This is a genomic window from Pedobacter sp. AC379, assembly GCF_979258145.1.
This window is the reverse complement of the sequence record NZ_OZ409839.1, coordinates 3,460,292-3,517,962: the sequence shown is the minus strand read 5'-3', so window position 1 is coordinate 3,517,962 and position 57,671 is coordinate 3,460,292. Positions and strand designations below refer to the sequence as shown.

The window sequence follows — 57,671 nt, the reverse complement described above, 5'->3', positions numbered from 1 at the left end:
ATTTCTAATGTGTAATGCTTTTAAAACTTCTATTACAGCTTTGCCAGTTTTGTTTTCCTTACCAATTGGTACCCCACCTTTAACCTGTAGATAACGAAATCCTGTATAAAAGAATTTTGGTCGCCAGGTTTCCAAGCCTTCTCCTTTTAATATGTAGGTAAAATAAGATGGCCCTCCAATATTTTTTTGCGTTACCGAACCATCAGCTTTTAATAATTCGGCCGGTGTAATGCGAATGGTATCTCCTTTTTTACCGCGGACTTTTAATTCGATAATGGCTGATGAATTTTGCCCCATATCATAAACCCATTCGCCATTGGTAACTTGATTGATATTTTGAGGGACAAAATTTTCGAAGATTTTTATTGGTTCTTCTTTCTGCGCATTTAATTCCGGACCATCAACCAGTAACGATAATTTCCATTTTCGATCGTTAAAACCAGCTAAATTCCAGCCGTTTTGCTCAAGATTGGCATTGTAATCTTCCCCACCGTAAATGCTCGAAAAAATTATGGGCGATGGTGCGGTTTTCCAACTTTGGTTACTTATAATGTTTGCATTGGTACCATCTGTATATTCAATCAATACCCGGCAGATCATTTTTGGGTAACCATTTGCAACCTTTAATTTTCTATACCTTTCTTTAACTGGAGGAATATAATAAAAACCATTGCCCAACACCACGCCGATAGCATTTTCACCCTTTTTAAGCTGTTTAGTTAAATCATAAGTGAGGTACAATGCCTCTTTATCATACTTTGTCCAGCCCGGTGCCAAAAAATCATCGCCAACTTTAACACCGTTTAAAGTCATTTCGAAATGGCCTAACCCAGAAATAAAAGCGGTGGCTTTCTTAATTGTTTTTGTTACCGTAAAACCCTTGCGGAACATAGGCAACACGTTATTGCCATTATATTTGTCTTTTTTGCCATCTGTTGGCAAGCTGTTTATGTTAGAATCAGCCAGTTTTTCATAGGCAATCCATTTTGCGCCTTTCCAATCCGCTACGGTTAGCAATCCCATTTGCCAAAACGCCAGGCTGCTCCAGTCAGACTGATGACCGAAATTATCCCAAATACGGGCTTTCCAATAGTAGGTTTGAGTTGATGAAAGCTTAACTCCCTTATAAGGTATTTGAATAGATTGACCTGAATTGACTTTTTTTGTGTCCCAGATTTCGCCAATATTCTTATCTAAATTGCTTTTACTGCCCGAAACTAAAATTTGGTAAGCCGTTTGCATCACATTGTATTTTGATGATTGCAGTTTCCAACTTAAACCCGGCGATTGTACATCAATTCCAATCGGATTATTACGATACTCACAATCCAATCGGGCAACCTTAATATCTTGCGCAAAAAGCGGAATGCTTAACAGGTAAAGCCAAGAAAAGATTACGAGTTTACTCATCAATTTTTACACCATTCAGGTGCTTGCTTAGGTTTATAAATGGTTATCAGCGATACAACTATTTTAGAAATAAATACCCAATTCTTTTTGAATTAAACACTTTAAATTTCGTAACTTTAAATTGCTATCTCTAATTCAAATATAAATGTTTTTTTTAAATATGAAAACATATATTCGTATTTAAATTATGCAAAATCTTCTGTTGTATAAATAAGAAAGCATTTTGTATGTTTGATATTGTAAAAAATACGCTACAGCCAAATTTAAACCCGTATGAACGAAAAAGAATCGAAGTACCAAGCCCCTGCTTTGGATAAAGGACTTGATATATTAGAGTATTTATCAGCACAATCTATCCCATTATCTCAAACTGAAATTGCCGTTGGTATTGAGAAAACACCTAACGAAATTTATAGGATGTTGATGAGTTTAGAAAGTCGGGGTTACATATTACGCGATGAGGTTTCGGGTAAGTACAGGCTATCGCTTAAGCTTTTTTACCTTTCGCACAGGCACTCGCCAATTGATGAACTGCGTAAAGCTGCACAATTTCCGTTAGAAGAACTGGCCAATACCATTCGCCAATCGTGCCACCTGAGTATTTTATACATGAATCAGGTAATGGTAATTATCCATGCAAAAAGCCCCGGCCCCATTGCACTTTCTATTGAAGAAGGTAACTTATTCCCACTACCATTAACTGCATCAGGCAAGGTTTTATTGGCATATATGCCTGATGATGAACGTAATACAACCTTAAAAAACAATTATATTTTTAAAAAATATGCCAAGGCACAACAAGAAGATTTCTTGAATTCGTTAACGGATATTCAGCAAACAGGTTCTTATTTTAAAAATAGTGATTCGGTTTCGGGCGTTACCGACATTTCTGTGCCAATCGGTGTAGCAAGCAACAACGGCATTATTGCCTGTTTAACCATTTCGATGTTAAATGCGCTAAATGTAGATCAAACGATTGCCAATGATGTGATTCTTGCTGAGGCCTACAAATGCGTTAAAAAGATTGAGCAACGGATTGGAGTTTAACCCCCAACCCCCTGATGGGGGCTTTGATTTTCTAATCGTTAATATAACTGCTAACTGCAATTGCCAACTGATTTGGGCGTTCCCAAGCTACGCAAGGAGTCGGGCTTTTCAGGGCTCCGCTTCGCTTCGGTACCGATGAAGGATCGGTACTGAACCCTTACAATCCCTAACGCAGTATTTGCTGCAGTAAGCTATAGATAGGGAGATGTATAGCCAAGAACAACTGAGTTTGGTTAAATAAACCTGATAGAACGGAAAGCCCGGAACGAAGAATGAGTGAGGACTTGGAGGGAGAGCAGGGCTTTCATAACCTAAAAGCACCGAACCCCGCTTTTCTAAATAATATGACCGGCAAAATAAAACCTCCACTTCGCTCCGGTACCGATGAGGAATTGGTACAACCCCCAACGCGAAACTACCGTATTGAGATTTTCTTTTAAACCTCGCAGGTTTACCAAAACTGCGAGGTTTAAGGTTTCTAGCCCGAATACTTCACCTTATACTCTTTTCCCTTTTCAATCGTTACCTCATAAATTCCTTTCGAAATTTCTTTCACTTCTGCATCTTTTACAATTGGTTTCGATTTACTTTTAATACGCAATTTTCCTAATCCTGTTGCCGAAGACACTTTGATTTCTTTTTTACTGCAAAAAACAGCAATATCGCCATTGGCTGTTGGCACCTTACCTTCTATCCATTCCAATCCGCCTAAATTGGGTTCAATGGTGTAGTTTTCGTAACCAGGGCTGGTTGGCTGAATTCCTAAATAGTATTTTCCCAATAAGTAAATCGGACTCGCACCCCAGGCATGACAGAGGCTTTTACCGAATGGCCTGCCATACATGGCTAAATGTTCAGTTCCCTTTTTATCGGGGTTGTATTCCTCCCAAAAAGAAGTGGCGCCCAGTTTTAACATTCCGCCCCAATAATTTTTCATTTCCTTAAGTACATAAGGTTGTTCGCCCATGGCACATAATGCTTCCAATTCATAAAAACGCATGTAAGGAGTAGTAATTTTGGCGATCTGATCGTTCAGCAATACATTCTTTTTAACAGCCAGTTTTTGTTCAGGTGTAAAATAATCAAAAAAGATCCCAAACATATTGGCATAACGGGTTACATTATCGGTTTGCTTATCGTTAACGCGACTATGCACCAATGCACTCTTATTTTGGTTCCAGTAGAGTTCGAAAATCTTGCTTTTCAGTTCTTTTGCCTGCTTATCGTATTTTGCCATGCCTTCGGTATCATTGGCCAATTTGGCGCATAAAGCCATGGTTTCTAAACTGCGCGCATACAAGAGCTGCTCAAAACTCACTTCTCCATCTTTACTTAGTTTATCTGCCCAATCGATAAAAATCCAATCGCCAGGCATCCATTCCAACAAGCCGTTTTTATTCTTTCTGCCATCAAAGTAGGTCATCAGCGATTGCATTCGCGGATAAATATCCTGTACAAATTTCTGGTCGCCTGTAAATTTATAGTAATCGTAAATCCCTAAAAACCAATAAAAAGAATAGTCCATAATGGTATTGATGTGTGCCGTTACCGGATCTTTACCACGCTGAGCAAGCAATGTGCGTTTAACTGTTGGCGCATCAAAAAACGAGTAATAGTTCATTAAATAACTTTGATAGGCATCACCACTCCATACCCAACGGTCGCGTTTTATGCCATCAATAAAAAACTCACGGGTATTTAAGTGAAAAGTGTATTTAGCAACATCGTAGATTTTATTGAGTTCGCTATCCGAAGATTTGAAACTTCCTTTTTCTGTTACAGGAGCATACTCGTACAGCATGGAAACAGAATCAGCCGATGCCGAACCTTGAGCTTGATAATTGACATACCTGAAAGCTTTTGAAAGCGGCATAATGGAATCCTTTTTCTGAGCCAGGTCGATATCCAGATCATCCAAAGTTTCACATTTATCTGTTGATAAAGCCTCCTCTTTCGATTCTCCATAATAAATACTCAATCGTCCTTTTCCTTTCAAACCGTGTACTTTTATAAACCCAAAAGTTTCCTTTCCGAAATCAGCAACTGCACCCTTATCTACTTTTTCGGTTTTAACTGCCGATTGCGCAACTACCGGCAATTTAAATTGTGAAGGCAATTTAGTCGGATCAGATAAGTTCCATGATCCTGCCGAAACAAAAGTAGTTCCTGATTTATCAGAGGTTTTTCCACTGGCATCTATCCATTCTTTATCCTCGAAAGTACTTAACCAGGTTTCATCGGAAACTACCGTTTTGCCTTGAACAAAAATTGCTGGCACATTAGCCTGATTATAAACTTTTAAGCTCAATTTGTGCTTTCCAGCGGGAATCTGGATACTTTTAGGGAAACCGGAAATCGCCTGTCCATCTATTTTCACATTGTAAGTGCCTTCTACAAACAACTTAACTTCTTCAGGCTGAGTAAGGGTAAATTCTTTATGAAAATCGACCAGCACATAGTGGCTATCCATTTTCCAGAATACTGGGAAAAATGATCCTCTTTCGGTTCTACGGTTCTGCATTACATTGCTCATGTAGATATCGAAATCTCCAGGGTACCAGATCCATGAGGCTTTTTGAGCAAAAAGCTGTGCTGCCGAGCTTGCGAAAATGGCAATTAGGATAAGTTTTTTTAAGTTTTTCATATTATTGAATTTTTTAACCACAGATTAATACAGATGAGCACAGATCTTTATATCGGTGTGCATCCTTTTCATCTGTAGTTCATTATTTTTAATGCCCATTAAAAAAAAGGTAAAGTGCAACCATCACTATTGCTAATGCAATCCATGAGATCCAAACTGTTCGATCAGGTTTTTCGATGTTGGCCTCATGTTCCTTATTAACCGTATATATACTTGGTGATCTATCCAATAAAGAAATTAAAATCGCGATAATCAATAATCCTGCAAAGATGAAAAATGATAACATCAGGTAATGGGGCCAAAATGTATATTGATCTGAAGGCAAAATCCATAGGTAAGTTACCCCCACACCTAAACTTAAAACAGAGCCGATTGACAGGGTAAAATTTACCGCTTTTCTCGTCGTTCTTTTCCAGAAAACGGTAAGTAAAAATACTACAGAGAGCGGTGGTGCAATAAAGCCTAAAACTGATTGAAAAACGTCGAATAGATTTAGCCCTTTAATGTTATCGATAGCCAAAACAACAATAACAGCAAAAATACATCCTGCAACAACTGCCAAACGGCCAATACGGATAATCTGTTTATTACTGGCTTGGGGGTTAATTTTCTTTACATAAATATCCATGGTAAAAACGGTACTTAATGAATTTAAGGAAGATCCGATAGTGCCCACCAACACGGCAATGAGTACTACGATAACCAGGCCATTCATACCTGGAGGGAATAAATTGGTTACCATTGTCATATATGCTTCATTCGGATCTTTTAAACCTGGAAAAAGCACATAACAAAGGATTCCAGTACCAATAAACAAGGGTAAGGAAAGGATTTTTAACCAGCCGATAAAACTTACACCCAATTGCCCCTGCTTTAAATTTTTAGCACCGAGAACGGATTGAACCATTGATTGATCAGTACAGAAAAAGGCTACAGCTGCAACAGGATAACCTAATAATATGGCGTACCATGGGTATTTTGGATCGCTGGCGGGCTGAATTAAATTCCAGAAGTGATGGGGTGTTTTTGCATACAATACAGAAACTCCACCAACTTTGTTTAAGCCTAAAAGCATCAGCGAAAGCGAAACGGCAATCAATAAAATCATTTGAAAAACGTTCACTTTGGCAATGGCCTTTAATCCACCGAAAAAGGTGAACAAACCAGCAAAAGCCACCAGTACCGTAACAGATTGCCACATGGGAATGCCCAAAATCTGGCGGACTAAAAAGCCGCCTGCAAACAAACCCAATGATAACCAAGAGATTAAAATTTTAACCAACGCATACCAGGCGAGGATATTTTGCGTAGAATCGCCGTAACGGTTACCCATAAATTCGGGCATGGTGCTAACCTTAGCGGCAAGGTATTTTGGCGCAAAAACAATTGCAAGTAAGAATAAAAATATAAAGGCATACCAATCGAAGTTGACGGCCACAATACCGGTGCTATAACCAATGCTTGCAAAGGCCAATAGCATTGAAGGGCCAACGTTTGTGCCCCACATATTGAAACCAATGCTGCTCCAGTTTAAAGATTTATTGGCCAGAAATAAGGTTTCATCATCATTTTTCTTTTTAGAGAAACTGGCGCGATACCCAATGATTATCAGCACTATAAGGTAAGCGATTACGATGAAGTAATCTAAACTGGTTAAACGTTCTACAATGTTTCCCATTAGGTTTATTTTGGTTAGTTTTATTTATTGCCACGGAAACACGGAATTCACGGAGCCCAGACGACCATTTTTATAGTTACGTCATGCTTAATTCATTTCAGCATCTATTTTACCAAATAGATTGCTTTGTCGTTCCTCCTCGCAATGACGATTTTTCTTTTACAATCCTATCGATTCCCGTGTGATGTGATTTGCTTTCAAAATTTCATCAACTTTTACAGGTAAACCAGTTTCTAACGATTGATCCATTGCTTGTAGCAAAGCCACAGTACCAATTCCTTCCTTTAAATCGGGATAAGCGGTAAAGTTGTTGTTGATGCTATCTGCAAAATAATCCAGGTAATTCTGGTATTCTCCCGCATGGTGGCTTTGTCCTTCAAAACGGAAATAATGTTTTAAGGTCGAATCTCCCCAGGTTATTATCTTTTCTTCGCCGGTTTTTGTCGTAACCGAATAACGCAGTTCATGGTAATCGGCCTGGCTTGCCCCTTCTGTTCCGCGGAGGATGCAGCTCATGCCACTATCGCGACTGGCAGGTTGTGTAGGGCCTGTATACGCACCGCTAACCCTTGCAATCCGGCCATCTTTTGCCTTGAAAATAAAGTGCATCGTATCCTGATTTTTCAGTCCGGCTTTTAAGCCATTGCTACTCAACATGCCATAGCCCATTACTTCTTCAATATCAGGCATGTACCACCTGATAAAATCTACCGGGTGACTTAAGCCTCCATACAGCCATTTAAATGATTGTTTTAAAGACCAGCCTTTCTCCAAAAACCAACGGTGATCTGCATGGTAATGACTTTCTATTGTGATTAATTCTCCGATTAACCCTTCATCAAAATCTTTCTTTTGGCGCATTGCAGGCTCGAAAAAGCGTGAACTTTGTCCTACAAAAATCTTTTTTCTTGATTTCTTTGCTAACTGCAACAGGTCATTGGCTTGAGCTAAATCATCTATAAATGGCTTGGTACACACCACATGTTTTCCGTGCTCCAATGCCAATTTAATGTGCTCAAAATGCAGGTGATCTGGCGTATAAATCGCAATCATGTCGATTTTATCGCTGGTTAACATATCCTCGTAATTGGTTGTCCAGTTTTCAAAATCGAACTCCAAAGCCCGTTCTTCGCAAAGCTTTTTATTGGCATCGCAAATCTGGATGAGCTTAAATTTTCTACTTGATAGTGATGCTGAAATTGTGCTTCTGCCCTCTCCTAAACCTAAAATCCCTAATCTTAACATGATATTATTTTTTCTAAGCGTTTAATATTTCCTCCCATTGCCCCCTCCAAAAGGGAACAATAATGCTTCTAACCTATCGGTTTAAAGAACACCCAAACCTCATCGGGTTTTGTGCCTTCAATTCCTTCCTGGTATTTTTTCATAATGGCATTCCATTCATCCACCTTTGGATTGTTCTCGGTAGTTTTTGGATTTAAATCATCTAATTTTTTCCCTTTTGGGATGCTAATAATCAGCATAAGCTGCCGATCATTTTTAAAAATGGCCAATCGTTGAAATTCTGCATTACAAAACCCCTTTGATATTTCGGGCCATTTTTGAAATTGTGTTTTATGATAATCTAAATATTCTTTTTGCATTTTTCCATCCTTAACCAGGTTGGCTGATAAAATGATGTTATCCCATTCTTCAACTGGCTTATCTCCGCAGTTTTTTTCTCTGTTGAAATCATAAAACAGGTTATCGTATAACTTAATTTCGGATGCGTTCAGGCGTTTTAGGGTTTGTTTTAAGCTCTCTACTTTTAAGCTAGAGGTGTAAATCACCAATCGGTTATTCCACTTATAAATTGAATTTGCCAAAAGGTTATTTTCTTTTGCAAAAGTTGTTAAAGTGTTATTGCCTGGAAGATTATCCGACTTAAAAACCAATTCAAATACAACTGACTGATCTACAGCCTGGTTAATCCCTCTTTTGGCATAGTTGGCTTTTTCCTTTAATAAATATTGAAATGCGCTTTCTAAGCCGGCATTTTGCTTAACCTGATCTGAAACTTTTGGTCCGTTGGTTTCCCAAACATTACCTGGTCCGTTGGCATTTTGGAGATACTTTTCTGTTGGTGTCCAATTGTTTTTGATGGTAAAATCAGATGATCCTTCATCGGTATACAGATAAAACCAATGATCTGGCAAATGCGCGTAAGGCGCCTTATAAATGCTGTCGACTACATTCTCTGTTATAAATGATCCTGGTTGAGCAGACAAGGTGTAAATCCCTGCAACATCATACATATGTTTTCCGTAATGGTTTATGTTATTACCGCTAATTGTGTTGTTCGCCATCGCGTTTTTGGTTTTCGTCCAACCCCAACCCATGCTGATGCCCGAGTAAGAAACATCACTGATTTCGTTATGAAGAATTTTAATACCGCTAACATAACCTGCCCCAATACCCACTGCGCCCCAATCTTCATTGGTAACATCTGTAATCAGGTTGTTTTCGATGTTGTTATTGCCCGAAATTTCTCTTTTATCAGTCGGATTGTATGGCAAATGCACTTCAACAGCTTCATCGGAGAAAGTTCCCATCAAAATGGCCGAACCACCAATATCTTTGAATAAATTTCCTTTGATTTTATTTTCTGTAGTTCCTTTTTTATAATCCAAACCTGTAGATGCGAGGTGGACGAAACGGCAGGATTGAAATGAGGTATTGTTGGCATAACTAACCTCAATAGCAGCTGCCGGGCGGCCAACCCATGCCTGATTTTCTAAAGTTGGTTTATCCGGTGTGCCGGCTTTATTTAATTTGTAAGCATCGAGCATATACATACCCGCCTGATGTGGCACATGCCCCTGTTTTGATGGCCTCAACCAGGTAGCATGTTCGAAAGAAATGCCTTTAAAGCTCACAAAAGAAACTGGTTGATCTATCGTTCCTTCAATTTTAATAAGTGTCTCCAATGCTGGGGCAATTACCTCGGCATTCTGCATATTTTCTGAAGTTTTTGGCCAATAATAAAGTTTATGATTTTGCAGATCTTCATACCATTCGCCAGGTTCATTTAAAAACTGGATGGCATTGCTGAGGTAAAATGCTGAATTCCCTGTTTTGTCTGAAATCCATGGTGCTGGCCAGGGATGTTCGGATTGTATTCTGCTCTCAGGTTGCATAAAAGAAAGCTCAGCTGTATTGCCAATTACTTTAACCGATTTAACACGGAGATTTGCAATAGCCCACCATTGATGGATCAGCATTTCCATTCCTTTGATATTGGTTAAATTAATACCTTTTTGCATTGGAATTTTACAGGTTTGTTTCTTGCTATCCCATGACAAAATCCTTCCCATTTCTTCGCCACTGTAATTTTTTGCGCGGATGGCCTTTTTATTGTTTACCCAGAGCTGCCTGAATTGCAGATCGCTCCCATCAAAATTTGGAATATCTGTAACCCAAACTTTGCCCGTTGCTTCTTTTGGTAAGCCTGGGATGTTTCCATATAGTTTTTTCCATCCTTTAATTTTTACACCACCACTTAAAACAACCTTCTCATTGGCAATTATCTGTGTCGGACTATCGTTTGTACCTGAATCTTCCGGTCTAAGTACTATCGGTTCATCCAATTGATAAAAACCTTTGCCAATTATAATTCTAATACCACCTTTAATTGATGTATCGTTTAATCGTCTGAATTCGCGCGCTTTACGTAGGGCTGAATGAAGTGTTGCTAAAGGATTTTCTTTAGTACCTAAATTGGTGTCAGATCCATTTATTGATACATAAATATCTGTTGCATTAGCATTAAAACACAATAAAGAAAAAAGAATCGAGAGGCTAAAAAGTGGTAGTTGTTTGGTTCGTGGAAACCCGAACCAAGGCGTTAGAGATTTAAATTTTAGCATAGATAGTTGGTTGGTCTGTGAGGACACAGACCCAGGAGCAGGTAAAGAAGATATGAACCAAGGCATGGATATACCGCCCCAGTACTTGTCTCCACGTACCGACCGGTTATAAAAACTAAAAATTCTTCTCAAAAAGCACTTCATTATATTTATACTATTTCGGTTGAAAAACAGATTTCAGGTAGCTTGTATTTGCACTGAAATTATATTTTACATTTGTTGGCTGTTTGGCATCCCGGCTTCTTTCTACAACGAGCCAACCGCTCCAACCCATATCAATTAAAGTTTCTTTAACTTTGTTCAAATCAATTTTTGGATCGTTCTGTAACCAAACCCCATCTTCATTTGTAGCATGGATCTGAACGATGTTTTTCTTGCCCAAAATCATGAGTTCATCGTTTAAATCTCTTCCATTCTTAATGGCATTAGAGAAATTAAAATAACTTTTAACGTACTTACAATTGATATCTTTTAATAATTGTAATTCTCCTTTGGCATCTAAAGCACTTTCAATTCCAATTGTAATGCCAGCTTTAGCAGCCATTTTTCCAGCAACTTTTAACCTTTCTACAATAGGTTTGCGCAGTTCTGGATTTTTAATTAAATCGCCTTGAATACCCAATGGCAGAAAGACTACTTTAACATGCATTGCTTTAGCAGTATCTAAACAATCCTGAATCATTTTCTGATAAGTTGGTCGTTTGGCAAATGACTGCGCATAAAAACCAGTCATCGCTAACGAACATATTTCGAGATTCAGTTCTTTTGCTTTATCCAGATATTCCTGTCTGATTTTTGGATCAGCCAGTTTATTGTCGAAAGTTTCGCGATCACCCAAACCACCCATGTCAATTTCAAGCCCATCGGCACCAATTTCTTTTGCAAGTGGCAAAGCACTGATTTTCTGACGTTTTAAAATCATTAAATCAATAACGGCAACTTTAAAACGGTTTTTTTTATCTGCGGCGAAAAGCAATTGACTGGGAAACATAAAAGCTCCCGTTAACAAGGCCATGCTACCAATAAAAGATCTTCTGTTTTGATGTTGCATATCCAGTTATTTACTCGTGCTTAGTGGAAATAATTTTTCTAAATTTTGAAAGCCCATCACCGCATTTTTAGGCAATTTTTCACCTTTATCGCCAAATACATATAAAGCATTCTCCTTTTCGATCGTTACCTTACTTTCATCATATTTACCGGTTTTATCTTTAACTCCAGCAGCATTTAATTTGAAATTTTTAATTAGGAAATCGTATAACGCAACGCGTTTATTGACACCAAAATCGTGCTTTTCATCAGGAAGATGAACATTCTCCACTTTATCTTTAGCACCATAATAACCGTACATTTTTTGCAGGTAAGGAAAGTCGTGTTCTGGTGTATGTGCTGTCCAATCGCTACCGTCTGACACCAGTAATTGCGGACGTGGAGCAGCCATTGCGGCTAATTCTACGTTATCGGTACCTCCACCACATTGATGGATTGGCATTCCGCTTTCGCATGGACAACCGCCATAAAAGTATGATGACATGGCAACCACAGGCGCACTCAATTTAATCCGGTCATCCATGGCTGTCATTAAAATAGAATGACTTCCGGCACCCGATCCGCCGCTAATTCCGATCCGGTTGGTATCTGTTTCTTTTAGCGAGCCGAAATAATCCAAAATTCTGATGCCGCCTAAAGCTTGAACAGTTTGGGCCAGGCTTTTTCTATGGTCTTCGTATTTAAACTGCAACATCGATTCGCCCCAGGCAAAAAGATCATAACTAAAAGCCATTGCTCCCATTTTGGCAATCATTGCACAGCGGATCTGGCAATCGGGCCTATAACGTTGTTTTTCCCAGTGTCCGTCAGGGCTAAGCACCACAGGAATTTTTCCTTTAAAATTTAATGGTTTGTAAAGGGAACCGTTAATCCATACACCTGGTAAGATTTCCAATGCAATGTTTTCTACCGAATAGCCATCAAAAATTCTTTTTGCCGTTACAATCGGTTTTGAATTTGGTTTTGCAGGTAGCGGTGATAGCAGTAAAGCTTTGTATAGTTCAGGTTTAATTTCTGCTTTACGTTTTTCCCAACTTGCCTGATCATGATATTTTGTAGCCAATTGATCTAAATATGCCCATCCATCCTGCACTTCCCATCGGTAATATTCATATTCTTTTAATTTATAAACACCAGGCTTTTCTTTGTTTACCTTCATATCCAAAGGCATAAGCACATTGGTAAGTGTTTCGTCTACATCAGCCCGGAAACGCCAATCAGCATAGTTTACCCATTTATCTTTTACCTGAGGTTCTGAGTATTTAATTTGTACTTTGAAACGGGTTTGAATCTCTTTCAAAACATCAACAAGCGGTTTTTTATAGAGATTATCAGTGTTTTGAATTTGGGCGGAGAGGTTGTTTACAGGGAATATATAGGAAATAAATAATACAGCAAAAAATCTCAGCACCCTGGTCGTCATTGCGAGTGCTGATTTTTCATCAGCCGAAGCAATCTTTCTTGATAGGATAGATTGCCGCGTCGTGCCTCCTCGTAATGACGATTGCAACGAACTATAAATGAATTTTTTAATTGAATTTATCATCTTAACCCTCCTCATTTTTAGTTTCAGTAATTACTGGTGCCTTATAACCTTTAAGTTTCGGCCAAACACCATTTTTAATTTTCTTCAATTTTAACTTTGAAGGATCTACCACCACATGTTTAATTTTTTCCCTTCTCCAGGTATAAATAAAATGTAACATACCATCAGCAGTTTGAATAACAGCCGGATAAGAATACTGGCTGATCGGTGAATCTTCTAAGATCAATGCTGCAGCCCACTCTTTTCCATCTTTAGAAACCGATACATTTAATGGTGTTCTAGGTCCTTTAGCTAAATCACCCGGAGGTAAAACATGGTTGTACACCAATACCTGCCGCCCATCTTTCATGGTTACTGCATCTGTGCCAGAGTTATTGTTGGGTAATGTGGTTTTGGTTAATGCCGACCAGGTTTCACCATTATCGTTAGACCATGCCTCTACAATTGCACGGTTGGCGGTTCTGGCCAAAATCTGTAACTTTCCGTTTCCATATTGCAAAATGCTTGGTTGAATGGCTTTTATACCGTTTTCAGGAAGCGGGCCAACCTTCCTCCAGGTTTTACCATTGTCTTTTGTTACTTCAAAATGGATTTTCCAACCATCGCCCTCTTTGCTTGATGGTGCAAAGAGATTTCCGTTGCTCAATAAAACCGGTTTGTTTTTTACAGGTCCAATATAACCATCAGGTAGTTTTGTAGCATCCGACCAGGTTTTACCATCATCTTTCGAAGTTTTCATCATCCCCCACCATTCAGATGGTTTTGGTCCGATTTTATAAAATAACAACAAATCTGCGCCAGGAACCTGATAAAGAACAGGATTCCACGTTGGTAATCTTTTACCATCAGGCTGAATACCATTGGCAACCGAAAACGGAGCCAACCATTTGCCATTAACAAAGCGGCTGATGTAGATTTCTACATCGGGATTCCGCTCTTTTGTGCCGCCAAAAAATGAAGCGACCAAACCTGTCGGCGTTTCTGCTATTGTAGCTGAATGGCATGAAGGAAACGGCGCTTTATCGTATAGGAATTCTTGTTTTACGATTCCGGTTTGCCATTTTTCTACCTGGGCATTGGCGCTGATTAAGGCACCAAATATAAAGACCAATGTAATTTGTATTTTTCTTTTTAACATCATATTTATTTATTAAAAAAGGTCGTCATTGCTAGGCACGAAGCAATCCTAATGCTATAGCTACCGTAGTAAGATTGCTTCGTGCCTAGCAATGACGATGAGGTGAAGCAAATTCACGTTATTGTTTTGCTTTCGCTGCTTTCTCTTCTTTTATTTTTTTTGTATAGGCACTATAAAGTGCTCTCCAGCTTCGACCATTATTATTTAGCATTTGCTCCGATTTTGTTTTGTAAATTTCGAAAATGGCTGAAATCTGCTTCATGTTTTTATAATCCACAGCTTGCTCGCGGGCCTGTTTTAAGTAAGCCAAAATCTTGGCTTCCTCATCAGCAGTTAAATCCGGAACAATGGCTTTATAACCTTTCATGGTGAACTCTACTTTACCAATGGTGTATTTATCTAATATGGTTTCTACCTGCTCTGGTGTTAAGTTTTTTCTCAACCCATCCATTAAAGCCTGGTGAACGGTAGAAGGTATTGCAGAATCGGCAATAATCTGTTTGTCTAAATCGCTTAATTTATTGCCAGTAACCGGATTTATTCCATCAGGAACTGTAGATGATGGATGATCGTTATGCCAATCCCTAATTGTTGTTAAGTGAACTGCAATTGCATTTTCTACTGCTGATTTTTTCGCTGCATCAGTTAAATTTAATGCTGAGGTCCATTCTTTGGCTTTGGCTACAATTTCTTCCGGCACCGCAATGTCCTTCGTTTGACTGAATGCGTTTACTGTGGTTAGCAGTAAGGTTATCAGTATAAATGGTTTAAAAAACTTTCTCATAATTGTGTTTTAATTTATTCGTCATTGCGAGGCTTGATTTTTCATCAACCGAAGCAATCTTTCTTGGCAGGATAGATTGCTTCGTCGTTCCTCCTCGCAATGACGACTTATTTCATTTTTATTTCCGCTCTACCACAAATGAATAATCTCCAGAGCCGAGCTCATAAACGGCCCTGTTATTCTCCATTTTTATAAATTTTAAATCTTTTATTGATTTCGATTTTTCTGAAACCTCATTTTTATTATTTGCAGGAATATAAATCATTGCAGTTGTATTTGCCGGAATGGTGATATTCCAGTTAAATTGCTTTGCTGTTGTATTATAATTGCTTTTAATTAGTCCATAAACCGAATTGTAACTTGCATTTACAGCGTTTAAGCCATTAATTATTTCCGGTTTCATGATGATCTTTTTGAAAGCTGCACTTTCGGATTTTATTCCGGCCAGATTTTCATAATACCAGATCAGTAAGTCACCGAGCATCATCACATGGTTTTGCGAATTCATTTTTGGATCGGCTGTATTCCCATTCCACAATTCCCAAATGGTGGTTGCGCCGTTATCTACCATGTAGCCCCAACTCGGATAAGTTTTTTGGGTGGCCACGGTATAGGCCAAATCTGGTCGGCCATAATCGTTTAAACAGCGCATTAACCACTGAATTCCCACTAAACCATTGCTCAAATGCCCCTTATTTGTAACCTCTACCGTGTAAGTAATGCTCTTAAAAACTTTATCTACATTGTTTTGAGGAACCATCCCAAAGTAAAGCGGAATGATGTTATCGGTTAGTGCATTTGAGGCATAGTAGCCTTTGTTGTTATAATATTTTTGATTAAAAGCATCTTTGATTTTATTTCCCAGAAGCTCATATGCTTTTATATCTTCATTGTTGCCGCTTACCTTGGCAAATTGCATCATCAATTGGGTGAAATGATAATAATATGCTGTCGAAATCAATTCTGACGGATACTTTTTATCTGCACTTTTACCACGGCCAAATTCGATGGTAATGGGCGGCATGCACCAATCGCCATAACTATCTTTGGTCAAAATATAATCTTTCATGTAACGGTTTTGCATGTAAGCAAGCCATTTTTTCATTGCCGGATAGTTGTCCTGTACGACAGATACATCACCAGTTTGCTTATATAACATTTCGGTAACCAAAAGCATTGCTCCGGGCCAGGTCATGTTGTCGCTGTAGTAGCGCCAAAAAGCTGGTGCAACATCCGGAATGGCACCATCTTCTTTTTGCGAATTTCTAATATCTTGCAACCATTTGGCGTAGAATCTACCGTTATCAAAAAGAAAACTTTCACCATAAGCCACTGCGCCTCTATCGCCTAACCAAGGCATGCGCTCGTTGCGTTGCGGACAATCAACCGGAATCCCTTTGTAACTCCCGGCAATTCCCCACCAGGCATTTTTTACAATCTGATTGGTCAAAGCATCCGAAGTTTCGAACGTTCCGACCGTTTTTATGTTATCGTAAACCATTTTACCAACGAAATCGCTTAGTGATGGCTGGTAGGTATAGCCTGTAAGTTCTACATATCTAAACCCGCGGTAGGCAAATGTTGGTTCCCAGGTTTCTAATTCGCCACCTTTTAAGGTGTATAAATCGGTACATTTTGCATTGCGAAGATTAGCGGTAAAGAGTTCGCCATTATCTTGTAATGATTCAGCAAACCGCATTTTAATCTGGTTGCCTTTAATACCTTTTACCTTGATTTGCAGCCAGCCCACCATGTTCTGACCCATATCCAAAATATACCGGCCACCCGAAATTTTAGTGATTGAAACCGGCTTAATGGTATTCATCACTTTCATGTTTTCATTCATCTGGGCCTCAATTGTTCCCATTGGTTCCTGTACAAATTCTGCCTTTGCCCATTTACTATCATCAAAACCTACCTTATTCCAGCCTAAAGCTTCTTTTGTAGCATCGTATTCTTCGCCGTCGTATTCGTTATTAGCTCTGATCGGTCCATCTGTTGTGCCCTTCCAGCTATCATCGGTATCAATATTTGCCGTTGTTCCGTCGGTGTAAACAATGTTGATGTTCATGAGCATTTTCGGAAAACCAAACGTTTTAATTTTATACGGTTTTTCATTTTGGCGCATTGCGAAGAAACGGCCATTTCCGAGTATCGTACCCACTGCATTTTTACCATTTTGAATGTAACTGGTTACATCATAGGTATTGTACTTTACATTTTTGGTATAATCAGTAGGCGACGGCGATAAAACATCATTCCCCACTTTTTTACCATTAATATAGAGTTGGTATAAACCTAAGCCAATGATAAATGCGGTGGCAGATTTGATTTGTTTTATAGACTGAAACTCCTTTCTAAAATATCGTGCTGATAAACGGGAATCCGTTTTAATGTTATCCCATGGGAAAGCCCGGTCGAAACCAATCCAGCCCTTTGGCCAATCTTTATAATAAAGTAAACCCATAGAGAAAGCGTTGTTAGCCGACCATTCACTTTGACCAGCAGTTGTCCATACTTTAACCTTCCAATAGGCTTTCATACGGCTAGTTAATGCCATACCGTTATAGCTTACATGGATAGATTCTGGTTGGTTAACCTTTCCTGAGTCCCATAAATCGCCTTCATTCGCCTTTAATTTTTCTGCCGATGATGCAACTAAAATTTGATAAGCGGTTTGCATTACATTACGCTCATTAGAAATGATATGCCATGCAAAGCGGGGTTTTACAACATCAATGCCCAACGGATTTTCGAGCATCTCGCAGGTGGTGTGCTGCAACGAGATTTGCGCCATCACTTTTGTAAAGGATATGAGGCAAATGCTGATGATCGCTAGGTGGAGTTTAATGTTCATTACGCTTCGCGGTTGATTGCACAGATTTATTGATTATACTAATTGTATTATTGTTTTTTAAAAAAATTCGTCATTGCGAAGCTTGGCCTGAGCGAGCTGAAGCAATCTTTTTTGCTAATGTTATTGTGTTCCATAATTTCTTTATTGAGATTGCTTCGTCGTTCCTCCTCGCAATGACGAACTATGGAGCGAAAAATCAAAATACAAGGTCATATTCAATGCCCTACTTGGATCTTTATCAAAATCGTAATAAATATTCTTCATTCCCATTGGCCCTGTTGTTTCTGGTTTTTGGGTTTTTGTACCAATTGCCGAAATGGCATTCATAAAGGAAATATCACCATTCGGAAATGTCGGACTCATATTATCGTATTCTGTATCCTTTGATTTTTTTGGTGTAAATAACCTTAAAAAAACATCTTCCCGATCTGTTACAACTTTGAATGATTGTTGCTTGCCAATAAATTCGCACCAGTACATATTTGAATAATAGCCTTTAAATTCTGGATATTGCCATGGTGCTTCTCCTGTTGCCGAATTGTTATAATCCTTTTTCCAAATGCCAAACTCCGTTCCTTTCATCCTGTTTTTCCAAACGCGGTATGGCCCATTACCTTTGTATTCAACGGCTTTAATTTCTGTTTCTGGATAAGAAAAGTTAACACCAACGAAAGTGGTAAAGTAATCTGATGGAAAATATTTTACTTCCATTTTTAACCATCCAGATGGGTAAATCGTCCATTGTAGGGTATTCCAGCTTTCCTTTTTATCAAATTTAGATGAAATCACTAAATTTTCGCCATCCATTTTTTGAGTAAAACCTTTAAAGTTATTTACACCCTCCTGCAAAATAGGACCATTAGCAAAAGGAATTATCCCTTTAGCATTCCTGGCCTGTTGCAACAAACCAGTTGTTTTGTCGAACGTTAAATCAATACCATTGGCAGAAACAAGGTATAATTTAGCCTCTTCTTTCAGATTTATTTTTGAAGAACCTGTTTTTACGATAATTTTCTCAGCATCATCTGTAGGCAAAGCGATGGGGAAACTCCAGGTGAATAATTCTTTACCATCCGGTCCATTTGCGCTAAGATAAAGGGCATCAAAACTTCTCCAATCTGCTGGAAGATTAATCTGTAATTTTCCTTTTTCGAAGGGTTTGATGTTTGGTGCATCGGCTTTGCCAGATTTGAATGCTGCATCATCGCCAGCTTTTAACTTTTTTAACTTCCACTCAAAAGTACATTGATTGAGGTTGGTAAAAGCATAGCGATTTTCTAATGTAAACGAGCCATCAAAGCCAATTGTCATTTCTCTTTTTGCTATAAAAACCGGACTCCAAACTTCCTTAATGGTGAAAAAACTGCCTTCTTTTTCATGGTAAGGCCCAACAATTCCATCTGGGCCATGATTTCCATCGGTATCCAATTCGCCATTTTTATCGGTACGCACCACAGCCTGGTCGGCAAAATCCCAAAGGAAACCACCAGCCGAAAGTGGATTGTTCCACATGGCATTCCAGTAATCTTCAATGCCTGCACCATGACCGCCATCCCACATACCATGCAGAAACTCGGTAGGCATTAAAATATTGTGCCCATGATCGTAGTTGCCAATTCCGTAATTAAATTCACGGTAGTGTGTGGTTTCAAAACCGTTAAAAACTTCCCAAGGGTGAATTAAAGGTCTTTTTTGAAGATCTTCCTCGCCAAAAAGATGATCAAGTTCGCGGTTATGCCCCCCTTCGTTGCCATTGGCCCAAAATATAATCGATGGATGATTTTCATCATTCAACATCATTTCTTTCATCAACTTCGTTCCGGTAGGCGTATCATAAGTGCCGTGCCAGCCTGCCAATTCGTCCATTACAAATAAGCCAAGCGAATCGCAAACGTCTAAAAAATGGCCATCTGGTGGGTAGTGAGACATCCGGACGGCATTCATATTCATTTCTTTCATCATCAAAACATCGGCGATGCTGATTTTTTTACTGGTTGTTCTGCCCGATGACGGATAAAATGAATGCCGGTTTACACCTTTAAACTTCATTTTTACTCCGTTAACATATACACCATCACGTTCTTTTACTTCAACTGTTCTAAAACCGATTTTTTTGGAAATCTGATGGATCTCTTTCCCATTTTTAATTAATGTAAAGCTTGCCGTATACAAATTCGGAAACTCTGACGACCATAAAGCCGGATTGGAAAACTGATGATTGAGTAGTATGTTTTTATTTCCTTTATTTATTGAAGTTGTAAACCGATCACCAAATCTTTTCCCATCTTTTCCAAAAAGCTCCACTTCAATTTTATCTGCATCACCAGTATAATTGATTTGCGCATTTAAATTCCCATTAGCTTTGGCATCGATCTGAATCCGATTGATATGGGTTTGCGGCAGTGACTCGAGATATACAGGTCTGAAAATGCCACCAAAAATCCAGAAATCAGCCTTGCGTTCGGCATTGTTAACCGATTCATTAGCAGAATGCTTGGATACTTTTACTTCAAGTAAATTATCGTCGCCAAATTTAATCAGTTTGGAAATATCGTACTTAAAAACATAAAACGAACCCTGGTGAATCTCACCGGCCAACTGACCGTTAATTTTGACTTCGGTATCGGTCATTGAGCCTTCAAAAACGATATTGATTTCCTTATTTTTCCAGGCAGTTGGAACTTTAAATTTATACTTATAAAGCCCTTCTTCCTTTCCCTTATTGTCTTCTTTGTTGAAACCATAATTATATTTTCCGAAACCTTGCAGTTCCCAGTTTGAAGGAACTGGTATAGTGGTCCATTTGCCCGAATTTGCGCCAGCGGTACAGAAAAAATCCCAGTTCACGGTATTGTCGTTCCCTGTTCCCGATAGGTATAATTTCTCCGTTTGCTGTGCTTTTAGCGAGCAGAATAGGGTTGTTAAACACAAGAAAAGTATAAATCTGCGTTTCATTAATTGGTTTTAAAAGTTTTAGTTAATGGATTATCGGTTCGGAAAGGCAAAGCAGGTAAACCATTGCTATAAAAGTTTCCTGTTGGGTTTTCCGTCCAGTTATAACGCACGGCTACAGGTGTCTTAACTTCTTTTGAAGAAACAACAACTTTTCCATCTTTTATCACAGCATCAGCATTTACAAATTTTCCGTCATTTCCTGCGATGGTAAAACCAGTAACAGGACCGGATGAAGCTGATTTTAAATAATCGAAATTCAATTCGGCTTTCTCATTTTTAAACAATACTGATTGATAAACAGGCCCCGAGAAATCATTTTTTTGATTATAGGTTTCGGCCAAAGCCCAAAGTGCCAATCTTCTACCTACCTCCCATTTATATGTTGGGTGCAAATCTTCATTCGAGTCGGTTAAATCGTTTGTAGAAACCATTCCAGTGTTCGGTAAACGCAACAATTGTGTTTGCGCTTCCCAAAATTCAGGTTCGGTATTTTCATCAACAGGTACTTTGCCTTTGGTTTTGGAATAGTTAAAAGGTGCAATCTGGACATAATAAAAAGGTAGATTCTTTTCTTTCCAGGCTTTTCGCCAGCTATTAATCAATACCTTTATTTTATAGACGTAATTGATCTTTTCATTCAAAAAGCAATTGGTTTCGCCCTGATACCACAAAAAACCACGGATTTTAAATTGTGTTAAAGGTTCGATCATCGTTGAATAAAACTTACCCGGATCGTTACCTATTTTTTGATTTTTGAAATAATCCTCCTGTGTAAATGCATTTTCTGAAATCCATGGCTCAATTGCACTTCCCGGAATGGCCGAAGAGATCATGCCCACTGGAATTCCTAATTTTTCCTGAACTTCTTTGGCGAAGAAATAACCAACGGCTGAAAAAGAACGTAATGCTGAATCTTGCGCCATTGCCCAGCTTTTATGAAGCGAATCAGGTTTGATTAAAGTTTTTCGGTTAACCAGAAAAATCCTGATCTGATCATTTTTTGCCTTTGCAACTTCATCAAACGGGAAACCTAATTTTTCATTTTTAGGTTTTGGGATTTTGGCCAGTTTGCGCATGGCATATTCCATATTGGATTGACCAGAACATACCCAAACCTCACCTACCAGAATATTGGTAAGCTGAATTTTATTTGAGCCACTAATGGTCATGGTTTGGGGTTTTGTAGCTGTTTTTAATGGTGCTAAAACCACCAACCAGTTTCCATTTTTATCGGCAACTGTTTCTTTTTTCTGACCTGCGAAAACTACTGCTACTTTTTCATCAGGTGAAGCAAACCCCCAGATATTGATTGGTTTTTCGCGCTGTAAAATCATATTGCTTGATAAAATTTGAGGCAAAAGGATTTTTGCGTTGGCGGAAAAGGAAAATAAAGAAAGAAGGATAATTAGTGCCGTCATTCCCGCGGAGGCGGGAATCTTAATGCTACAGGTGCTAGGAATCTCTCCCGTCATTTCGATCCGATAGCTATCGGATGGAGCGCAGCGAAACGGAGAAATCATTTCAGCCTGGATCAAAGATTTCTCCACTACGGTCGAAATGACGCTTAGGAAAGATTGCCGAGCCTTGCCCCCTCGTACTGACGATGATGTGGCCGGAATGCCGAACGCTTTAGCACGCAATAATGGGAAAACTCCAAACTCCAAACCCAAAACTCCAAACTTTCTCATCTAAAATCCCTCCGTTTTTAAATACTTAATCGAATAAACGGCTTCCTTCTTCTCTGCTTCTCCGGCATTTTTCAAATCGTAGGTTTGATCCGCGGGTGTATCTACATCAGGAAAACGACGAACATCGCCGGTGCGAAAAACAATTCTGGAAACATCAGCAACAGGTTGAAAAGCCAGGCTGGTTAATACATCTTTGCCGTTTACAGTGATGGTGTAAAAACGCGTAAAGGCATCTAATTTTAATTTGATGTCGTAACTTTTACCTGCCTCGTATTTCATGAAATTTTTATACCGTGCGCCTGCCTTTGCGCTTAAAGTTCCTGCGGTATCAAAAGTAAGGCGCACAGTAGCTGTTCCTTTAGTATCCTGCAATTCGATTTCCAATAAACCGAAGTCATTTTGCTTCGGCGTAACAGAAAATGAAGCGATTATTTTTTTTGCTGCTGGAAACAACCTTTCAACTTTGGCATAATCAAAAGGATCTTTGTCTTTCAATACTAAAACGCCGTTTTCAACCTTAACAGGGGCCCAAAGCGGACTGTAGACATTCCATGTTTCGAGTGCTTTATCAGCAGGCATCTTACTGAAATCATCGTTTACATGTTGTGTTGCTTTATCATTAAGGGGTACCGGCACAGAAGAAACCCAAATATCTTCTTTGTTCATGCTGTAGGTTACCCATAATTTACCATCAGCAGGTTTGCCATTACCTTCGATAATTCCACGTACATATTGTGGCCCGTACGATTTATAATTGCCTCCATAACGCATTGGCGTAATTTCACCGTGTACGAGTAGAAGGTTGGTATAATCGAGTCCGTTTTTACTTGTTGATATGGCTAGCGGCCACCGGTACTCAGATGGATTATAAACCGTTGCGTAGTTGCCATCAGAAGTTTTTTGTCCCCATATTTTGGCATTACTATTCACGAAACCAGGTGCCCTCGAAGCATTTTCCGGCCAGCTCGTACCGTTATCATTGCTAATGGCTGTTAAGGCATTTTTCCATAAACCCACTACTCTGCCATCAGGTAAATGATAGTAACTAAACGCCTTATATTGCTTTTGTAAAGTAATTAACGGATCTTTTCTATTTGCTTCCTCATTCCATTGCTGAGTCATTAATTTATTGACTAACAATTCATTACAAGCTTCAATAAAAGCTTTACTTTTACTTTTGGTGTATAATGGGTATTTTGTATTTTTCTCGAAGTAGCCGGGGTTGTAGTGAATAAAATAAATAGGGCCATATTTGCCGTCTGGCTGAATTTCTCTTACGGCCCTGCCAATTCCATGGCCATCGTTCGGATCGTCTTTAGCATCAAAACTGATCGCATAGAAACCCAAAACCAGGAAAACATTTTTCTTTGAAACATAAAAGCCCATGCGTTGATGCATCACGGCATCTAAATCTTTAGCTACATCGGTTCTACCCGCTTTTGTTGTACCATCCGGAATTCGGTAAACCGGAAAAATAACATCCGGCTTGCTCCAGGTATAGCCATCATTTGAAGATTGTAATAATGTTTGACCTGGTGGGATGCTTTCGCCAACTTTATCACTCAGGTATTCGATGTAAAATTTATTGTTCCAATAGGCCAGCATTGGGGCATGGTTGTAAGTCCAACCGAAGTTTTCGGCCAGTTCAGGGTGTTCTCTGTTCGCACGGAAAGTTTGGATATTATGCACACCCATTACCGGCGAAAGCTGACCGTGATGGTAATCTGCATTAACCAGGGTTTTACCTGTATAACGCACCGTATCTTGCGCATGCGAAGTGGTTATCGCAAATGCAAATGGTAAGCCTAAACAAAGTATTTTAAATATTTTCATGTTTATGTTGCTTTCTTTGGTGCGTCACTCTGAATTTATTTCAGAGCCTTTTTAGCTTTCCCATTAGCTGCTGAACTAAATTCAGCATGACGACCGTATTAAAACTCATTTATTATTTCTCAATCTCTCTATCACTTTTCTTTTCACTTTTATAATCGTTCCGTGTTTATGCCCTTCGGGGATTGAAATTGATGCTGTTACATCTTTAAATGTCTTAAAATCGGAAGTTTTATAGGCTGAATAAATCTTTTCCCCATAGGCATCGAAATAAATCAGCCAATCATTTTTTACTTTTACCACCGTTGGTCCTTCTGTTAATTTCGGACTAAAAGTTTCAGAAACGTTTTCGTAAGGCCCCAGTGCATCTTTTGCAAAAGCAACTTTTAAATTCCTGTTCGGTCGGGTATTGTCTTTCAGTACCAATACATAATCTTTAGGAGCGCGTTTTACAATCACCGCATCAATTACACTAAAACCAGGATCAAGAAATAGTTTAGGTTTAGAGAAGCTAACAAAATCTTTCGTGGTAATGCTGTACATCCGATGGTTGTTCTCTTCCTCTTCTATTCCTTTAGTAAAACGGAATGGTATAGTTGAAGCCCAAATGATTATATATTCCTTTTTCTCGTTATCGTAAAAAATCTCTGGTGCCCAAACATTAACTGTTTTTGGTTCGCTTTCCATTACCGGAAGGAATTTTTGTTCGCTCCAATTGATCAGATCCTTTGAACTGGCATAACCAAAACCTTTGTCACCCTTCCAACTGCAAGTCCATACTAAATGGAAAGTGCCGTCTGGCCCTTGAGCAATTGACGGATCGCGGAGTACTTTTTGCGTACCTACTGTTGGTTTCAAAAAGGTTTTATTTAAATCTGTCCAATGGTAAGCATCATAGCTGTATAAAAGCCTTAACCCTTCGTTTGCCGGCTCGTGGAAAGAGGTAAATAGGTAAGCCTGTTTTGAACAGGAACTTAATCCGCACAATAGCAGGCCAATTATAGCTAAGCGAAATGATGATATGGAATTGGGTTTAAACACTTTTTTTATTGTTATTTTCTTTTCGTTTGGTTGTCATTTCGACCGAAGTGGAGAAATCTTTTAAAGTTGTTGTAAAAGATCTCTCGATTCCGCTGCGCTTCACTCGAGATGACGATTTATTCTCCTATATCTCTTCCAAAACCAATACCCAGTCATTTCCATTTCCAGGTTCACCTGGGGGATTGAACTCCTTAATGCCTTTATTTTCAAATTCTCCAATCAGCGTAGTTTTTCCTGTTCTTGGATCAAACCATGAAGCTTTTACTTCGTCACCATCAATTTTACCCATTTGTACACTGAAATTTTTACCAGTATAGGTGTATAACATTGCAAACTCTTCGCCTCTTGTAGCAAGAACGCGCTCGTACTTTTCTCCATTTTTACCAGCAACTAAAGTTTGGTCGGGTACACGGTCGAAATAAGAGTGCGAAAGCATTAAATCTTTCAAGTATTGCATCTGTTTTGCACCTGGGGCATTAATTGCCGTTATCCATTGATCTTTAGGACCATAAGCAGGTTTTAAATCTGTCTTTTTATACATCTGCATTACCGAATTGTGACCATAAGTATAGCCAAATGCCCCTGCAAAGACAGACCAATAACCGTATCTTCTAACATCGCTATCTGTCCAGCGCGGTTGCAGTGTATCATGTAAACCTTGTGGAATATCCTCGTATGATGGTTCTCCATCAATAGTTGGTTTAGTTGGTTTTAATTTATAATCAGCTTCGATGTATTTCCAGTTATCCTCTCCATAATGCAGTTGCTCATTTTTAGAAGTGTCTTGGTCGTAACGGCGGTGGCCTGACTGTACCATATCGAAATCGCACCATTTTGCATTTTGAAACCACTGTGATGAAGCAGTACGGCCTCTTGGATGAAATGTAATTAAATGATTCGGATCATTTGCTCTTAAGGTTTCGCCGATGGTGTTCCAAACAGCCGCACCTTCACTCCCTTTAATGTCGCCACCATTTAACCAGATAATATTCCATTTTTCTTTATAACGTTTGGCTAAAAACTCTGAATAGGCTTTTGCCTGCTTTTCATTTACTTTTTTGGCCTTTACATTGGTTCCCCAAACCGGAACTAAAGCCATATAAAGACCTTTTTCTGCGGCCAGATCTACGATATAATCTACATGGTCCCAATAATCGTAAGCCAAGGAATCTTTCGGATTGTTGCCAGGTGTGAGCATTGGTTTGGAAACATCAGCATGAACAACTGACGAATCTCCATATACATTTTTCGAAGGTACATCATGTAATAACATCACCTGAATAACATTAAAGCCCTTTTTTTTACGGTCTTGGAGATAGGTATTTGCTTCTTCGCGGGTTAAACGCCCGAACAGTAACCAACCTGTATCGCCAAGCCAAAAGAAGGGTTTGCCATCCCCTGTGGTTAAATATCTTCCGTTTTCTGATACCAAAAGGCTTTTATCCCCAAAATGAAATTTCTTTTTACAGCCAAAAGCAAGGCAAGAAACTAAAGCAAGTAGATATAGTATATATTTAATGTTCATATTAAATTTTATTGATGATGAGTACCTCGTCGCCTGCTGCCACTTTATTCAGTTTTACAATTGCACCTCCGTTAATTTTCTCTTCTTTTAGCACTTTACCATTTCTGGTATTGAGCACTTTTACATTGAATTTCCCTGTATTTTTACTTAGATCGAGGTCTATTGCATTTGGTGAGGCATTGTATAAAATATAAGCTTTACCTGCATTTTCCAGCCCATATTGTTTAGCCGATTTACCTGCAAGAAGAAAAGGTTTCATTGAAGAAGCAGCACTTAAAACTGTTTTATCTATATCGTTAACGTTTGATAAAGAACCACCTGCCATTAAAATCGCCCATCCAAAACTATCAAAGCTATCTCCCGAATACATTACAGCTTTTTCAGGGAACTTATTCTTATATTCGGAAACGGCATGGTAAACTTCTTCGAAAGATGTTTTCTTAGGTTTTAGCAAACGGGCATGTTGTCGCGGTGCCAAACTTAAACCACCTTGCGGTGCGTAAGCTGTTCCATCGGCCTGATAATGCCAATACCTGATATCAATTAAATTAATCACACTTGCACGTTCAGGATCGGCTAAAATGGCATCCTGCACATCTTTTGTTACACTCAAACCAATAATTGGGTGTTTGCCTGTTTCTTTCTCCCATTCTTTTATGGTATCGATCCAGAATTGAACGAAATGAAGCGGACCGGTAAATTCGGCACCGATTAACTGAATTACACCAGTATTTCCATTAAAATTTTCCAGGCATTTTCTGATGTAAGCCTTATGGATTGCTTTACGATGCTCATTGCTGATGTCGTAAAATTGCTCGGCCATAAAAATGCGTTTATCGCCAGCATATGGCACAGGCTCAGGAAAACCCGTATTGTTGATGTTGTTTGCGGTACGCCATGGAAAGTCGGCATAATGTGCTCCGGCTTCGATAATGTTGTGCTGAAAATAATTTTCGTGGATTAAAACCAGGCCTTTTTGATCGGCAAGGTTGGCGAATTGCTTTAACCTGTCCCAATACCATAAATTGTATTTGGTTATGTCGTATTTGCTTAAACCATCCCAGGCTTTATCCTGGCCACTACGGGCAAAAGGCAATTCGTAAAAAGGTGCCCAAACCTCGCCATCCATACGGCGGATTCGCTCATGATCATCTCTTCTTCTGTCGTACCAAAGGCCATAATTGTGATCAAGCACTTTAACAGTGCCATTTTTCATCGCATCTGTGATCGAATCCAAATCATCCGTTAAGCCATTGCCTGAACGGCCAGGAACGAAACGCGTAATATGAAATTTAGTATTTTTCAATCCATACGGACGGGCACTCCCATTCCACCAGGGAACATCCTGGCGATTACCCACCACAACTTCATTGCCACGCACCAACCAGCCGTTTTTAACCGTCATTGCATCAGCAAGTGCAGGTTGAATAACTTTATCAAGACCAATTTTATCAATACTTTTTGCAGAACCGGCATCGGTTATGATTTTATCCCGATCGGTTGCGGCATCAATATATTCCGAAACTGTTAAAGCAGGTTTATACGCCAGCTTAGTCAGTTTTAAAGCTACATCAACAGGCGGACTGCTTGATGCTTCTGTTTCTACAGGAAGTACAAAATTTCGTTTTTCTGCTTCATTACCCAATCTATCTTTTAGTTGGGCATAATATAAACTTCTAGGCTGGATCTGTTCGTTTGACATATCCCAATAACCGTTCCCGGCAAATTGCGACCAGGTTCCAAAAGCCCAGTTTTGAGCCGTTGGTGGTTGAAAATTATCAACTCTTGCAGCGCTACATTGCCAGAATACACTATTTGCAGCACCCCAACCGGCTCCTTGGCCATCTTGTCCACGGTTTAAATAACTTAAGGCCTGTCCGTCAATATTTACTATATCGAATAACACACCTGATGCCCAGCTATCAATAGCACCACTAAAACTGAATGGCAAATAAGATTGGCATTGTACAAAAACATTAGGACCCGGGGCACAAAAGCCTACAGCAAAATCATGGTAGCCATATTCTGAGTATAACCTTTGAAAAAGCGTTTGCTGACCAGTGGTTAAAAATGTAAATCTTCGTTCACCACCAATTTCAGAAACTGGGGCAAGTGATTTACAATCTTCAACTGTAATTCTTTTAGCGGTTTCAAGTACATTAACGGCAGAGCCGGCAAAATGCTCAAAAACAACCTGACGAACCCATGCATCCTGGGTATTTTCTACGCAGATGGCTGTCCAGCGATGGTATTCATCCTTACTATTTTCCTTATGGTAATCTGATTCGATTTTTAGATTTTCGATACCTGTTTGTGAAATTCTACCTTCCCATTTGTATTTAGAAATGGTTGCTCCACCAAACTTAGCATCTAAAGCCGTGGTAATAGGTGCATCAAAAGTAATGGTATTGCCGTTCATGGCGATAATCTTTCTATCCCAATGGATGTCTCTTGTTCCAGGTTTCCAGCCTAAAGCACTTTCTCCTCCACCAAACTCTACCGTTTTTAGCGTTTCGATCCACTCTTTGGTTGATGGACGGTGAATCAAAATTTCATCACCAACCTTTAATCCGCTGGTACTTGCTAAGGTTACTTTATTTGCATTAACAGGTACTAAAGGATCAGTAATGGCGATAGCTTTTTCTTCCAACTTATTCTTTTGGCCTAAAATTCTGATTACGCCAATCCGGTCTAAACCTGTTGCAAAAATCTTTGTGCCGTTTTCGCCCATTCCACTACCACGGAGTACCACTCCGGAGGCTGACAACCTTAATGTTCCTGCAACTTCGTAAGTGCCTTTTTCTAAAAATACTGCTCCACGTAAACCATCTTTACCGATTGGCAATTTAGCTACATAATTTAGGGCTGATTGAATTCTTAAAGTGGCATCGCCCTTTGAAACAGGAACAACTACTTTTATTGTTGCATTGGGTATTGCTTTTTCGCCCGCCATGTAACCTGCGTAAGAAAAATCGGGAATCCGGTTTCCTTCTGCATCTGGAGTATAAGCCATTTTGCCATCTTTTCCTTTAAAAATCGGCTTTGGAGGCTCAACAGGCTTTATTTTTTGTGCATAAGAAAAGTTAATCGCCAAAAGAGCCATTACCAAAATCGGTAAGGCTTTTATTTGTATGGTTTTTAATATATGGTTAGTTTTTGGCATTGATGTTTTTTTAATCAACTTTCTACAAACACGCGTCAACTGAATTCATTTCACGACAGAAGAAAAGCAAAATTGCTATCAAACTGCCAAGCCTTTGCGCTTTCGGCTTTAGTCTTTAACCTTTACCTGGCCTCACCTTATTAATATCGACCAAGCTATTTAAATAAATTTCAATATTGGCATAACCAGATTTCGACAGTTTTGTGGCATCTTTGGCATCTTTTGGGTTAAGTCCATTTTTGGTTTCCCAGGCATCCGGAATTCCGTCATGGTCTGTATCTACATACGGTTTTCCTTTATATTCCGGGTAACCACCTACTTGTGCAATATCAGAAATAATACCTTTTTTATACGAATCAGCAGGTAACCTACGCTTTACATAACTCTGTTTAGCAGGCAATTTCCCATCTTCAACATGTTCAATTTTGCCTGTTGTAACCTGTTTAATAATGCGTTGGTCTACCGCATCGCGAACAGGTAAAGATGCACCGGCATTGGCCAGCACAAAATCGTATGCTTTTTTAGTATCGATGATTGAAACTTTTGCCATAGGCAATGGTTTATCCACTTTTATCGAATCTAATAACTTTTGCTTATCCCGCTTACTTTCTGGCTGAATGCCGCCATCCCAGTTGTTTTTAGTTACTTTTTCATTCCCTTCGATAATGTTTCCGGTTACATAAGCCCTGCCAAATTCGTTAGCAAACTTTTTGTCTCTTCCAGACTCTGGCTTTAAGATACGATAAGAAATCGGCTCGCCTGCAGGAGTAATTGGTCCGGGTTTGTAATAATTATTAATGAAACTGTAAAACGAAGCATTATCGCCACCATCTGCACTTCTGTTCCACCAGTTAAAGATCACGTTATTGGCGAAACCAAAATCGCCATACATGCCAACAGATGGATTTCGGCTAATGTTTGATGCCCAAAGGTTACGCATAAAAGTTGAATTTAAACCACCAATGGTGCTGCCGAAAGCATGGTTATAGGTGTCTAAAGCTTCAGAAAAAATCGAATTTTGAATGGTAACATTTACTGTTGGTAATTTCTCAGGTTTGGAACCGTCTTTTTTGTCGTAAACATGGCGATAGATGGACATATTTTCATCTAATCCCCAGCTCGCAGAAACGTGGTCGATAATAATATTCCCCACGGGATTACCGCCAATTGCATCATCTCTACGGGTAACATCAGTTGCCCCACGGCGGAAACGCATGTAACGGATCACAACATCATGGGTATTGATCCAAACAGATTCGCCAGCCACACAAACCCCATCACCAGGTGCGCTCTGGCCAGCGATTGTAATGTAAGGTGCACGGATAATCAATGGTGTTTTTAACCTGATAATACCAGAAACATTAAAAACAATAATTCGCGCTCCACCTTGTTCACAGGCCTCACGCAAGGTTCCTTTGCCCGAATCATCAAGACTGGTTACAACATAAACTTTCCCGCCTCTACCGCCAAAAGAATAAGCACCACCACCTTCTGCACCAGGAAAGGCAACCGTTTTGGCTTGTGGCAAATCACTTGGTTTGGCCGCCCATGGGATATAAGGTTTACCATGTTTAGCCTCTTCATCAACAATATGTTTCACTTTCAGAAATTGAAGTTCTGATTGTTCTTCAATGCTTTTTAATAGTGAATCGGCTTTTTTTTCCATTGCCTCAGGGATAACCGGATATTGCGCAAAAGCAACATTTCCTAGCCCGCATAAAGCAATTATGCTAAAAATTGAATTCCAGGTACTCATATTAGTTAGGCTTTACAATGGAAACAGGAACAACACTATTTAAATATACTTCGATGTTGGAATAGCCGCTTTTAGTAATCTTTGCGGCATCAGCTGCATCTTTAGGGTTTAATCCGTTTTTCAACTCATAAGCATCAGGCATACCATCATCATCACTGTCTTTATATGGCGCTCCTTTATATTCCGGATAACCTCCTACCTGAGAAACTTCTGTAATGATACCTTGTTTATAAGAATCGCCAGGTAACCTGCGGTGTTCGAATTGAAAAGCAGATGGTTTAGCATTAGGATGAACTTCAATTTTTCCGGTAGCAACCTGCTTAACTACACGGGTATCAACCGGATCTCTTTTTGGCAGGGTTGCACCAGCATTTGCCAATACATATTCTTTAGCTTGTAGGGTTGGAATGATGCTAATTTTAGGCATCGGAAACGGATCTTTTGCTTTCATCGCTGCAAAATACTTACTTGCAGCCTCATACGACATGAGGTTTCCTTTTTTATCCTCCAATTGCACGCCTCCATCCCAATTGTTTTTGGTTACTTTTTCATTGCCATCAATGATATTTCCGGCAACATAAGCCCTGCCAAAAACCACATATGGCAATTTACTGCGGCCAGACTCTGGCTTTAAAATGCGGTAACTGATCGGGTCTTTTAATTCAGTAACCGGACCAGGTTTATAAAAGTTGTTGATGATGTTGTACTGTGCGGTATAATCGCCACCATCTGTTGAGCGGTTGTTCCAGTTAAATACTACGTTATTGGCGAAGTTAAAAATACCGTTCCACCCGATTGATGGGTTACGGGCACCGTTATCGGCCCAAAGGTTACGGACAAAGGCACAATTTTCGCCACCTAAAGTACTTCCGAACGCATGGTTCCAATAATCTAAAGCTTCAGAGAAAATTGAATTTTGGATTGTAATGTTAACCGTTCCTAATTTCTCCTCAGTTTTTCCTGTACTATCGTTGTACATGTGGCGGTACATCGACATGTTTTCATCCAAGCCCCAACTTGCCGAAACATGGTCGATCATGATGTTTCCAACCGGATTTCCACCAATGGCATCATCACGGCGGCCTACAAATGTTTCGCCTCTTCTAAAACGCATAAAGCGAACAATAACATCGTGAGTATTTAACCAAACCGACTCGCCAGCAACACAAACACCATCGCCAGGTGCTGTTTGGCCAGCAATTGTAATATATGGGGCACGGATAATTAAAGGAGTTTTTAACCTGATAATACCAGCCACATTGAAAACTACAATCCTTGCACCACCTTGTTCACAGGCATCGCGCAAAGAACCCGGCCCCTTATCATTTAAATTTTTGACTACAATTACCCTACCGCCATGGCCACCAAAACTGTAGGCACCACCACCCTCTGCCCCAGGAAACGCCAATAATTTAGATTGAGGTAAATCTGTAGGTCGGCCCGCCCATGGAATATAAGGTTTGCCTTCGCCTGCTTCTTTTGCAATAATAGGCTTGGCTTTTTCCCATGCTATATCCGATTGATGATAGGCTTCTTTCATCATCGAATCAGAAGATTTTTTAACGTCGGCCGGAATATTCGGATATTGTGCAAAGGTATAATTTGCCGAGAGGATTAATGCTGTTGTAGCCAACAGATTTAAAAAGTTCTTTTTCATTTTGTGTTTGCTCGTGGGAAGATAAAGAAGTTACGGAATATTTTTGATCAGCAGAAAAACTGATCTTTAATATCGAATATCGTGGCTCATTTCTATATCTATCCTTGTAAATAATTTTGGTTAGAAAGTATATTATCTTTCAAATTTGCACGCAATAAGCGGCTATTTTATGTATAATTTTGGCTAGCTATTGTATCATCTTATCAATTGGCTAAAATGGCTGTAACAAATTAAATTCATTCTCTCAGCCATGTTACAAGATAGAAATAATATTCATATATAAATGTAACATTCTTGAATAAAAAAAAAGGAAACAAATTAATGTTCCCTTTTTCAAACCAAATTTAAAAAACCAGGACGGTGAGCAAACCGCCCCAAAAAGTTTTATTCATTTATTTTAAGGGATCGAAAGCTCCACCCCATGTATTGTTTTGCACTAAGTTGATATTATTATTTAAAGATACCGTGGGAATTCCAAAGAAGTAAACTCCAGGCTGATAGGCGATGTTATAGGTATCCAATTGTTTAGTAGTTACGGTAAAGTTCGATGTGTAAAGTGCATCCAAATTGGTGCTTGCAGCGGCATCACGCGAGCCTAATAAATAATCGGTATTAGTGCCGGTATTTTTTAATGCAATGGTTACCCCCATTCTTCTTTTACCATTAAGTACTGTTTCCAGTAATTTACGGCGTCTTAAATCCCAAAAGCGCTTGCCTTCAAATGCAAGTTCTATTTGCCGCTCTCTAATTACGGCTGTAACCAATTGTGGACCGTTAAGCCCGGCCGTTAATCCATAAAGCCCATCTGTACCAGCTTCTATCCCTGCTCTTTTTCTTATTGCTATGATGTTGGCATAAGCTTCCTGGCCTTGCCCTATATTGCCAATTTCGGCAGCACATTCTGCCTGGTTCAGTAATACCTCTGCATAGCGGATTTCCAACCAATCTGTACCTGCATTTAAAAACGTTGCAAGCGTAAGTGCTGGATCTATGGCTTTTCGTAAGTATAAACCACTTGAACTAACAGAGCTTTCTGTTGAGGTTAATACGTTATTTTTACTGTAATAATACGTCCACAAACGGTAATTCGGGTTAGCAGATAGTGGCCAGTTACAGCCGTTATAAGCAATTGTTTGTTCAAATCTCGGATCGCGGTCTTTATAAAATGTGCCCAGGTTATATGGATATTTTGTAGATACACCTATATCCTTACCATCTTTCATTGGAAATGCCTGTGCCATGTCCCACGTTGGAAGATTTGATCCTCCGGTGGTACCTATATATTTAGGAACAGTTGCATTTGGATAGGTATTATTATTTTGGCCGATATCAGTTGTTGCCGCATTGTAAAGCGTTGCTAAAACTGCTTCAGGGTTACGGGGGGTACTTCCGCCGTTACTGCCTTCAGTAGTCCACATGGTTACATCAAATTTAGGATACAAACCAAATCCATTGGCAGATAATGTGGTTATTGCCTGGGTATTGGCTGTATATGCATCCTGCCACCTCGAAATTAAATTACCAGGATTAAATTCCGGTGAAGCAAAAGTGAGCAGAACACGCCCTTTAAAAGCTTGGGCTGCACCTTTGGTTATGCGTCCGTAATCATCATTTTTTGGCCATCTGGCAGGAAGATATTTAATGCAGGAATCTAAATCCTTTGCAATTTGAGCAAATGTTTCGGTTGTTGTATTTCTTGGTAATAACGCAGCTTTTTTTGCATCTTCACCAACTGCATCAAGCGGAATCAATACAATCGGAACACCGCCATAAAGCTTTACCAATTCAAAATACCTGAAAGCTCTCCAGAAATATGCCTGTGCAATAAATCTATTTTTCACGGCCGGATCTAAAGTACCCGCGTTAACATCCCTGATAAACATATTTATGGTTCTGATTTTCACATAGTTTCCTGCTGTATTTGTGTTGCCCAAATCGGTTACTGATTCGATTGTTGCGGTGCCTTTAACAAATACATTGTCGCCATATTGTTCTTCAGAAAGCGAATTTACAGATGCGCTTAAACCACCTACATTGCCAAACCAGGCTGGTTGATTTTGACTATAAATATAATCTATACTTAATTTTGTTGTGGTAGAATCATTGTAGACCTGATCGGCAGTAAAGCTACCTAAATCTTGTTCTTCAAGAACCTTTTTACAGCTAAAAATAAGTGTTGCTAAACAGGCTGATGCTATTAATATTGAAATCTTTTTCATGACAATTAATTTTAAAGGCCAACATTTAAACCGAATGAATATGTTTTAAGCGTTGGGTATGTACCCACCGGGCTTGAGAAATCTCTGTATTTACCTGGAAATGGATTAATAAACTGAACAGGATTTGTAGCCTGTGCAAATACCCTGATACTTGCTATACCAAGCTTTTCTGTTAACTTACTAGGTATTGTATAGGCCAGGTTGGCATTGGTAATGTTAAACTGCGTGGCAGATACCAGCCAAAAATCGGTATTTTCGTAAATGCTGGTAAAGTATGGATTTGGATAAGCGGCATTAGGGTTGGCAGGTGTCCAATGATCGGCCCAATAGGCTGGCCTGTTGCCATATACCGATGGGCTTGTACCACTCGGTTTTAAGCCGCCAATACTTGTTTTACCACCCCATGATAAGCCCATTACCACATTTAAACTTAAGCCACTATAACCTACATTAAAGTTTAGCCCCAAATTGTTATGGTTGTTTTGTCTGGAGCTAACAAATTGCCTGTCTTTGGTATCAATAATACCATCACCGTTAACATCTTCATAATTGATCATTCCAGGTTGCAAAATATCATTGAGTACTTTGACCTTTTTAGGATCGTTTTGCACCGCCGATCCGTTAATTCTTTGTGCAATAATTGCATCAGCTTCTGCCTGCGTACGGATGATCCCTAAAGATTTATAACCAATATAACCTCTATCACTTGAGTATCCTGTATTATCGTCTATCGTGCCTAACTGTGCTGTAGAAACATCATACTTTATGTTCCGATTATCGCTCCAGGTATAAAAAGGAGTTAAGCTATAGTTGAATTTACCTACCTGATCGCGATAAGAAACGCTAAATTCGTAACCGAACATGTTTGCTTTAGCAAAATTCTCTGTTGGTACCGCCGCCCCAATAAGTGCAGGCACAGATGAGGTTAAGGTAGACAATAAGCCATAGCCGTGTGTCCAGAAATACTCTCCAGAAATGGTTAATTTATTTTTAAGAATACCCAAATCGAAGCCATAATTGGTTTTCAGGTATTTGTCCCACACTACCAGCTCGTTCGGAATAGCAATATTCGTTCTAATCGCAATACTTCTGTCTATCTCATTAAAAACAGCACCGCCGCTACTTCCTGTACCTAAATTATATGATGGCAGGTATTGATATGCTTTAGTTGCATCAGTACCGGTTAACCCTACTGAAGCCCTTAGTTTAAATAAGTCGATAAATTTGAAATTATCCTTAAAGAATTTTTCCTGAGAAACTACCCAACCAGCTGATGCTGCAGGAAAGCCACCCCAATTATGACCCGGGGCAAAACGCGAACTTCCATCCCTGCGGTAAACCAGTTGCAAAAGGTACTTATTGTCGTAATCATAATTTAAACGGGTAATTAAAGATTGAAAACCTGTTTCACTTACCTGGCCAGATTGATTTGATGTTTGTGTGCCTACCGTAAAGGTTTGGTAAGGCAAGCCACCCGCAACAATGCCTTCGGCTTGTGCTGCAACGCCTTCTGATGAAAGTTCTCTTTGTTCAAAAAGGGCTAATGCTGAAATGTTGTGTTTACCGAATGAACGATTATAGTTTAAACCAGCATTTAACTGATAATTATCTGCAAATATTGGATTCAGCCTGATTCTATCGCCATTTTTGATTGGAAAAACACCTTGAAGCGTGCCTCCCGGAATGTGGTTGTTAGCCCCTAAGCCAGAATACTTATAATAGTTAAAAGTTGTTCCGTATTGTTTACCGTTAGAACTGTTAATATTTTTATTGATGGTGGCAGTTGCCGTTAAACCCTTAACACCGGGAATTTCATAAGTAACCTTGCCTAACATATTCATTACGTAAGATTTTGAACTTGTAAAATTATCTGAGTTTTGAATTAGGAAGAAATTGATGTTCTCCAAACCTCCGGTATTACTGGCTCCTAAAACTACAGGATTGCCATTAATGAAGTACTCAGACCAGGGATTAATGTTCTGTAATGTTGCCACATCGTTATCTAAACTCTCTGAAGTACCATTTAATTTATAATAATAACTTCTTGAAGAGGATACATCAGCACTTACTGAAGCTGAAACCGTTAAACGTTTAGATAATTTAGCATCGATACTTGCGCGTAAACCATATTTACTCGAGTTTACCCCTTTAAAGTTTGAATTTTGCGTAACATAATCACCGCCAACAAAATATGTCACTTTATCGGTACCACCACTAATATTTAATGATTGACGGTAGAGATTTGAGGTTTTAAATGCATCTGCAAGCCAGTTATGGTTGTTTTTTGAATAATAATCCAATTCATCGGGTGTATTCCATTGGGTAAGGGTCCTGGTTAGCTCAGGCACGCCAGCAGTTTCGATATAACCATTGGCATTTACAATTTTATTGGTAAGCACTCCTGCACTTGTTTGCTGATAAACCTGTGCATTCAAATAATCGTTTACAAAATTCCCTAATTCTAAACCCGACATCATTTTGGGTAATTGTGTTGCATCCGAGAAACCTACCGAACTGCTAAAATTAATGCGTGGTGCACCTAATTTTCCTCTTTTGGTTCTAACAATTACCACACCGTTGGCACCAGAAACACCATAAATGGCAGCCTCTGCATCTTTTAGGATAGAAACACTTTCTACCACGTTTTGATCCAATAGATCAAAATCTGATTGTGTTCTGATTACATCATCGATTACAAATATTGGATTTGTACCTTGTTGACTGTCTTTAGAATATACAATTGGATTACGCACCTGAATGGTAGTTCCCTGCCCAGGCCGCTGTGTACCTCCTGATACGGTTAAACCAGGAGCAGTTCCGCGCAATGCCGCACTTAATGATAGGGCTGGCACATCTTCAATGGCTTTCATGTTCACTGTTGAAACAGCTCCCGTTAGTGTTATTTTTTTCTGGGTACCATAACCTACCACTACTACATCCTCTAAATTCTTATTGTCTGAAACAAGTTTGACATTAATGGTATTTTGTGTACCAACAGGTATGGTTTGCCTGGTATAACCAATGTAAGAGAATACAAGTACATCGGCATTGGATTTTACCTGAATGGTGTAAACCCCATCTGAATTTGTACTTACATTACTTGGTGCGCCTTTTAAACTTACGTTTACTCCAGGGATTCCCTGGCCGTCGGCCTGATCTACCACTTTACCGGTAACCTTCCTGTCTTGAGCAAAAATTATAGTGCTTGCTAAGATCATAATTAGCAATGACAATGAAAATTTGCGTAAAAATTTTAATTTCATCTTAATATTTGGTTAGTTTCAACTCAATTTGCGGCAGATTTAACCTGCCATTTTACACTACAATTTTTCTCAACATTTTTAAATGCTAAAATTATACTGATGTAATAACTTGTAAACTTTTTAAGTGGAGGGCGTTAACGGTTTGTAAATGAAATACTCGGTATTTCACCTGATGTATATGGCTTAATGAAAAACTAAGTCATTAACTTTGATAGAAAAATTAATGTAAAATGGGAAATTTGGCTCATTCTTTATTTTGATCTGAATAATTATTTTTGGTTAGAAAGTATATTATAATTCAAAATTGCACGTAATATTAAACTATTTCATGTATAATTTTGGCCAGGTATTGTATCATATTATCATTGAATAAAACGCAATCTTTCTGATTTATGCTGAACAATAACCGAGATACAAGGTAAAAATTATATTCATATATAAATATAATATTTAAATAAAAATATTGTAGAATTTTGTTCGCTACTCTATTATTACACAAAAAACGTTGTTTTAACGTTTATTTTAAGGTTTTGGTAAGGAAATATTTACATAAACACTTGCAGGGTTATTCATAAATACCTTTATTCTAGCTCCCAAAAAATGCTTATCCCAAAAAAAAAGAGAGCATTTCTGCTCTCTTTTTAAACCAAATACATAAAATTTTTAAATTTTACCGTTGAACTTTTATACTCACATTAACGTAAGGCCTTTTTTGCAGATCAGCAGTAACTGCATTAATATACATCATACCATATTTACCTTCTGGCGTTAGAAAAAACACGGCGTTACCCGCTGCAATACCATTAGCAGGAAGTGTTTGAGTAGTTTCGTTAAATGTAATTGCCCTTGCTTTGGCCAGGGTTTCTATAGAAGAACCCGAAATGGCCGTTGTAAGAAAGGCAGTAGCCTGCCCGGTAACCGGCTGACTAAATTTAGTAGTCCTTTTTGGGCTAAAACCACTAATATCATAAACCGTTAGTGGATTTGTAGCTACGCTTGGAGAATATAAATTAACCACCCAGGTTGGCGTTTGAGCTGTTGAATTGGAACCTGGTTTTCTATAAATTCCAAAATCTATCTTAGCCGCATTTGCTGCTGCATTTGTGTAACTAAAACCTGTTGCATCGGTAAGTGAAAAAAAGCTCGGTAATGATTTGGCAACAGTATCCGGTAAAAAGATATCTCTGTTTGCATAAATCATAAAACTTGGATTTACATCAACGGTTACTTTTTTGTATCCATCACCAATGTACACTCCTTTTTCGTTCAAAGCACAAATGCGATAGCTTTGTTTACCATCACGAAGCGCTGCTGCCGGAAAAGTTGTATTTGGAAGTTTAATCACTGCCGAAAAATTTCTGCGTTGGGTAGGATCAGTAATTGCAATGGTATAACGTGTAGATTGTTGTGTACCTGCAGAAACCTCAAACACATAAGAATACATATCCTCTTTAGCAGAATTTAAGGTGAAATCAATCCATACCTCTTCCTTGTCGTTAATTACTTTATAATCGGTAACACAACGTGGATCGCTGTTGTTGAAAGTCACTGTTACATCTTCGAACATATTAAATATGTTTGCCGACTCTTTTTTACAGGATGCGCAAAAAACTACGCACAGGCCAATGAGTACCTTATAAATATATTTAGTTTTCATTATTTTAATTTTTAATCAGATCAACTGAACATTTATTCTTTAATATTAATCAAGCGGGTCAAATGTGCCACCAGCCCATCCAACTGTAGGAAGGATTTTATTGCCAAAACTTACAAAATCATTATGGAAGGTATAGAAATAATGAAATTCGGGTACATTATATGGTAGATAGGTTGTATTTGTAACCACCACATTTTTAAAATACTTGGTATAAGTGGCTTTATCATTAATATTTAAAGTTTCTCTGAACAATGTTGTACCTCCTGGAACTGTTGGATCTTCTAATACCTTTTTATCTTTTTGATCTGATCCTGATGGTGGATTTACCAGCTGCACTTCCAATTTAGCCATATTCCCTGTTAACAAATGCATGGTGCGCGATCTTCTTAAATCTGAATTACGTTTGTTCTCGAAAGCGAATTCAATTTGTCTTTCATTCAGTATTAAGTTGCGCAATTGTGGCGTACTGCCAGCCAAGGCAAGTCCATAATCAGAATCGCCTGCTACTACCCCAGCTCTCGTGCGGATCTGTCGTACCAGGTCTTTTGCACCAGCAATATTTCCTGTTTCATTCAAGCAATCTGCATAATTTAACATTACTTCAGCAAATCTAAGCTCAATCCAATCCATCCCGCTTCCGCCTCCGATAGAGTTATTGTAAACAGATGCACTTGCTGTTAAAGTTGGTGTAGAAAAACGCTTAACATATACAGCGTTTCCACTGCTTTCTCCGGTAGCTAAATTGTAAGTCCATTGTTTTCTATTTGCATTTCCGCTTAAAGGATATACCGATCCGTTTGTGGCAAAAGTAGCTTCGAACCTTGGGTCTCTGTTTTGCCAGAACATGGTAGCATCATATGGAAAAGCTGTAGAGGTATTTAATGGTTTCCCATCTTTCATTGGATAAGCATCCAACATTTTTGTAGTTGGCATATAAAACGTGTTCGGACTTCCACCTTCAGATGATGGTCTAACACGTTGTTCGGTTCCATTGCCCCTGTTTGGTATGGTGTTTGAATAGGTTCTAACCAGAATTGCTTCTGTATTGGCGGTACCTTCTACCCGGAAAATATCCAAATAATTCGGCATTAATTTTTTACCTGCCGAAACACACATATCATAAGCTTCTTTATTGGCCGTTAAAGCATCAGCCCATCTTGATGCCTGGTAAGGGTGCTTTGCATCATTTAAGGGGTTAAACTGCGGACTGGCCCAATACAATAACACTTTCGCTTTTAGGCAGGTAGCAATTAGTTTAGTAATTTTACCTCTGCCATCGGCATCATTTGGTGTAAAACCTTCGAGTAGAATAATTGCGTTATTTAAATCGCTTAATATTGCTGCAAAACATTCTTTGGCAGGCCTTCTGCCCTCATCATAAATGGTATCATCTCCCTGCGGTTTTAACGGAAGTGGAACACCGCCATAAACCTTAACCAGCTCGAAATAGGTAATTGCTCTAAGCGCATAATACTGCCCAAGCAATTCATTCTTTTTTTGCGTGAGCATTGTACTCGTTGGAAGATTGGCAATTGCATCATTACACCGGGCAATATCCCAGTATTTATTTTGGCCTGGGTTACCACCATAGGTATTACCGGTATACCTCACATCATTATTTCCTAACACACCCTGCAGCCCGAGTGCTGCTTTTGCATTTGCATCACCATCCGGAAAGTAATTTTCATCACTTGCATAATGAACACCATAACGATCAGGAACCAGTTGCAAAGGAAATTGATACATGGCTACATCGTACACCCTGTTAAGGTGTAACTGTACTGAACCATCATTATCCCAAATGGCCTGATCGATACCGCCAGTATCCGGCAGTAAGAAAAACTCATCTTTATTTACACAAGCGGGTAAAAGTGCAGCTAATGTTAAAATAGCTATGGCCTTTTTTATATTGTTTTTTAATTGATTAATCATTGCTCAAAAAATTATAGGTTAACACTCAATCCTAATGATATCGTTCTCAACATTGGATAATCCCAGGCACTTGAGGTGTATGGATCTTTATATGGTAAAGGATTTACAATGGTCCAAAGATTATTTCCTGTAAGTAGAATCCGGGCTCCACCAATTCCTAATCTGCTTGCAAACGCACTAGGTGCCTTATAACTTAAAGTCATGGTATTGATCCGGATCATGGTGCCATCAACAGCCCAAAAATCAGAGTTTATGCCTAATGATGGATCATCAAACCTAGGATATTTACCTTCTGTTGGATTTTCTAAAGTCCAACGATCTGTCCATATCGTTAAAGTATTTCTAGTTTTTGAGGGTGCTGTTCTTGCTCTGCTATCGTAGAAAATTTTGCCACCAAACCTTGCATTGATATTGGTGTTTAAACTGAAGTTTTTATACGTTAAATTTAAGGAAATACCAGAAGCAAAAAATGCATTTGTGTTATTGTACAAAGGAGATAAATCACTATCTGAGATTACGCCGTCAGCATTTGTATCTTCATAATATAACCATCCGGGTTGTGGAATTCTATCGTAAACCCTATAATTCGGATATTTTGCCATCCAGGCATCCACTTCTCCCTGCGTTCTGAACATGCCCAGGTTTCTTAAACCGTAGTTGCTTGTATTGTATTTGCGTGGGTCGGTACCGAATAATTGTAAGTTAGGAAAGGTGTTGTTAATTAAGTTTCCTGGTGTGTAGAGGATTCTATCTGTAACAGAATTTCCATAAGAAAAATTCATGCTCGCGCTTAGGTTCCAATCTGTAGCAAGTTTTGCTTTATAACCAATACTGAACTCAGAACCCCAGTTATAAAGTTGCCTGTAGTTTAATACTGGTGCTTGTGTGCCAAAATATTGTGGATATTGATTGTTTGCACCCAACTCAAAACCATCGTAAGTATAATTTTGAAATGCCTCAATACTAATATCCAATTTGTTGTTAAACATCGAAGTTTCTAAACCAACATTTATTGTTCGTTTCTTTTCCCAGGTAATTTCAGGGTTTGCCAAACGTGAACGGTTTAAACTGTTCGAATTAGCATTGCCGTACACGTATCCATTGGTTACATCAATCTGAAAACGATCTTGCCATAACCGTACACCAACACGGTCATCACCAGTAATACCAACGTTTGCTTTTAATTTAAGGAAATTGATAAAGCTGAGCGCATTGCTGTTTTTAAAGAACTTTTCCTGACTCACCACCCATCCTATTCCAATGTTTGGCGATACACCCCAACGGTTGCCCAATGCAAAGTTAGATGAAGCATCAATACGGGCGATACCTTCGATGAGGTATTTTTTATCAAAATCATAACTAAAACGAGCAAAACCAGAACGCTTTGAAACTGCTGTTTTATCTAAGTTTGATGCCACCAATGTATTAATATCATAAGCAAAATATTGATCAACACCTGGGATGAGCTGATTGGTGTAACGTACAGTTGAATTTTGTGAATTGCCTTCACTTTGCTCCGCACCAGCTAAAAAACTAAAACTATGTTTTGCAATTGTTTTTGCATATTGAAGCGTTAGAAAAAACTGATAGCTGTTGTTATCAATTAAGCCTGGGGTATAACTTGAATTAGCTGCACTTGTTGGCTGAAAGGTGGCCGCAGTACCCACCGGTGATTGATTGGTGAACAATTCGAGGTTATTACCTCTTTTAGCAAAATTGTAAAGTGTAAAAGGTGGTATATATTGTGTATTTTTTGATGAGCCACTTGATTGAGAAACCTGGCCTTTAATTACAAGACCTTTCAAAAAAGTTGGCTCATATGTTAATGCCGCATTGATTCGGTAAGATTTATTGGATCCATTATTGTAATAACCAGATTCTGAAACAGCTAACGGGTTGATATTACTGGTGTTAACCCCATTAACATTATAATTTACAAATTTACCATCAATACTAATCGGAACCCATCTTGGAACAGTTATCAGCCTTTCAAAAAAGGGAGCATCATTATCTTGTGCATTATGGTGCAGTTCCTTCGTACCATAATCAACATTAAAGTTTACATCAGCTTTTAAACCGTTGGCTAATGTTGCAACTACACCACTTCTAAATGAATATTTATTAAACTTCATCCCTGCATAGTTTCCATTTTCTCCCTGGTAACTTCCTCCAGCAAAAAAGGTAATTTTATCACTCCCGCCAGAAATACCGATGTTATGTCTTTGTGTAGTAGCTGCTTGCCAAACTTCATCGTACCAGCTTTTATAATCCAGCGTTTTGATATATTCCAAATCCTCAGGAGCAAAATATTCCGATGCAGCAGCACCTTGTGAGCGGAAGGTATCATTTAACAATAAGGCATGCTCATAACCAGATAACATTTTTGGAACTTTAATCGCATCAGAAACGCCCACATAGCCGTTGTAGGTGATGCTTGGTCGGCCTATTCTACCTTTTTTCGTTGTAACCAGTACAACCCCTTTAGCACCGGCTGCGCCATAAATTGCAGCTGAGGCATCTTTTAAAAATGTTAAATTTTCTATCATTGAGGCGTCAATATTATCAAAAGCCTCTCTTGTTACCGTAATATTATCTACAACATAAAGGGGTTCATCAGTGGTACCAGCCGCTGCTGTAGTGGTGGTAGAATTTCTAATATTTAATGTTATTGGCGAACCCGGTCTACCTGAAGATTGACTTACACCAACACCAGCAATCCTGTTTCTCAATGCTCCTGCTAAATTTGGCGCAGGAATATCCTGAAGTTCAGCCCCGCTAATGGTTGCTACAGCTCCTAAAATTTCTGATTTTTTCTTCGTTCCGTAACCGATAACAACAACCGCTTCATTATCTAAACTCTGACTATCTTCTACAAAGCTTACGTTTATATTGGTTTTACCTGCCAGTGCAATTACCTGTCTAACATAACCTACATAAGAAAATACAAGTGCATCTGTTTCAGGATTTGCAATTAAAGCAAATTCACCTTTATCATTGGTGCTTACATTATTGGTTTTACCGCGGATCCCAACGGTAACTCCGGGAACGGGCTGCCCATCTTTTTTGTCTACCACTTTACCTGTAATCTGCTTTTGTTGGGCAAAAACAGCGGTATATGTGAATAACATGAGCACTAAAACCCATGAGGTTTTTCGTAAAAATTTTAAGTTCATATTTGTTATTTGGTTAGTTTTTTATACTAATTAGATTTATTTTATCCTTAATCGAGCAGCATTTGCTTTATTAAAGAGTAACATATCCATACCTGGCAAGCTTGATGTTGCCAGTTAAAGTTTATCCAATAAAATTTTCCGGTTAAGGAGGTGTTAGTTGGGATTCTTTTTGCTCATAAAGCTTGCTAGTTAGGCAAAGAATCGGATAGCGTTTTAAATTTTCGGCGAACGATAATTTTTTAATTTAGATTTCTCATATCTTTTTTTTTTATAAAATTTAATTTTGGTTAGAAAGTATAATTCAGGGCTTACTATAACCTTGAATATGGGTATTTTATTAATAAACAGTTAAATATTATATCATTTTAGCAAAGGATGTAATACACTAACTATTAACTATTTAATGCGTTATTTTCTTTAAACAAGATACAATAAAATTCATATATAAATGAAATATTCTTAAATAAAAAAGAAAAAAATAATGGAGCATTCAAATCTGCTCCATTATGTATACTAATTTACTTGTGCTTTCGCTTTTCTTCGCTTCTCCCACTCTGCTCCTTCTTTCTTCAAATCGTAGCCAGCAGCAGATAGGTAATTATTAATTCTACCTTTATATTTACCAAACCAGGCATGTTTTTTATCTGATGATTCTGCATCCATTGCATGCTCCCTGGCCTCGGTTAACCAGGTTAGAATTTGTTTTTTCTGATCATCTGTTAATGTTAAAATTTCTTCCTGATAAGCCTTGTAAGTAATGGGCAGTACATTGTAAGTCATGCCGTTTTTAACAAGTTCAACCTGCTCATTTGTTAATTGTGCAGACAATTTGCTGATGTATTTTTTGTGGAGTTTTGCAAGCGATGTTTCTACAATGCGGGCATCTTTTGCAAGGGCCGAGTCGCGCGCTACCTTATTTTCTTTGTTTTTCTCTTTAATCTCTTTAACACGAATATCCCTTGCAGCATAAATATCGTTTAACGCACTATACTGATCCCTGATAATCCCGGTAACTTTTTCAGTTTTCTTGGCATCGGTAATACCTATATTTGTCACAATTTTAGCAGAACGCTCAGTAGTCATTTTGGTATAAGCCTCTTTATCGGCTGGGGTATTATTTTGCGCAAAAATTGCCGTAATGCTCGAACACGTTAACAGTAAGGCTAAAATTGATGATTTCATGTTGCTAATTTTAAATTAAATTTCTTTTTTTATTAAGGTTCACATCTCCGCAGAAATGTACTTTTAAGCCAAGTTCATCTAATGCAGCAGCTTTTATCCTGCAAGCCTCATGTGCTCCGGCTTCATAATTTGTGTAAACTACCTGTATGTGGTTGGCTTTATGCCTGGCCATCAACTGGTCGCGACTCACTCCTTTTAAAATGGCGTGCATAATTGGCCATTCAGGTGTTGTTCCATCCCATCGTCTTTTTGTTTCTTCCTCAGGCAAAGCTACCACTTCGCCAACACCTAAATCGCAATGAATTTCATTATCCATAATGTATACACGGCTCCAAACAATAAAACCGGGTTTACTGATTCCTTTTAACGAGCCGCCACCTAACCTGAAATACATGGCAGGTTGCCTATCGCTGCTTGCGCCTGCATAACCATTAATAAAATGTGCTGATGGTGCTGCGCCCGAAATCAGGAATAACCATACAAAGCCATCTACTTCCTCATTTTTATAATATTCGCCCCAACGGATATCATGTAAAGTGTTTTCGCCAGTCATGCCCAATTCTTTCCAAAGATTATAGGTTACCAAAGCATCCAAACCGGCACATTCATCAACTTCGTTAAAATGTGGTATTGCGCGTTTGGGATAAAGCGCTTTCCCCTCTATAGAAAATACAGGTGGCCGGTCTTCATTATTTAATAAACCCTCTACCAAATCGCTGGCCACGGTTAAATCTTTTAAACCTTGTTGGTATTGTATGCCAATGGTGTCGCAGCTAAATTCATCAGCAATTCTTACCGCTGCAATGTACATTTTGCACTGTTCAAGGGTTTGTCTTTTGGTTAACTCGGTTTCTTCATTGGTGCCCCAGTTAAAAGTCATTCCCTTTTGTAAAAGCCAGTCTAAAACAGACTCAGCTTCTACATTTGTTACTTGTAACATGGATGCGTAAAGTGCTGATTGACTTAACCGTTCTTTAAAGAATCCGGTTTTATGAAGCAGTTCGTCGGGAATGATAGCATTGTACATACCCATGCAACCCTCATCAAACACGCCCATAATTACTTTGCGTGCTTTTAAATTTCTGGCAAAAGTTCTTCCTATCTTATCATCACTGGTTGGAATTTTACTGAGGGCAAAACTTTTAACATGGCTTTGATCGTAGCTAACTTTACCTGTAGATAGCCATTCCTGTAATCCATCAGTGAAAAAGTCGTCAGTAAAATTTTCACTCCACAAAGTGCTGTAAGGGATAGCTGCTTTGGTTAAACAACCATTCAGGTTTAACATGCCCACTAAACCCGGCCATTGGCCGCTCCAGTTTGCTACTGTTAAAATAGGTCCGCGGTGCGTGGTAAGCCCAGCAAGTACGTGATGAGAGTATTGCCAAACACTTTCTGCTACAATTAAAGGCTGCTCAGGATCGATATCGCGAAAAATATCCATACCCATTCTTTGCGAATCGATAAAGCCATGTTTTTTTGTTGAATTGTAAGGATGGGCGCGTTTAACCTTCCAACCAAACTGCTCGATTGCTTTAGTTAGTTTTTGCTCCATTTCCAATTGGGCAGGCCAGCAGTTTTGATTTGCCGAAAGCCTTAAATCCCCGCTAGAAACCAATAGAATTTCTCCTTGTTTACCCTGTCTCATATTTTATTAATGAACAAATTATTTATATAAAAATAATTCGTCAGCTTATATTTTGGTTAAGCCTATAAGGCTATATACAAAACTCAACAATGAAAAACACAATTTTCTAATGGTTTTTATCAAATTAATATAGGATGTTATCATTAAACTAATTAACTTTAACCCGCTGTGGTACAATTTATATCGCAATATATACAGCACTAACCAAATATTTACAAGTAACATGAAACCTCATTTTCATAAAGTTCCGATTACCTTACAAAGTTCCTTTAGCATCCGGCATGATATCAAACCTGATTTTGGTAACATCTGGCATTACCATCCTGAACTGGAATTGCATTATGTAATAAAAGGTGAAGGCGTTCGATTTATTGGCGACAACATCAGCAATTTTGTGCCTGATGAGATGGTGCTTTTAGGTGAGAACTTGCCACATACCTGGCGCTGTAAAGATGAGTATTTTCAAAATAATCCAGATTTAACCACTGAAGCCATGGTGATTCATTTTTTACCCGATTGCCTGGGCAAATACATGCTTACTTTACCTGAAGCTTACCTGATTCCGAAGTTATTTGAAAAAGCGAAAAGTGGCATGGTGATAAAAGGCAAAGCCAAAGACAAACTGGTTGATTTAATGCGGGCTGCTGTAGATGCGACAAATTTAGACCGCATTATCATTTTGTTATCCATTTTAAAAACCTTGGCCGAAACGGATGAATATGCTACCATTGTAACGAGTAAAAATACCTTTTATCAAAGCAATGAATCTGAAACACTCCGCATTAATAAAATTTGCAATTATACGCTGAGCAATTATAAAAAGGACATCACACTTGAAGAAGTAGCATCATTAAGTAATTTAAGCGTGACTTCTTTTTGCAGGTATTTTAAGCTAATGACAAAGAAAACCTTTTATGATTTTCTGATCGAAATAAGGGTGAGCCATGCCTGCCGTTTCCTGATTGAGAACAAATTACCCACCGAAATGATTTGCTTTGATTGCGGTTTTAATAATGTTTCAAATTTTTACAGGCACTTTAAAAAGGTTACCGGAATGACACCTTTGGATTATAAAAGGAAGTATTTGAATTAATAGATCCTGAAACAAGTTCAGGATGACGACCGCGCTAAAAGAAGATGAATAAGCAAGAAATCCGCAATAATTAGGTCCTGAAACAAGTTCAGGATGACGAGCGCGTTAAAAGAAAATGAATAAGCAAAAATCACCAATAATCAGGTCCTGAAACAAGTTCAGGATGACGACCGCGTTAAAAGAAGATGAATAAGTAAGAAATCACCAATAATTAGATCCTGAAACAAGTTCAGGATGACGACCGCGTTAAAAGAAGATGAGTAAGCAAAAATCACCAATAATCAGGTCCTGAAACAAGTTCAGGATGACGACCGCGCTAAATGAAGATGAATAAGCAAGAAATCATAAATAATTAGGTCCTGAAACAAGTTCAGGATGAAGAACGCGTTAAAAGAAGATGAATAAGCAAGAAATCAGCAATAATTAGGTCCTGAAACAAGTTCAGGATGACGAACCGACAAAAACTTATATAAAAACCTTAATATTCAAATTATTGCGAAGCAAGGTATAATCATCAAACAAAGTTTCTACCTCTTTTACTACACTTGGCGTAAATGAACCTACATTTCTGCGTGTAAAAGTAGAAATATTGAGTCCGCGTTTTTGCAGAAAATATTTCGAAACCACAGGATAAACATTATGCATTACATCCATATTATCAATCAAGAATTGTTGCACCACCTGTACTTCATCTTTAAAAGCTTCATCATTGTAATGGTCGCACAGCCAAACAATTAATTCTGGAAAATAATTTCCTTGAATGCATGATAAACCAGATGCACCAGCTTTTAACGATTCTACCGCATGAACGATATAAGCGTCATATAATCCAAATGTGCTGCCTTCTGTCAGTTTCAATTTTTCTTTAATCTGATTCAGATCCAGGCAGGTGTCTTTATGGTAAATTACCCTTCCAGTTGATACGAAATCGGCCAATTGTTGTGGTTTCAATACTCTTTTATAAGGCACCGGGCATTCGTAAAATCCCAATGGAATTTTATCTGTTTGGTTTAAAAGATCAAATACCCTTTCGTTAAAAATCTCATCAGATTCCGTTTCATCGGCCAACAAGCTGGTAATGGCAATTACCGCCTCTACACCTGTATCGCTTACTTCTTTTACAAAATCTGCCTGTTTAGTTATTTCTCCTCCAAATGTTCCGGTAGCAACAACCGGCACTGCTCCATTAACTACTTTAATTACATGTTTTATAGCCTGGATTCTTTCCTTATCATCTAACTCGAACATTTCGCTCGATAAACAATTTGCGAATAAGCCCGATGAGCCAGCTTGCAGGTAAATTTCTGTCAACTGTGTAAGCGCCGGGTAATCTATGTTCCCGTTATTTAAAAAAGGCGTAAGCATGACCGGGATGAACCCTTTTTGTGAGTTTTCCATTATAATATGATATGGTAAAATTTTCTATATAATTTGCCTGGATAAGTTCTAAAAGAATCTTAATGGGCGGTTTTAGTTTTTTGTTTTTTAATTTTCGACAGGAAAAGTCCTGTTAAAAAAATGGTTAAAGTGCCAATCACGATAATCATATTTTTATGTAAGGGATTTCTAAAAGCTTCATATTCCGGAGGAAGAAGTGAAGAAAATGTCATCCATATAATTACGGCTATTCCTATTATAGTTGCAGTGATGGCTTCGTGATTTTTAGTTTGCCTGCTGATAATCCCCAGGAGAAATAAACCAAGCATTCCTGCGGCAAAAATCCCCGATAATTCCCACCAAACGTCTAAAATGCTTTTTACTCCAATCATGGCGATGCCGGCAATCATACCGAGTAAGCCAAAGCCAACAGTTGCCAAATGCAAAAGTGATAAATTCTGCTTTTCGGTGATACCCGGCTTAAAATACCTTTTATAAATGTCGACCGAAAATACCGTAGCCGAGGCATTCATCCCAGAACTGATGGTACTCATTGCTGCTGAAAGAATGGCCGAAACAATCAACCCAACCAATCCTATCGGAATTTTAGTGACCATAAAATGGGGCATAATTTTATCACCATAATCTGCTGGTTGTAATGCGTTTTGTACCTTCAAAACCTCAGCGGCCGAAGCATGTAAAGGCAAACGCTCAATCGCTACCTGGTGTTTAATCGATTGTACCAGATCAGGATTAATCTCGTAATAAGCATATAAGCAAGATCCTATAATAAAAAACAGCAAGGATGCAGGTATATAAAGCCAAACGCATAACCAGATCGACTTTGAAGCGGCTTTACTTGATGATGCTGTATGGTATCGCTGAATGTAGTTCTGATCCATCCCGAAGTTATTCAGGTTGATAAAAAAGCCATAAAGCAGCACCACCCAAAACGAAGAACCAACAAAATCAAGCTTAAAACTACCTAAATTGAATTTTTTGGCCGATTGTCCGATCTCTACAATTTTCGAAACCCCTCCCGGCATATTTGAAATGATTAAATACAGAATCAGTAATGCGCCAAAAGTTTTCACTACAGCTTGTACCACTTCTGTCCATATTACCGCTTCAATTCCTCCTAAAACGGTATAAACAATGATACAAATGCCCATTACAATCATAATCATCTGCATGGAATAACCTGTAAGTGCTTGTAAACTCAAAGCGATTCCAAAAAATATAGATCCCATTCTGGCCAATTGCGTTAACAAAAAACACACCACTGCGTATACTCTTGCCCATGCTCCAAAACGTTTTTCTAAATGAGTATAGGCCGATATTTCACCCGTATTCCGATAAAAAGGAACAAAGTATTTTGAAGCAATCCAGGCGGCCAACGGCATTGAAATACTGAACACAAATGCATTCCAGTTACTACCAAAAGCTTTTCCAGGTACGCCTAAAAAAGTGTTACTGCTTAAAAATGTTGCATAAATAGATAAACCTATCGCCCATCCGGGGATCAGGCCCGAAGCTTTTGTAAATTGCTCGGAGTTTTTATTTTTCCTCGAAAAATAAACCCCAACTAATATCATTCCAACAAGATAAATGAAGATAATTGCAAGATCGACTACAGGAAGTCCTTTCATTATTTGTTGGCTCGTTTATTAATTTGGTTAAAACAAATATGCATGTCTAAATATCTACATTAATATAAGATTTTGGCCACATATTATATAATCTTATCTTATTGAACATCCAATGCATCAACCGCTAATCCTTTAGCATCGATGGCAATCAATTTTAGTTTATATGTTCCGGCATTTATCATGCTCCCAGTATTGGTGCTCAAATAATTCCATTTACCAGTTTTGGTTGGCGCAAATTCAACATTTTCCGTCTTCATCAAGGTTTCATCTGCTAAAGAGAAAGTTAATTTTCCTGTTAAAGGCTTTTCGGATGGATTATGGTATTTAATCGTTAAGGAATAGGTGTCGGCAACGCCAACTGAAATCTGCCAGGTTAAATTTCCCTGATCAACAGCATTAAAAACCACACGTTCCTTATCCATAAGCATCGATTTCATTATACCCTTACCTGCTAAAATACCCTCGGTAGCTTTGTAAGTGGTAGTGGTTTTTAAATCGTAAGCGGGTTGTAAGTGGGTAATTGGCAGTGCGAAAACAGTTACAGTTCTATTATCGAAAATAATTCTTTCATTGGGAATAAGCCGTTTGCGATAAAGATGGAATATTTCATCCTTACTATTTGTTAGGGAAGTTTTAGTGGCTTCGAATCCCTGTGGTATGCTGCTATTTATGTTTAATGCAATAAAAGCATCCAAACTATCTGTAGCGGTAAATTCGATACTTTCTTGCCCGCGGGTGGCTTTTAACCATTCGGCACCGAATAAATTGGATGGAAGTTCCGAAAATGTTAAATTTTCACCTTTAAACTGTTCATCTCCAATATCCAGCCAACTGTTAAGTTCAGCATTTTTAATTTTTGCTAAAAGTGATTTACTTGATTCAGCAGGTTTAATAGCCGGATTTAAACTGGCAATTGCAATAGCTGAGATAACTGCCTGACCAACTTTTACATGCGGGAAATTAATATCCAAAAAGCCACCTTTAACAGTTATTTTAACCGTTTTTTTTAATAAATTGTTGCTTCCGGATGCCTTCCAGATGTCTAAATCTTTTATAACCGTTTTACCATTAAAAGCGACATCAAATAAACGCATGTCTTTGGCATCAAAACCTCCACCAATCCCCATCCAGGGTTCAATAAAATAAAGTTCGACCAGATATTCCCCATCAGGAAGTGGAAAATGGTATTTCAACTGATCCCTGCCATACCTGAAAGTTTGAAAAAGCTTCCAATCTTTAGTACCATCAATGGGTTGGAATGTGCGCCGCTGACTGGCAAAAAAATTAGGAATACCCGTGAAATCTTTTGTCCAGGAGGTTGAGCCAAAGTTGTTAGATGAGGTTAAATTTCTGTCAGCATACCATTTGCTTCCATTGGTATCTGTATAGTCGCCACCGCCACAGTTTACGCGATATACATAATTATATCCCTGAGCAGGAACGGTTAATTTTTTATCATTAATTAAAGTATTAAAATTTGGACTTTGAGGCAGGTTTTGCAATACAATTTGATCTTTAGCAACTGCTTTCCCGTTTACATAACCTACTGCATATAATACGTTATATTTTATATCTGGCTTATTCCATTGGAAGTGCGTGCCTATTGCGCCACGTTTTCTTCTGCCTAAAGATTGGCCGTTTATATCATTAAAAAGTTCTACCTCATCACAGTTAGCATACACCACAATACTATCTTTAAATCCCGGTTTGTTCCAGCGGTTTGGCCATGTATGTGAAACAATGTACACCATTGGCTCAGTTTGTTTTGGTGCATAATTTGCCCTGAACATGTAAAATACATCTGTTGGCTCCTCCCAGGGGGTAAACATGCCCTTGTAATTTACAGGCCCTACCCGATCAAGATCTCTCAAACCTTCACCGCCCTGTACCCTGCCAGGGTTATCGTGCGAACTGTATAACCAAAAGAAATGACCTGCTGTTTTATCTTTTACCGATTCGGCCAGGCGCACTTTGGTTTCCATTAAATCGGTCATTTTGTTTTCGGTATAACCTTTTCCATTGGCATCGGTTGTATGAAGATCAATTGTTCTCCATGCACCGTATTCACCAACCAAAACCTGCCTTTTTAAATCTTCGCCATAAGCGAGCGGATTGCCGCCATAAGTGCCTGTCCAGTTTTGAGGCACATCCCAATCTGTACCTTTACCACCATTGCATGTAGTTACTTTTCTTTGTGATGAAGCGGTAGGATCTAATTTTCTAATCAGCTCGGTACATTCTTTAGCAAAATCTTCTGGTAGTGTACTTTCATTTTCCAAACCCCACAACACTACAGCCGGACTGTTTCTGCGTTCTTTTACCCAATCGGTTAAAAGTGCTTTAAAGTTCTTTCGAAATTCTGGTGTATCATACCAGATATGTGCGGCCATTTGTGTCCAGCATAAAACCCCTTCCTGATCCCAATAATCTGAATACAATAAATTATGCGGCTGGTGTGCATCGCGAAATGCATTAAAACCTGCGGCCTTAATTTGCCTAACCCTCGAACTAATCTGCTCATTGCTAAAAGCATGGCTCTGACCAATTAGATGCTCATATTCTGCAATGCCATTGATAAAAACAGGGTTTCCATTTAATAAAAACTGTTTTTGGTTTGCCTGATTATCAATCCGATAGCTATAGGATGGCCAACTGATCCAGCGGATACCGTAAGGTGTTTTCAGCTCATCTACAATTTTCCCGTTTTCGATTATGATAGTTTGAACCGTGTACAAATATGGATTTTCTAAAGACCAAAGTTTAGGATTGATTATTTTATCTGTTTGCTGATCAATTTGAATTTCTTTGCCACTAAGGATAGTTATTACTTTCTTTAATTCTTTAACCTGTTTTCCGGTTTTATCTAGTAACGTGTTGATTATGGCTATATTTTTAGGCTTCGGACTGTAATTTTTAACTGTGGTACTCAGATTTAAAATTGCTGCCTTTTCTGAAACTTTATTATCGTTCCAAATGTGTACGCCAAAAGGTTCAACCCGAATATCATTGGTTACAATTAAATGAACAGGGCGAAAAATCCCCATTGGCTGAGAACCCTCTGAAAAACCGCGTTCGGTAGAGCATCCTCCATCAACCCAAGGTAAATCCTGAATATTTGCAGGATGATCGGCGCGGATAGCCAAAATATTTTCCTGGTTATTTAGTTTAATCGCGCTGGTAATATCTAATGTAAAAGTTGTTCTGCCGCCAGCATGATAGCCTACTTTTTTGCCGTTTAACCAAACAGTAGCATAAGAACCTACCCCTTCAAAATATAGAAAAAAGCGTTTTCCCTGTTTAATTTCAATCGTTTTAAAGGTTCTTCTGTACCAGGCATAACCATGCTTATTGCCGTGAAGTTTCCGTTGATAACCCTCATATTGATCCCAGTTGTGCGGAACATTTACTGTTTTCCAATCTGTTGTTTTATAATTGGCCTGCTGAAAACCATCATAAGTATTGCTGCTTTTTTCGTCGGCAATGGTTTGCCAATTTGAGTTTAATAAAATGTCTTTTCTGCTATGATTTTGCGCATAAAGGGAATTAGACCCATATAATGTGAGGAAACAGAATAGATATAAAAATAAATGATTTAAATTAATCCATTTTGTTTCGTGAATACATGATCCGAGGCTACTGGGTAAAATACCTTTTTCCACGTTCCTACTTGCGAAATTTCGCAAAGAGGGCTCAAACCAGCCTGATACTGGCAAAATATCCCTCCACTTCCTTTTAGCTTTTATAAGTGAATTCATCGTGCTATCAAATCTCCATCCAATTGGTAACTTTCACCTGCTTTTGTCTCAATATTAGCGTTTTTGTTTTTGTAACGGATTTTGCAATTTCCTCCTGTTCTAGATTTTACCGTTAATGAGGTTAATTGTCCCCTATCCCAGGTTAAATTCAGCTCAAAACCACTTCTGGCGCGTAGTCCTTTAATTTCACCTTGTGGAATGGCACTTGGTAATGCGGGTAAAATATCCAGATAGCCTTGATGACTTTGCACTATCATTTCGGCAATTCCGGCTGCACCTCCAAAATTTCCATCGATCTGGAAAGGTGGGTGTGCATCAAAAAGATTTACATAAGAACCTGCACCGTTATTGGCTGGTTTCATCAGCATTTTTACCAATTTCATGGTATGATCGCCGTCTTTAAATCTTGCCCAAAAATTGATCTTCCAAGCCAAACTCCAACCTGTAGCATCATCTCCACGATACAAAAGCGATTGTTTTGCTGCCTGCATCATTTTTTCATTGCCATCCCATGTAATGTCGTTTCCTGGATAAACACCCCACAAATGAGAAACATGACGGTGTTTGTTTGTGGTATCGTCTTTATCTTCAAGCCACTCTTGCAATTGCCCGTGTTTACCGATCTGATTCGGGGCAATCTGTTTCACTTTCTCGATTAATGTTTTTCTAAAATCTGCATCTGTGTTAAGTGCTTCTGATGCTTTAATACAATTATTAAACAGCGATCTGATGATTTGATGATCCATTGTTGGCCCTGCAACTAAACCACCATTTTCTGGCGAATTAGAAGGTGTACTGATTAACCATCCCGTTTTAGCATCTTTAACCAAAAAATCTTCATAAAATAAAGCAGCTTGTTTCATTAATGGATAGGCCTCAGTTTCTAAAAACTTGCGATCTTTACTAAACTGGTAATGCTCCCACAAATGCTGACTTAACCAGCCACCACCACTTACCCAAATGCCATGATTTGAAGCGTTAATTGGTGCAGTTCCGTTCCATAAATCGGTATTGTGGTGTAAAACCCAGCCACGGGCATTGTAATATTGTTTAGCCGTTTCAGCACCAGTTTTTGCCAATCCTTTAAT

The 57,671-nt window shown here is 38.7% G+C and carries 31 protein-coding genes (2 of these 31 running past the window's edge); 2 read left to right on the top strand and 29 right to left on the bottom strand.

Going from position 1 to position 57,671, the window contains the following annotated elements:
* Positions 1-1,410 carry the 5' portion of a family 78 glycoside hydrolase catalytic domain gene (locus ACZZZW_RS15370; protein ID WP_463494672.1) on the bottom strand. Its footprint begins 1,350 nt before the window's first position, so only the first 1,410 of its 2,760 coding nucleotides appear in the window; its start codon is at positions 1,408-1,410; its stop codon lies off the left edge, out of view.
* 273 nt (positions 1,411-1,683) lie between these two features.
* Between ACZZZW_RS15370 and ACZZZW_RS15365 the strand changes: the two genes are divergently transcribed.
* Complete coding sequence (locus tag ACZZZW_RS15365; RefSeq protein WP_463494670.1) at positions 1,684-2,457, top strand: IclR family transcriptional regulator; 774 nt, start codon at positions 1,684-1,686, stop codon at positions 2,455-2,457.
* A gap of 478 nt (positions 2,458-2,935) precedes the next feature.
* Here the strand turns inward: ACZZZW_RS15365 and ACZZZW_RS15360 are convergent, their stop codons facing one another.
* The 24 genes from ACZZZW_RS15360 to ACZZZW_RS15245 form a co-directional block, all read right to left on the bottom strand.
* The gene (locus ACZZZW_RS15360) at positions 2,936-5,101 is read right to left on the bottom strand and encodes an alpha-L-rhamnosidase-related protein (protein ID WP_463494668.1); all 2,166 of its coding nucleotides are present in this window, start codon (positions 5,099-5,101) and stop codon (positions 2,936-2,938) included.
* 88 nt (positions 5,102-5,189) lie between these two features.
* Positions 5,190-6,779 carry a sodium:solute symporter family transporter gene (locus ACZZZW_RS15355; protein WP_463494666.1) on the bottom strand — a complete coding sequence of 530 codons (1,590 nt, stop codon included), beginning with the start codon at positions 6,777-6,779 and terminating at the stop codon, positions 5,190-5,192.
* A gap of 159 nt (positions 6,780-6,938) precedes the next feature.
* The gene (locus ACZZZW_RS15350) at positions 6,939-8,024 is read right to left on the bottom strand and encodes a Gfo/Idh/MocA family protein (RefSeq protein WP_463494664.1); all 1,086 of its coding nucleotides are present in this window, start codon (positions 8,022-8,024) and stop codon (positions 6,939-6,941) included.
* Positions 8,025-8,092: 68 nt separating this feature from the next.
* On the bottom strand, positions 8,093-10,645 hold the full coding sequence (locus tag ACZZZW_RS15345; protein WP_463494662.1) for an L-rhamnose mutarotase: 2,553 nt from the start codon (positions 10,643-10,645) through the stop codon (positions 8,093-8,095).
* A gap of 154 nt (positions 10,646-10,799) precedes the next feature.
* Positions 10,800-11,696: a sugar phosphate isomerase/epimerase family protein gene (locus tag ACZZZW_RS15340; protein ID WP_463494661.1), complete on the bottom strand. Its 897-nt coding sequence runs from the start codon at positions 11,694-11,696 to the stop codon at positions 10,800-10,802.
* A 6-nt stretch (positions 11,697-11,702) separates the two neighbouring features.
* On the bottom strand, positions 11,703-13,241 hold the full coding sequence (locus tag ACZZZW_RS15335) for an acetylxylan esterase (RefSeq protein WP_463494659.1): 1,539 nt from the start codon (positions 13,239-13,241) through the stop codon (positions 11,703-11,705).
* A gap of 1 nt (position 13,242) precedes the next feature.
* Positions 13,243-14,382, bottom strand: coding sequence for a sialidase family protein (locus ACZZZW_RS15330; RefSeq protein WP_463494657.1), 1,140 nt, complete (start codon positions 14,380-14,382; stop codon positions 13,243-13,245).
* A gap of 115 nt (positions 14,383-14,497) precedes the next feature.
* Entirely contained in the window at positions 14,498-15,163 is a 666-nt protein-coding gene (locus tag ACZZZW_RS15325; RefSeq protein ID WP_463494656.1) for a DUF3826 domain-containing protein, read from the bottom strand.
* A 118-nt stretch (positions 15,164-15,281) separates the two neighbouring features.
* Positions 15,282-18,020 carry an alpha-L-rhamnosidase gene (locus tag ACZZZW_RS15320; RefSeq protein ID WP_463494654.1) on the bottom strand — a complete coding sequence of 913 codons (2,739 nt, stop codon included), beginning with the start codon at positions 18,018-18,020 and terminating at the stop codon, positions 15,282-15,284.
* Positions 18,021-18,161: 141 nt separating this feature from the next.
* Positions 18,162-20,975, bottom strand: a complete 2,814-nt coding sequence (locus ACZZZW_RS15315; protein WP_463494652.1) for a glycoside hydrolase family 2 protein — start codon at positions 20,973-20,975, stop codon at positions 18,162-18,164.
* Positions 20,975-22,663 carry a sialate O-acetylesterase gene (locus tag ACZZZW_RS15310; protein ID WP_463494650.1) on the bottom strand — a complete coding sequence of 563 codons (1,689 nt, stop codon included), beginning with the start codon at positions 22,661-22,663 and terminating at the stop codon, positions 20,975-20,977. Before ACZZZW_RS15310 ends, ACZZZW_RS15315 begins: the two co-directional genes overlap by 1 nt.
* Complete coding sequence (locus tag ACZZZW_RS15305; protein ID WP_463494648.1) at positions 22,664-24,496, bottom strand: six-hairpin glycosidase; 1,833 nt, start codon at positions 24,494-24,496, stop codon at positions 22,664-22,666. It abuts the gene before it with no gap.
* A 105-nt stretch (positions 24,497-24,601) separates the two neighbouring features.
* On the bottom strand, positions 24,602-25,480 hold the full coding sequence (locus ACZZZW_RS15300; protein ID WP_463494646.1) for a glycoside hydrolase family 43 protein: 879 nt from the start codon (positions 25,478-25,480) through the stop codon (positions 24,602-24,604).
* Between the two features lie 178 nt (positions 25,481-25,658).
* Positions 25,659-27,059 carry a glycoside hydrolase family 140 protein gene (locus ACZZZW_RS15295; RefSeq protein WP_463494644.1) on the bottom strand — a complete coding sequence of 467 codons (1,401 nt, stop codon included), beginning with the start codon at positions 27,057-27,059 and terminating at the stop codon, positions 25,659-25,661.
* 1 nt (position 27,060) lies between these two features.
* Positions 27,061-30,222: a DUF6298 domain-containing protein gene (locus ACZZZW_RS15290; protein ID WP_463494642.1), complete on the bottom strand. Its 3,162-nt coding sequence runs from the start codon at positions 30,220-30,222 to the stop codon at positions 27,061-27,063.
* Between the two features lie 115 nt (positions 30,223-30,337).
* Positions 30,338-31,978 (bottom strand): pectate lyase family protein, encoded by a 1,641-nt coding sequence (locus ACZZZW_RS15285; RefSeq protein WP_463494640.1) that lies wholly within the window; start codon positions 31,976-31,978, stop codon positions 30,338-30,340.
* Position 31,979: 1 nt separating this feature from the next.
* On the bottom strand, positions 31,980-33,635 hold the full coding sequence (locus ACZZZW_RS15280) for a pectate lyase family protein (protein WP_463494638.1): 1,656 nt from the start codon (positions 33,633-33,635) through the stop codon (positions 31,980-31,982).
* Positions 33,636-34,027: 392 nt separating this feature from the next.
* Positions 34,028-35,854 carry a RagB/SusD family nutrient uptake outer membrane protein gene (locus tag ACZZZW_RS15275; RefSeq protein ID WP_463494636.1) on the bottom strand — a complete coding sequence of 609 codons (1,827 nt, stop codon included), beginning with the start codon at positions 35,852-35,854 and terminating at the stop codon, positions 34,028-34,030.
* Between the two features lie 11 nt (positions 35,855-35,865).
* Complete coding sequence (locus ACZZZW_RS15270) at positions 35,866-39,117, bottom strand: SusC/RagA family TonB-linked outer membrane protein (protein ID WP_463494634.1); 3,252 nt, start codon at positions 39,115-39,117, stop codon at positions 35,866-35,868.
* A gap of 670 nt (positions 39,118-39,787) precedes the next feature.
* Positions 39,788-40,774 (bottom strand): hypothetical protein, encoded by a 987-nt coding sequence (locus ACZZZW_RS15265; protein WP_157255373.1) that lies wholly within the window; start codon positions 40,772-40,774, stop codon positions 39,788-39,790.
* A gap of 45 nt (positions 40,775-40,819) precedes the next feature.
* Complete coding sequence (locus ACZZZW_RS15260; RefSeq protein WP_463494631.1) at positions 40,820-42,706, bottom strand: RagB/SusD family nutrient uptake outer membrane protein; 1,887 nt, start codon at positions 42,704-42,706, stop codon at positions 40,820-40,822.
* Positions 42,707-42,717: 11 nt separating this feature from the next.
* Positions 42,718-45,879 carry a SusC/RagA family TonB-linked outer membrane protein gene (locus ACZZZW_RS15255; protein ID WP_463494629.1) on the bottom strand — a complete coding sequence of 1,054 codons (3,162 nt, stop codon included), beginning with the start codon at positions 45,877-45,879 and terminating at the stop codon, positions 42,718-42,720.
* Positions 45,880-46,392: 513 nt separating this feature from the next.
* Positions 46,393-47,061: a DUF3826 domain-containing protein gene (locus tag ACZZZW_RS15250; protein ID WP_463494627.1), complete on the bottom strand. Its 669-nt coding sequence runs from the start codon at positions 47,059-47,061 to the stop codon at positions 46,393-46,395.
* Positions 47,062-47,071: 10 nt separating this feature from the next.
* Positions 47,072-48,709, bottom strand: coding sequence for a fucose isomerase (locus ACZZZW_RS15245; protein WP_463494625.1), 1,638 nt, complete (start codon positions 48,707-48,709; stop codon positions 47,072-47,074).
* Between the two features lie 223 nt (positions 48,710-48,932).
* Between ACZZZW_RS15245 and ACZZZW_RS15240 the strand changes: the two genes are divergently transcribed.
* Positions 48,933-49,802 (top strand): AraC family transcriptional regulator, encoded by an 870-nt coding sequence (locus ACZZZW_RS15240; RefSeq protein WP_055906843.1) that lies wholly within the window; start codon positions 48,933-48,935, stop codon positions 49,800-49,802.
* A 465-nt stretch (positions 49,803-50,267) separates the two neighbouring features.
* Here ACZZZW_RS15240 and ACZZZW_RS15235 read toward each other — a convergent pair whose 3' ends face one another.
* The 4 genes from ACZZZW_RS15235 to ACZZZW_RS15220 all read right to left on the bottom strand — a co-directional run.
* A complete protein-coding gene (locus tag ACZZZW_RS15235; RefSeq protein ID WP_463494623.1) occupies positions 50,268-51,200 on the bottom strand; it encodes a dihydrodipicolinate synthase family protein in 933 nt (310 codons plus the stop codon).
* Positions 51,201-51,259: 59 nt separating this feature from the next.
* Positions 51,260-52,828: a sodium:solute symporter family protein gene (locus ACZZZW_RS15230; protein WP_463494621.1), complete on the bottom strand. Its 1,569-nt coding sequence runs from the start codon at positions 52,826-52,828 to the stop codon at positions 51,260-51,262.
* Between the two features lie 98 nt (positions 52,829-52,926).
* Positions 52,927-56,583, bottom strand: coding sequence for a malectin domain-containing carbohydrate-binding protein (locus ACZZZW_RS15225; protein ID WP_463494620.1), 3,657 nt, complete (start codon positions 56,581-56,583; stop codon positions 52,927-52,929).
* On the bottom strand, positions 56,580-57,671 hold the 3' end of the coding sequence (locus tag ACZZZW_RS15220; protein ID WP_463494619.1) for a glycoside hydrolase family 95 protein. It continues 1,725 nt past the right edge of the window; 1,092 of the gene's 2,817 nt are visible here — the last part of the coding sequence; the start codon falls outside the window, past its right edge; its stop codon occupies positions 56,580-56,582. Before ACZZZW_RS15220 ends, ACZZZW_RS15225 begins: the two co-directional genes overlap by 4 nt.

What these genes read in the sequence shown, in the direction of transcription:
- ACZZZW_RS15250 (WP_463494627.1), bottom strand. Translation starts at nt 47,061, where the DNA reads ATGAAATCATCAATTTTAGCCTTACTGTTAACGTGTTCGAGCATTACG.
- ACZZZW_RS15245 (WP_463494625.1), bottom strand. Translation starts at nt 48,709, where the DNA reads ATGAGACAGGGTAAACAAGGAGAAATTCTATTGGTTTCTAGCGGGGAT.
- ACZZZW_RS15270 (WP_463494634.1), bottom strand. Translation starts at nt 39,117, where the DNA reads ATGAAATTAAAATTTTTACGCAAATTTTCATTGTCATTGCTAATTATG.
- ACZZZW_RS15320 (WP_463494654.1), bottom strand. Translation starts at nt 18,020, where the DNA reads ATGAACATTAAACTCCACCTAGCGATCATCAGCATTTGCCTCATATCC.
- ACZZZW_RS15345 (WP_463494662.1), bottom strand. Translation starts at nt 10,645, where the DNA reads ATGCTAAAATTTAAATCTCTAACGCCTTGGTTCGGGTTTCCACGAACC.
- ACZZZW_RS15355 (WP_463494666.1), bottom strand. Translation starts at nt 6,779, where the DNA reads ATGGGAAACATTGTAGAACGTTTAACCAGTTTAGATTACTTCATCGTA.
- ACZZZW_RS15310 (WP_463494650.1), bottom strand. Translation starts at nt 22,663, where the DNA reads ATGAGAAAGTTTGGAGTTTTGGGTTTGGAGTTTGGAGTTTTCCCATTA.
- ACZZZW_RS15255 (WP_463494629.1), bottom strand. Translation starts at nt 45,879, where the DNA reads ATGAACTTAAAATTTTTACGAAAAACCTCATGGGTTTTAGTGCTCATG.
- ACZZZW_RS15325 (WP_463494656.1), bottom strand. Translation starts at nt 15,163, where the DNA reads ATGAGAAAGTTTTTTAAACCATTTATACTGATAACCTTACTGCTAACC.
- ACZZZW_RS15360 (WP_463494668.1), bottom strand. Translation starts at nt 5,101, where the DNA reads ATGAAAAACTTAAAAAAACTTATCCTAATTGCCATTTTCGCAAGCTCG.
- ACZZZW_RS15285 (WP_463494640.1), bottom strand. Translation starts at nt 31,978, where the DNA reads ATGAGTACCTGGAATTCAATTTTTAGCATAATTGCTTTATGCGGGCTA.
- ACZZZW_RS15225 (WP_463494620.1), bottom strand. Translation starts at nt 56,583, where the DNA reads ATGAATTCACTTATAAAAGCTAAAAGGAAGTGGAGGGATATTTTGCCA.
- ACZZZW_RS15295 (WP_463494644.1), bottom strand. Translation starts at nt 27,059, where the DNA reads ATGAACATTAAATATATACTATATCTACTTGCTTTAGTTTCTTGCCTT.
- ACZZZW_RS15350 (WP_463494664.1), bottom strand. Translation starts at nt 8,024, where the DNA reads ATGTTAAGATTAGGGATTTTAGGTTTAGGAGAGGGCAGAAGCACAATT.
- ACZZZW_RS15365 (WP_463494670.1), top strand. Translation starts at nt 1,684, where the DNA reads ATGAACGAAAAAGAATCGAAGTACCAAGCCCCTGCTTTGGATAAAGGA.
- ACZZZW_RS15335 (WP_463494659.1), bottom strand. Translation starts at nt 13,241, where the DNA reads ATGATAAATTCAATTAAAAAATTCATTTATAGTTCGTTGCAATCGTCA.
- ACZZZW_RS15330 (WP_463494657.1), bottom strand. Translation starts at nt 14,382, where the DNA reads ATGATGTTAAAAAGAAAAATACAAATTACATTGGTCTTTATATTTGGT.
- ACZZZW_RS15290 (WP_463494642.1), bottom strand. Translation starts at nt 30,222, where the DNA reads ATGCCAAAAACTAACCATATATTAAAAACCATACAAATAAAAGCCTTA.
- ACZZZW_RS15305 (WP_463494648.1), bottom strand. Translation starts at nt 24,496, where the DNA reads ATGAAAATATTTAAAATACTTTGTTTAGGCTTACCATTTGCATTTGCG.
- ACZZZW_RS15260 (WP_463494631.1), bottom strand. Translation starts at nt 42,706, where the DNA reads ATGATTAATCAATTAAAAAACAATATAAAAAAGGCCATAGCTATTTTA.
- ACZZZW_RS15235 (WP_463494623.1), bottom strand. Translation starts at nt 51,200, where the DNA reads ATGGAAAACTCACAAAAAGGGTTCATCCCGGTCATGCTTACGCCTTTT.
- ACZZZW_RS15230 (WP_463494621.1), bottom strand. Translation starts at nt 52,828, where the DNA reads ATGAAAGGACTTCCTGTAGTCGATCTTGCAATTATCTTCATTTATCTT.
- ACZZZW_RS15280 (WP_463494638.1), bottom strand. Translation starts at nt 33,635, where the DNA reads ATGAAAAAGAACTTTTTAAATCTGTTGGCTACAACAGCATTAATCCTC.
- ACZZZW_RS15275 (WP_463494636.1), bottom strand. Translation starts at nt 35,854, where the DNA reads ATGAAAAAGATTTCAATATTAATAGCATCAGCCTGTTTAGCAACACTT.
- ACZZZW_RS15265 (WP_157255373.1), bottom strand. Translation starts at nt 40,774, where the DNA reads ATGAAAACTAAATATATTTATAAGGTACTCATTGGCCTGTGCGTAGTT.
- ACZZZW_RS15315 (WP_463494652.1), bottom strand. Translation starts at nt 20,975, where the DNA reads ATGAAACGCAGATTTATACTTTTCTTGTGTTTAACAACCCTATTCTGC.
- ACZZZW_RS15240 (WP_055906843.1), top strand. Translation starts at nt 48,933, where the DNA reads ATGAAACCTCATTTTCATAAAGTTCCGATTACCTTACAAAGTTCCTTT.
- ACZZZW_RS15340 (WP_463494661.1), bottom strand. Translation starts at nt 11,696, where the DNA reads ATGCAACATCAAAACAGAAGATCTTTTATTGGTAGCATGGCCTTGTTA.